Here is a 57,671-nt window from a genome sequence, read left to right as displayed (position 1 = left end):
CCAACTGACTTTTTAGTTTTATTATTTAACCGTAGTTAATACAATTAACGGCGTACGTCTTTTGGTGCGCCGCCTTCAGGCCAGTCGTTTGCTTTAGCGGCAAATGCTGGGCGTGCTAGGTGGCTAAAGTAAAATGCAATATCAACGGCTTCTTGGTCAGTTAAAATACCTTCTTGGCCAAGTGGCATGTTGCCTTTTATAAATGCAGCGGCGGTATAAGTACGTGCCATACCTGCACCGTCGTTAAATGAGTTATCGCCTGCTACTGCCGGGAACATGTAAGTGCCGTTAGGGTATAAGCCTTTGGCGTCCATTTGATGGCAGCTTGCACAGTGCTGCGCATACAGTGTTTTGCCATTTTCTGCGTTTGGCTCTAGGTCTTTGTTAATTGCTATAAAACCATTATTACTTTTTAAGTCATCTTTCGTTTTTATATCTTGCGATAAAAAGTTCATGTAGCTGACCATAGCTTGCATTTGTGTAGAGTCGGTTATTAATGGTTGGCCGTTCATTGAGCGTTGAAAACAGCCATTAATACGATCTTCAATAGTGTTTATTTTAGCATTACGGCTACGAAACTTAGGATAAACCACGTTCATACCTACATAAGGGGCTGCGTTAGCTACGCGGCCTTCGTTTAGGTGGCAAGAACTACAGTTTAGTTTGTTATTAACGTTTTCGGGTAATTGGCGGTAGGTATCGATAACTAATAAACGCCCGTAACGAATTAAATCAGATTCAGGGCTATTATCTAAATCGTTAATATTTGGCGTTGGTAAGGTGTTTGGGTGGCTTGCTGATAGGTTAGTAATTACTGGCGCATTGCTTAGCGCTTTTTGTATATCTGATTGTGGTTCGGCCGTTGCTTTTGTAGTAATGCTAGTTGCATTTTGGCTGGTTGCTTTTTCAACAGCAGTGGTTTTAGCGGTTGTTTGTTTAGCTGGTTCAGGTACTGGCTCAGAGCAAGCAAATAGCGCTAAGATAGCGCTTAAAATAGTAATGTGACGGAGTTTAAACATAATTTGACCCTAGGGTATAAAAGTATGTGGATTATACGCCTGAAAAACCATTTTCCTATTGCTTTAAATCGGTTTGCCGACGTTATTTGGCTAAAAGTTAGCGATTAAAAAAAACCATAATTTATTGTATTTAAAAATATAGTTAATAATTATTTAAAATGTATATTTTATTTTAATATTTAGGGCGTGTTGGTCATTAATAGTTACAATATTATGCTATTTAGCGGGCGATTTAATTGGACGGAAATTTATAGCTTAGTAATATAAAGCGAGGATTTAATAAGGGCCGCAATTGCAAAGGGGCTGTATAAAACAGTAAAACCATTATTGTGAGCATGGCTTTACTGTTTTGAGGGAAAGTGCTTAATACTTTTTCTTTGGCATTTTTAATTGTGTATCAAACTCATCCGGAAACAGTATAGTGCCGTCGTCGTCTTCGGTTGGAAAAACGGCAATAAGTAAGTCGTCGTCTTCTAAGCCGGGTGTCCAGCGGTTTATCCAATCTTGTGTGGGAATAGCTTTAGGCGTACAACCTTCCCATTCGCCAGTGGCCCATGCTTGTGCAAACTCGCGAGTTGGCCATACGGGTACGCAGTCGTCATCTTCGTTGGTGAGCATAACGCAGCCATCGTCATCGTTTAAAATCCATACTTGTTTAAATTGCTGTGTGGTTTCAAACATAAAAGCGAGTCGTTTTTTGGCACCAAGGCCTAAAATTACGTCGTGTTGTTCTGTGTTATTTGCTGTTGTCATAATTTGCTTACTCTAAGTTTATGGCTTGGTATTAAGTGTAAGTATATCGAGTTATATGACAGTGTGGTGAAAAGTTATTATTTAATTTACCCTATATAGATCTAATTTACGGCTCTGTAAGTATAAGTTTTATTATTAATTTGAGCGTTCATTCAAAAATACCCTTGAATGTTTACCAAATGGCCGCATTTACACACCATACTTGCTATTTAGGTTGAGCATTTAGTGCTTAGCCATTCCCACACAAAGGATCCACAATGTCGATTGATTTACTTGCCCCGTATAAATTAAACAGCACAATTGAGCTTAAAAACCGCGTATTAATGGCGCCGTTAACGCGCAGTATGGCTGATGATAACCTAGTGCCAACCCAAGCTATGGTTGACTACTACGCGCGCCGTGCAGATACAGGGTTAATTATTAGCGAAGCGACAATTATTCGCCCAGACGCGCAAGGCTATCCTAATACGCCGGGTTTATTTACTAGTGAGCAAATTCAGGGCTGGAAAAAAGTAACCGACGCAGTACATACCAATGGCGGCAAAATATTTGCCCAGCTTTGGCATGTTGGCCGTGTTGCTCACCCACACTTTTTTGATGGCGATGTACTTGCGCCATCAGCAATTGGTGTAGAAGGGACAGTTCCGCGCATGCGTGAGCTTACTTACATTACGCCAAAAGCGGCAACCACAGATGATATTAAAAGCTTAGTAGCCGATTACGCAAAAGCAGCCGAAAACGCAATAGAAGCAGGCTTCGATGGCATAGAAATTCACGGTGCTAACGGTTATTTAATTGATCAGTTTTTACATTATGCAGCAAATGAGCGCAATGATGAATACGGCCAAACGCCTGAGAATATGGCGCGTTTTGCGCTTGAAGTAACCGACGCAGTTATTGCTGTCGTTGGAAACGAACGTACCGCTATTCGTGTAACGCCGGGTGCTTATTTTAATATGACCGAGGATAGCCGCGACAAAGCCGTATTTGATTATTTGTTAGCTGAATTAGACACAAAAGATCTTGCTTACTTACATGGTGGAATTTTTGACGACAGCATGCGTTTTGACTCGCTTGAAGGCAAAAACACCTCTGAGTTTTTACGCGCAGGCTACAAAGGTACGTTAGTAGGTGTGGGTAGCTATAGTTTTGAGACAGCAAAAGAGGCGATTAACGACGCTAAGTTTGACTTAATTGCCATTGGTCGCCCACTTATTGCAAACCCAGACTACATAAGCAAAATTAGTAATAATCAACCGCTGGTAGAATACAATGCCGATATGCTTAGCGAGCTGGTGTAACTATTAGTTTTATAATTATTTAAAACGATTTTTAAGACAACCCATAAGCTTACTTTTGGGTTGTCTTTTTTTGTACATATTCCTGCCATAAATTTCCCATATTTGTTTAATTTTTATGTAAATAAAGTTCATCCCCGTTGTCATATTTAAAACTCATACTGCTCCCGTTTTCATAATAATTAATTTTTAATAATTAAAACTAAACGGGACAACAATGTACGCTTTAAAAAACAAATCGCTTTTGAGTATGGCTATAGCCATGGCTGTATCAACATCTGTTTATGCAAACGACAAAACTATAGAAGAAATAACCGTAGTCGCTAAGCCTACCAGCTACGCTAACAACGTTATTGAGCCTGCAATGCTTGAGCAACAAAGTTCGGTAGCAAGTATATTGTCGGTGATTGATAATTTACCGGGTATTAGCATAAACGAAGGTGATGCATTTGGTGGTGACGACTGGTCCACCACAATTACAATGCGTGGTTTTAGTATAGACGGTAACCAACAGCAATTAGGGATGACAGTAGATGGCATACCCAATGGTGGCTCTAATTACGGTGGCGGCGCTAAAGCTAACCGTTACCTAGACAGCGAAAACCTGGCTACAGTTGAAGTAGGCCAAGGTACGTCTGATATTAAATCGGCATCGCTGGAAGCGCTAGGCGGTACATTTAATTTTGTAAGTAAAGATCCCAGTCTCGAAAAAGGCACTACGTTTGCCTATACATCGGGCAGCCACGACGCCTCGCGTTATTATATTAAGCACGAAACAGGCACTGTTTTTGATAATACCCAAGCATACGTAAGCTACTCGCAAACCGACACCAGCCGTTGGATTGGCTCGGGAAGTAATGGCGGTAAAGACAACCAACATGCTGAGCTTAAGTTTGTATCTAATTTTAACGATTTAACCCTAACCGGACGTTTATCTTACGACGATGTAAGCGAAACTAACTACAACAGCGTGAGTATTGAACAATTTGAGCAAACACCTAATTGGGATCAATTAACGTGGAACTGGACAGGGGTTCCGCATTTTGATCAAATGTTTGCTGAAGGTTGGGGGACGCTACGTGAAAATACCTTAGGTTATTTAAAGTTTGAATATGCAATTTCGCCCACATCACTATTAACGATCAGCCCTTATTATCATAAAAACTCGGGGCGTGGTGACTGGATCCCACCATATTTAACAACCCCAGTTGATGAAAACGGCGAGCCAACAACACAAGGCGGTACTAATGCTGGCTCTTATGGTTTTGCTGATAGCAAGGGTAACCCACTTGCACCTAACTCAGGCTGTACAGCAAGTTTAAGTTGGCCGTGGGAGTCGGGGCCTGATTTAAATCCGGCATGTTACGACGATACAGCAACGCCCGTTATGTCTTATCGCCATACCCATTACAAAAAAGATCGTTTAGGCGTAACCGCTAACTATCAAGCGACGTTTGGTGATCACGATATTGAGGCTGGTTTTTGGTATGAGCAAAGCGAGCGAGAAGAGTCGCGTGATTGGCACAAAGTAATTGATGCACGTATTTTTCATCATTTTGAAAACACCCCTTACTGGACTCAGTACAAAAATACCTTTGATACAGATACGTTCAAATGGTACATCCAAGACTCTATTAACTTAGGTGATTTAACCTTAAATATTGGCGCTAAACAGTATTTAGTTGAGTTACAAAAGTACGACCACTTTGCTAACGAAAGCTCAGATAAAGTAGACAGCGACTCTGATGTTTTATTTAGTGGTGGTGCGCTGTACCAGTTAAATAACGATACCGAACTATTTGCAAGTTACAGCGAAAACTTTGCTGCAATTAAAGACGGGGTACTGGAGCGCGACAGTTCAACACTGACAGAAATAGAACCAGAAACAGCAAAAAACATTGATTTTGGTGTACGCTACCAAGCCGATAGATTAACGCTAAGCGCAACGGCCTACAGCGTTAAGTTTGATAACCGCATTACTTTTATTGCACCAGGCAGTGATTCAGGCGGGATTGACTATACTATTGGCACTAATGGTTCATACATAAATGTAGGGGGCATCGATTCTAAGGGGTTAGAGCTCTCTGCAAGCTATATGCTCACACCAAGCTGGAGTGTTTATTCGTCGTATACCAATAGCAGCTCTGAATATTCGTCTGATGATCCAAATGCATATGACTCACAAGGCGTATTACTACAAGATAAAGAGGGCAATACTGCAGCGCCAAGCTTTAAAAAAGGCGATAGCTTAATAGATACATCGGAAGATTTATTGGTTGTATCTACCGATTACTTTAGTGACGGCTTTCGTGTTGGTTTGTCGGCTAAATACACAGGTGAGCGTTTAGGTGCATGGCAAGACGAAGGCACGCGAGCACGCAATAAAGTAGACGGCTACACGGTACTCGACTTTAATGCCGGTTACTCAACCGATGTAGACGCAGGGCCATTTAAAGCCATTGATCTCTCGTTTGTTGTTTATAACATAACCGATAAAAGCTACTTAGCAGGTGGCACAGGTAATGGGACTACTTACTTTATTGGTGCGCCTCGTACTGCTGCGGTTACGTTTACTGCAGATTTTTAAGTCGTAATATAAATTATTTTAAGCCCATTATTAATGGGCTTTTTGTTATAAAAATAGGCCGGTAACAATATGAAAACGATTTTAAAAGTAAGTGCATTTAGTTTAATTGCCCTAGGAAGCGACTTTGCAGCGGCAGTACAAACAGCTGATCAAAATGTAGTGTTGGTAACGCTTGACGGTGTGCGCTGGCAAGAGGTGTTTAGTGGCGCTGATAAAAACCTTATTAATAATTCCGATTTTGTTAAAAAGCCAGAGCAGCTAAATACAGAGTTTTGGCATAACAGCTCTGCAAAACGCCAGCAACTGCTGATGCCGTTTATTACCCAAATTGTAGCTAAGCAAGGGGTAATAATTGGTAATAGAGAGCAAGGCTCTAATATGTCGGTAAGTAACCCGTGGTATTTTTCGTATCCCGGTTATAACGAAATACTTAGCGGTGAGGTAGATGAAGGTATTAATAGTAACGATAAAATCCCTAACCCAAATCACACTATATTAGAGCGTTTGGAGCACCAACCCGCGTTTAAAAATAACACCGCCTTATTTGGTAGCTGGGATGTATTTCCTTCAATACTTAATACTGAGCGCAGTAAGGTATATGTTAATGCCGGATTTATGCCAATTGAGGAGGATTTATTTGAAAATGCGCCACTTTTAAATGCCATGCAAAATGAAATTCCGAGCCCTTGGAGCAATGTACGATTAGACAGTTTTACTTATCGGTTTGCTAAGGCGTATATGTTAGCTAAAAAACCAAAATTATTAGTAATTAGTTTAGGAGAGACCGACGACTTTGCTCACGATGGTGATTACCACGCGTATTTAAAATCGGCAAAACAAAGTGATGCTTTTATAGCTGATTTATGGAATACCATTCAAACAACACCGGGTTATAAAAATAACACTACCCTCATTATTACCACAGATCATGGCCGTGGTAGTAACGCAAGCGACTGGCAGCATCACAGTTCAAAACGCGCCTTAGCAGCACTGCATTTAGGCGAAAATAAGTTTCCCGAGGGCATTATAGGCTCCGAACATATTTGGCTTGCCGCGATTGGCCCTGCAATAAAAGGCCAAGGCTTAGTTAAAACAACTACTGAGCTAAAACAAACGCAAATTGCCGCAACAGTGTTAAAGGCGCTTGGGCAAAATCCAAAGCAGATAAATTCGAATATGGCACCGGCGATTAATGAGATTGTAAAATGAAAATAATAACCGCGGTAGTATTAACCAACTTACTTGTAAGCTTTAGTGCTTTGAGTGCTCCCTCTAAAATATTATTTGGCTCGTGCGGGCATCAAGATAAAAGCATTCCTATATTCGATGCTATAAACAAAGAGCAGAGCGATTTATTTATATTTTTAGGTGACAATATTTATGGCGACACCAATAATATGAGCGTACTTGCTAATAAATACCAGCGCTTAGGGGCAAAGCCCGGTTTTAAAACACTAAAAGCGCAAACGCCTATTATAGCTATGTGGGATGACCACGATTATGGCCAAAACGATGTAGGTAAAGAGTATCCGCATAAAGAAGAGTCGCGGCAAATTATGCTCGATTTTTGGCAAGAACCTGCAAACTCACCACGACGCACTCGTCCCGATGGTATTTATACCTCGTATACGTATGGTGAAGGTGAGCAAACTGTGCAGGTGATTATGCCAGATTTGCGCTGGAACCGAGATGCGTTAAACGCAGTAAGTAAGTTGGAGTACGACACTAAGCGCAAACTAAATAATCAAGGCCCGTATAGCCCAAGTCATGTTAAAGGCGCGTCAATGCTTGGTGAGGCGCAGTGGCAATGGCTTGAACAAGAGCTTAAAAAGCCCGCGGCTATAAAGCTAATTGCCTCAAGCTTACAGCTACTTCCCGATTTTACAGGGTGGGAGTCGTGGGCTAATTTCCCCGACGATCGAAAGCGTTTATTTACACTGATCAAAAAGCATAAAGTAAACGGCGTAGTTATTATTAGCGGCGATACCCACTGGGGCGAAATTTCACAGTATAAGCACAACCTTGACTACCCACTAATAGAAATGACCAGTTCTGGCCTAACCGAAAAATGGAAAAATGTAAGCCCTAACACACACCGAATAGGGGACTTTACCCACCAGGTTAATTACGGCGATTTAAGCATAGACTGGCAACAAGCCGACCCGTCAATTTCATTACAGCTCAAAGATATTGATGGTAAAGCAATAATGCAAAGTCAGTTTAAACTCTCAAGCATTAGCCCTTATTAATTATCGCCCTTATAAAACGCACAGTAAATAGCATCACTACTGTGCGTATAAAATTTAACTAACCCGCTGATTTATTAAAGCCAATTTGCGCTAATCGCTACCCCTGTAATTGAAAATATCTTACACTCGTTTTATCTCAAGCAAGGACAGGTAAGTATGCTCAATATTATTCAATCAAACCGTATGGAAGCACTGCAAGCGCAGTTTCATCAGTTATTAAAAACCAACCCATTAGCAAGCCCATTCGACAAAGAAGTGGTACTGGTGCAGTCACCGGGTATGTCGCAGTGGCTAAAAATTGGTTTGAGCGAAAACTTAGGTGTAGCGGCGCAGGTGGATTTTCCGCTGCCTTCGAGCTTTATTTGGCAGTTGTATCAGCAACTTTTACCAAATGTACCTAAAGAGTCGGCGTTTAATAAACCCAACCTTGCATGGAAACTGTTTGCTATTTTACCAAGCTGTGTTAATGAGCCACTGTATTTACCGCTAAAAACCTATTTAGAGGGCGATATTGACGGCCAAAAAACCTTTGCCTTGTGTGAAAAAATAGCCGACGTGTACGACCAATATTTAATGTACCGCCCGCATTGGATTGCCACATGGGATAGCGGTACAGATGAACTTGATGATGTTGATGTAACCATAGCCCCGTGGCAACCTGATTTATGGCGACGCATTGTACAGTTAAGCCTAGAGCTTGGGCAAAGTCAGTTTCATCGCGCGAATATGCAAGGACAACTGCTGGCAGCGCTTGAGACAATGGACAACAGCTTATTACCACAACGCATTAGTTTATTTGGTATATCGGCCATTGCCAGCTCGCAGCTTGAAGTATTTACAGCGCTGAGTGAAAAAACCGAGGTATTTTTATTCTTTTTTAATCCCAGTGAGCATTATTGGGGCGATATTATTGATGAAAAAACCGCCGCTAAAATAAGTGCAAAATACGCCAAAATGCCGCTGGTGGAAGCGCAGCAAAAAAAGCAAACTAATCCCGATGAAGAATACTACTTTATAGGCAACCCACTGTTATCCTCGTGGGGTAAATTAGGTCGCGATTACTTTGAGCAGCTAGTACAGCTAGACGCCCGTTGGATTGATGGTTTTATTGATGTGTTTGACGACACCTTACTTGGGCAAATACAAAGTGAAATTTATCAGCTAGCGTTTAAAGGTGAGTCACTGACCGATAATAAAGAGTGGTTTATAAACGACGAAGGTAAATTGCCTATAAGTGCAACCGACACCAGTATTACGCTAAGCGATTGCCATACACCGCTTCGAGAAGTTGAGCGCCTGCACGACTACTTACTTAATTTATTTAATCAAAACCCTGCGCTTACCCCCAAAGACATAATAGTAATGATGCCCGATGTAGGCACTTACAGCCCGTACATTGAAGCCGTTTTTGGTGGCGCACAAGGCAGCCGCTTTATTCCTTACGCACTTGCCGATTTAGCCATAGAGCAAGAAAAACCCGTACTTAGCTCATTTGCGAGTTTAGCTAATTTACCGTTTTCGCGCTTTGGTGTGTCGGATATTCTCGATTTATTACAAGTGACACAAATAGCCGAAAAATTTGGCCTGGAGGCACACGAGTACGAGCAAATTCAATATTGGCTGGAACGTGTTGGCGTTAAATGGGGCATAAATGCCGATCATAAAAGCAGCTTTGATTTACCCGCTATCGATTTAAATACCTGGCAACACGGGCTTAACCGTTTATTACTAGGTATTGCGATGCGCGACGAGCAATGCCCGTTTAACGGCATTTATAGCGCCGATGAAGTAGAAGGCATGGCGCTTGATACGCTTAATAAGCTAGTGCATTTTATTGATGTGCTACAAAGCTTTAAAGAGCAATTAACGCCCGACGATACGCTTACCAACAAAGCGCATGTTTTAAGCGAGTTGCTTAGTGCAATTTACGAGAGCGAAAGCGACGACAGCTGGGATTTATTGGTGCTGCAAAACGTGCTCGAAGAGTTACAAAAGCATCATAATAATGGCGACTACAGCAAAGCGGTATCGCAGCGTATTGTTAGTTACTTAATTAAACAAGGCATTCAAGAAAAAGGCGTAGGGCAGCGGTTTTTAGTGGGGCAAGTTAACTTTTGTACCCTAATGCCAATGCGCGCCGTGCCATTTAAAGTGGTGTGTATGCTGGGTTTGAATGATGCCGACTACCCGCGTAATGTACAGCCGATTGGTTTTGACTTAGTGCCTTATTCTAAAAAACAAAAAGGTGACCGATCACGTAAATTAGATGATCGTTACTTATTTTTAGAGGCGCTACTCAGTGCCCGCGATAACTTATACATGAGTTACATTGGTCGCTCGTGTTTTGACAACCAGCCGCGCATGCCATCAACCCTTGTGAGCGAGCTGCTAGAATATATTGGGCGTAGCTTTGCATTAAGCGACGACAGCGAAAAATCACTGCCAGAGTGTTTAATTAGCCAACAGCATTTACAGCCCTTTAATAGCCATTATTATTTAGCCAATGAGCAAGCAAACACTGTGCTGAGCAACCACAGCTATAATCCAATTTGGCTGCCAAGTGAGTCAATAACCCCACAAGTCGTGAGCGCGCTTAATGCAACACCGCCTGAGCAGTTAGAGCTCGATGTGTTTATTCGCAGTGTTTGCAACGCCCAAGAAAGCTTTTATCAACAAAGTTTAGGATTGCGATTACCGCAATTTAACGAAGTAGTAAAAGACGAAGAGCCCTTTAGCCTAGACGCATTGCGCCGCTATTTTTACCTTGATGAAATACTCGAAGCCAACATTAACGAGCTGCCACTTAGTACAGAACAAATATTGCAACGCGGCGAACTACCACAAGCCAACGTAGGTAGCTTAATATTTGAGAGCATGCAGCACCGAGTAGACGCATTGGCAGGGCAAGTGAAAGAGCAAATTAAAGGGGGCAAAAGCGACCCTATAGAGGTAGCCCTCGAACTAGAAGACACTAAAATAGAAGGCTGGTTAAACCATATTTATTTGCAAAAACAAGTGTTTTATCGCAGCGCTAGTATAAAAGCGAAAGATTTAATTAAAGGCTTTATTTATCACCTAGTAGCGCAAAGTATGGAGCAACAAGTAGAAACGCTAATACTTGGGCTTGATAAACAAGTTACCTTTGCGCCAATAAGTAAAACCGATGCCGATGCATTGTTACTTGATTGGTTTGAGTTATACAAAGCACTGCGCAACGAACCCGTGGCGTTTTTTCCGGTAAGTGGTTACGAGTACGTAAAAAGCGGCGGCGATATAGCAAAAGCCATGAGTAAATTTAGCCCGCAATACATAGGGCGAGGCGAGGGTGAAAACCCCTATATTCGCTTAACGGTACAATCGCTCAACGATTGCCAAGACGAGTTTATACAGTGGAGCGATAAATTACTCGCCCCGTTATTTGCACACGCTAAGGAGAGTGACCATGCAAGCGCTTAATCCACTTACTATGCCACTAACAGGGCAAAGCTTAATTGAAGCCAGTGCCGGTACGGGTAAAACGTATACAATTACTGGCCTATATTTACGTTACTTATTGGGAATGCAAATAGCCGATGATGCAAACTCGCTATTAAATAAGCCGCTAAGCGTTGAGCAAATACTGGTGGTAACTTTTACCGATGCTGCCACGCAAGAAATTAAAGACCGCGTGCGTAATCGCATTATCACCGCGCGCGATGCACTTCTTGGGCAAGATCCAAAAGATGAGCTTATAGCAGGAGTTATAGCTGCCGTTGATGATAAACACCGCGCCTTTGATTTACTCGATGCAGCGGCTAAATCGATGGACGAAGCGGCTATTTTTACCATTCATGGCTTTTGTCAGCGCATGCTAAAACAACACGCGTTTGAGTCGGGTGTGGCGTTTAACTTAGAGTTTATTTTGGATGAGCGCGACATATTGCTCGAAACCATTAAAGATTTTTGGCGCGCCTTTGTATATCCACTCAATAAAGAAAAAACCGATGCTATTTTAGGTGTATTTTCCGCGCCAGAAGCTTTGTTTGGCAAAGTGACGAGTATTTTAAATAAAGCGAATGCGCAAATTACCCCGCAAGTAAACTTAGATGACGTATGGCAAGCGCGTGACGAGTATATAAGCCGAATACCTGCATTTAAAAAAGCGGTGTTAGAGCAAGAGTTTATAGCTGCTATTAAAGGCTCTGGCTTAAGTGGTTCTAAAACGCCAGGGCGCAAAGGCAGCCTTGCAGCACTTGAAGCTTTTTGTTTAGGCGGCGATTTGTTTTTTGAATTTGGTACTAGTAAATACTCGTTTGAGATATGGAGTAGCGAAAACTTAAGCGATATAAGCAATTATAAAAAAAATCAGCCACTGTTTACACATTCATTACTGAGTCAATTTGACGAGCTTGCTGCACTTAATAACACCATAAACCAAGGGTTAGCAATTGCTGTTGTGCAGCATGCGGCAAAGTGGGTAAAAGCAGCCGTAATAAAGCGCAAGCAAGAGCAAAGCGTGATCACCCCAGATGATTTACTTAGCAATTTACACAGCGCATTAAATAACGAGCAAGGCAATGTACTGGAGCAAAAAATTGCTCAGTTGTTTCCGGTGGCTATGATAGATGAGTTTCAAGATACCGATCCGATTCAGTATGGTATTTTTAGTAAAATTTACCAGCAAGAGCACACTACACTGGCGATGATTGGCGATCCTAAACAAGCTATTTATGGTTTTAGGGGCGCAGACATTTTTACCTATATTGGTGCCAAGGAAGCGGTGCAAAAACAGCAGCAATTTACGCTAGGCACTAACTTTCGATCTAGCAGCGATGTAGTAAGCAGCGTAAACAGCTTATTTGGTAAGCACGCTAACAGTTTTATTTATAACGATGCCATACCGTTTAATGCAGTAGCAGCTAAAGGTAAAAAAGCTGACGAGTCGTTTTTGATTGACGGACAAGCAGCCACTGCGTTTGAATTTTGTGTATTTAGCGACACCGCCGCAGATGAAAAAAATAAGCCGACAGGCAAAGCCATTGGGCAGCAGCACTTAGCCACCTTTTTTGCCAATAAAATAGTCACTTTACTAACGCAGGCCGAGCAAGGGCGAGCCTGTATTGGTGAACAGCCAGTAAGCGCTGCAGATATTTGTATATTAGTGCGTGACCGTGTTGAGGCGCAAATAATGAAAAAGGCCTTAAGCAACGCTAAAATTGCCAGCGTGTATTTATCGCGCGAGAGTGTGTTTAGCCAAGAGCTTAGCCATCACTTACTTAATTTTTTAACTGCGTTGCATGGCCAGTATGATGAGTCGCTATTACGTGGGGTGTTAGCAGGGCCGTTATTTTGTTTAAGCTATAACGAAATATATGCACTGGCAGATGACGAGGCACAATGGCAAGAGCACTTAAACTTTTTTGCGCAACTTAACCATATTTGGAACAAGCAAGGCGCTATGGCAATGCTTGAGCGCTTAATGAGCCACAATCAACTTAGTGCTAAATGGCAAGGCTTAGGCTACAACGTTGAGCGCTGGCTTACCGACTTTAGGCACCTTGGCGAAATACTACAGCAAAAACAAATTGAGCTTGAGGGCACACTGCGTTTACTGCGCTGGTTTGCACAAAAGGTAAGCCAGCAAGATGGCGAAACAGTGCAAGTACGCCTAGAGAGTGACGCTAATTTAGTTAAAATAGTGACTATGCACGCCTCAAAAGGGCTTGAGTATCCGCTGGTATTTATGCCCTTTGCTAGTGGCTATCGTGAAACAAAAGAAGCGCTGTATCATAATAATGGCACACTAATTTACGATTTAAGTAAAGGGGATGACGCACTGCAAAAAGCAGAGCAAGAGCGCCTTGCCGAAGATTTACGCTTACTGTATGTAGCACTCACTCGCGCGGTACACTTTTGTGCTATTGGCATGTATAACATTGGCCAGGGGCAAAGTAGCCGTTTGGCAATACAAAGCAGCGCCCTGGGGCATGTGTTATTTGCAGGGCTTGAAATTACGAGCAGTCAAATTTGGCGTAACCATTTAGCCGATTTTTGCAGCGAGCATACAGGTATGGATTATCAGCAATTCACCTCAGAGGATTTATTAGCTCAAGGTACTTTAAGCTTTAATAATAACGTTGATGCTCAGCAAACATTGAGTATAAATAATGTAACAGCCAATATTGAGCGTAATTGGCGAGCAACTAGCTTTAGTGCGCTGAGCTTTAAAAAGCATATCGACCACCTAGCGCCTGGGCGCAGTGATGAGGATCATGAAAAAGATGAATTTGCCGTACAAGAAGACGAAGCACCTTCTGCGTATAGCTTTCCTAAAGGGGCAAAACCGGGGAGTTGTTTACACGAAATTTTTGAGCAAATAGATTTTACTAGCCCAATAGAGCACCCAGTTAATAAAGAGCACAATTTAGCAGACGTTATTAAACGCAGCCTAGAGAAGTACCATATTAGTGAACACTGGCAAGATGTCACTCAGCAGTGGATATTAGACGTTCTTGCTTGCCCGCTTAATGGCGATAGCAATGTTAATGCTGATGCCTCAGGTAATAGTACCTCAGGTAATAATATCTCAGGTAACAGCTCTTTAGTTAATAGTAATGGCCTGAGCTTAAGCCAACTAGCGCCAAGCGATTGCCTAGTAGAAATGGAGTTTAACTTACCGCTTAAAAGTTTAAGTGCGCCGCAGCTTAATGAAATTCTTATAAAACATTTTGGTTTTGAGCACAGTAAGCTCGAATTTAGCCACGTAAAAGGGCTGTTAAAAGGTTTTATCGATTTAATATTTTGCCACCAAGGTAAATATTATATTTTAGATTATAAATCTAATTACTTAGGTAGTAACGCTGCTGATTACGAGCACGATATGCTTGAGCAAGCCATGAGTAGCCACCAGTACCATTTACAGTATTTAATTTACACCGTAGCGCTGCATCGTTTGCTAAAACAGCGTATAGCTGATTACTCAGTTGAAACTCATTTAGGCGGCGTGTATTACACCTTTTTACGCGGCATGCCAGCTGGGCAAGGTGTGTACTTTAAAAAGCTCACCACTGAGCAAGTGACTATTTTAGATGGTTTGTTTAGCCAAGGAGCCATGTTATGAGTGAACTAAATAATCAACCGGGCCTTTTTGATCAAGAGTTTGATCAAGAGTTAGATCAGGAGCTTGAGCTAAATGAGCAAAACCCTACTTTAAGCACAGCAGTGCCTTTACTTACCTATTTACTTAGCGAAAACCGCATTCGCATTGTGGATGTAAAGTTAGCTGAAATGCTCAGTAAAAGTAACAGCGATAGTGAAAAGGCGCACAATGAGATGTTTTATCTGGTGCTATTACTGTGTTTATCGCAGCAAAGCCAGCATAGTTGTTTAACCTTAAGCGAGGTTGATTGGAGTAACCCTTTTAATTTACGCCGCAGCGACGTTAGTAAAGCACAAGGGAGCGTGCCAGATAAGCTAAGCCCGTTTAGTGAAGAGTTTAATTATGAGCAGGTGCTTAGCTATTTACAAAACCATACAAGCGTTGGAGACAACAAACCACTGCAACTGTTTAATCAACGCCTTTATTTTGCGCGCCTTGCCGGATACGAGCAAACATTAGCGAGCCGTTTACTAACAATGAGCGAGCGTAAACTTAATATAAATAATGAGTTATTAGCTGCGCTACTTAATGAGTATTTTACACCCGATGTAAACATTACCACCGATTGGCAAAAAGTAGCCTGTGCTATTGCAGCCACCAAAGGTTTTAGCGTTATTACTGGCGGCCCAGGTACTGGTAAAACGACCACTGTGACTAAATTACTCGCCATTTTACAGTCGCTTTACAAAACCGCACCGCTGAGTATTAAGCTGGTGGCACCCACAGGTAAAGCCGCAGCGCGCTTAAGCGAATCAATTTTAGGCGCTAAAGATAAGCTCACTAATATACCCGCTGATATTAAAACGTTAATCCCCGAAAGTGCACAAACTATTCACCGATTATTAGGGGTAAAACCCTTTACCAATAAATTTAGGCACAATAAAGCGAATCCACTGCATTTAGATGTGTTGATTATAGATGAAGCCTCAATGGTAGACTTATCGCTGATGGCAAAACTAATTGAGGCATTACCTGCACATGCACGGTTAATACTCTTAGGTGATAAAGATCAACTGGCCTCGGTAGACACCGGCAGCGTAATGAGCGACTTATGCCAAGGGTTAGTACTGGGGCAAACACCTGGTTATTCACCTGCACGATGTGATGAGCTAAATAACTTATGCTTTAACGGCGAAGCTAAATTAATAGCGCAAAGTAATAGCGCGTTTAAACTTGCCGATTGCATTGCATTTTTACAACACAGCTACCGCTTTGATGCACAAAGTGGTATTGGTCAACTTGCGTTAGCGGTAAATACCAATAACACAGGTGTTTTAAATTACGTTGAGCAAGAAAGTGTTGAGGGGCGTTTTAAGGATGTGATTTTAGATTACGACTTTATAGCTAAACCTATCGAAAAATTGGTTAAAAGCGCTGCAAGTAAATACACACATTACCTTAGTTTAATTGCTCAAGGTGCAAGCGTTGCAGAGGTGCATAAAGCCTTTGCAAGTTATCAGTTACTGGCCGCGGTGCGTGAAGGTGATTACGGAGTTAATAGTTTAAATCAGCGTATTGAGCGCGTTTTACAACAACAAGGACTTATTACCCTAAGCCCGAATCAGCGCCATTATACCGGTATGCCAATAATGGTAAGCCAAAACGATTATCAGCTTAAGTTGTTTAATGGCGACATTGGTATTTTAATGCCCGATGAAAGCGGCCAGCTTAAAGCACTATTTATAGACGAGCAGGGGAATCAACGGGCGTTTTCGGCAGCACGCTTACCTGCGCACGACAAAGTATATGTAATGACTATACATAAATCACAAGGATCAGAGTTTAGCTACACCGCCATGGCATTGCCGCCGCTAAAACAAGCCCGCATGGGGATAAATAGGCAGTTAGTGTATACCGGCATAACGCGTGCTAAAAATACCTTTGAGCTGGTGGCAGATAAAAAAGTATTGTTACTGGCAATGAATAAAAGTGTGTCTAGGGCATCTGGTTTATATGAGCGTTTAAAGCTTGAATGATTAAGCTTTTAGGTGGGTGCAATAAAAAGGGTTTGCCATGGCAAACCCTTTTTATATATAACCTTTAAGTTAGCTCAGATTAATAGTAACCACTTCTGTGCTGGCATCTTCATCTTGTAAGCTATTAATTGGCACTTTTGGAATATCTGGTTTGTCTAGGGCAATATCGCCACCATCAATTACTTCGCCAGTTTGCAAATTAGTAAAATCAAATAACTGGTTATCTGCTAAATGCGACGGTACAACGTTCTGTATAGCGGTAAAAATACTTTCTATACGACCTGGGTGCTCTGCGTCCCACTTAGCTAGCATAGCTTTTGTGTGTTTGCGCTGTAGGTTTTCTTGCGAGCCACATAAGTTACACGGAATAATAGGGTAGCCCTGTGCAAACGCATATTGGCTAATATCGCTTTCTTTGCAGTATGCTAGTGGGCGAATAACCATATGCTCACCGTTATCGCTCATTAGCTTAGCAGGCATACTTTTAAGTTTGCCGCCGTAAAACATATTTAAAAATAGAGTTTCGATCATGTCATCGCGATGATGGCCAAGCGCAATTTTAGTTGCACCTAACTCTTTAGCAGTACGGTATAAAATACCCCGGCGCAGGCGCGAACAAAGTGAACAAGTCGTTTTACCTTCAGGAATAATATCGGTCACTATGCTGTAGGTGTCTTCTTCTATAATTTTGTATTCAACATTTAGTTTATCTAGATACTGGGGTAAAACGTGCTCAGGAAAGCCAGGTTGCTTTTGATCTAAGTTAACAACAAATAGCTCAAACTTAATCGGTGCTACACGTTTTAAGTGTTGCAGCATGTCGAGCATAGTGTAGCTATCTTTGCCACCAGACAAGCACACCATAATGCGGTCGCCTTCTTCAATCATGTTAAAGTCCATGACGGCTTGACCTGTTTGGCGGCGTAAACGCTTTTGAAGCTTGGTTAAGTTAAATTGAGCTTTAGCTTGATCTGAATGAGACAATTACGCCCCCTTATTAAACAATACGGCAAAGTTATTTGCTAAAAATAAAGGGGCGCATTATATACTTAAAATGCCCGGTAACAAAATTTAATCTTTTGCGAGTGGGCTTATATAACCATCGGGTTTGAGTGCCAATACATCGCAATCTAGGCTATCAATTACATGCTCTGCAGTATTGCCTACTAAGGCCGCGCTTAAACCAGTACGCCCTACAGTGCCAATAACCACCAACTCGCTGTTTAAACGTTTTGCTACATCGGGAATAACGTCTTCAGGCAAACCCTCTTCAATAAAGCACTGCTCAGGGGGTAAATTAAACTCATCAGCCAGTGCATTAGTAGATTGATGATGATGTTTTTTAACCGACTCGTTATAAATGCCAGGGTTAAATTCAGGTATTTCTATGGCAATATTAATTGGTGTCGCAGGGTAGGCGTTCACCAAGTTTAGTTGGGCGTTGGCCAGTTCTGCTAAAAATTGTGCGTCTTTAATAATACGTTTATTAAGGGCTAAGTGTTGCTCGTTTTCGCTCACTGCATTAACAGCCGCTAAAATGTTGCCATTTGCAGGCCATGCCATTTGTTTTACAAATAAAACCGGAGATGGACATTTTCGTACTAAATGCCAGTCGGTTGGGGTGAAAATAACGGCTTTAAGTGTACTGTGCTGATGAGTGCCTTTAATAACAAGGTCAAAGCTTTGCTCAATAACGGTATTAATAATGGCTTCGTAAGGGCGATTGTGCCAAACAACTTGCGTATCAATATTAATATTTTGATAAGGCGATACTAAATCTTTTAACCAAAGCTCGCGGTCGTTTAACACGGCTTTACGCATAGCTTCGCGCTCTTCGCCAGAGAGCATAGTAGTCATTTCATAAGAAAAGTCGTAAACCGTCATAAAGGCGGTAATTCTCGCACCAGATTTTTTAGCTAAGTCAATTGAACGAGCTAAACCGTGCTGGTCGTCTTTGGTGGGGTCAATAACCGCAAGAATGCGTTTAATCGTGTTCATGTGCAACTCCATTCACTTTACGGGTGTACTTTGAGTGTAACGTAAATAGAGCACAGTGAAAGGGATAGCACAAATATTATTGTTCTAAATCAAAAAATATTTTTAGAGTCTATTAAATCCTTTCTAGCAAATACTCAAAACTAATTAAAAGCAAAGTTTATGCGATTCTAATTACTTGTAGGCTTTAGTAATGTATTATTTTTCTCAATAAACCCATTGGTTTTTTTTACAAAATTCACCTCTGGAAGTAAGTTATAAGTATTATCTTTAATTGTAGAAAATATATAGCTTTTTCCACCACGAGAGAATAAATTAATGAGATCCCAGTATTTTTTTTCTGGATAAACAGTCATATCAATATCGAGAAAGTGGTTATTATTGATATAAATACCTCTTACATATTCATCATCAATAAGCTCACCTGTTACATCAGACTGTATTCTAATTCCGCCCTTGGCGCGTATAATAGTATTGTTTACAAAGTAAATATTACCCCAGTTAAAAGGAGTATTTACACTTCTTGGTTTATTTGGGTAAGCATTAAGTATAAATTTATTTGTGTCTACAAACGAATTTGCAATTATTTTAACATTTGAATAATAAGTCAGCTCGATTGCAGTACCTTTAGTGTTTTTAAATGTATTATATATTATTAAAGCCTTAGACACTGGTTTTACGGAAGCGAACTTTAAAGAGCCCTTCAAGCCTTCAAAAATATTATTCTCAACTGTAATATCATGAGTGCCACCAAAATTATTATTCCAAGGGTGTGTGGTGGTAACTTGCGTAATATTTTCAAAGTAATTATTACTAATCTTTACTCTGAAAGAGTTAATCGGCGCGTCATAAGAAGATAAGTGAGAAGAGGTTGCTCTAATTGCTGCATCCCCGAAGTTAAAGAACTGATTATAGCGCACTGAAATATCAGAAGAGCCGGCAAAAAGTATACCTTGCTCGCCCCAAGCGTAATTAACAGGATCTTTAGTTAACCCCTCAAAGGTGAAGCCTTCAAGAGTTATAAAACGTGAGTTATAAAAAGCTAAAATATATTCACCTTCAAACCCATCACACTTTCTCAGTATTACACCTTTTTTTGCAGAGATAACAACATTACTAATATTTTTTAAAATAATAGCTGAACAAATATCATAAATGCCCGGCTGCTCAATTATTAATTCGCTATTCTCTGCAGTATTTAGAATTAATTCTTTTAATGATTGAGAGTCATCCACTCCATCATCTGGGATCATTGAGCTTAATGTTTGGGCACTGAATATGCTTAAAGAAAAAACAAACAAAAAATATAAAATATTATGCATAATATTTCCCTTTTATATTGTGAATAAAATAGAAGTATTCAATTATGATAAAAATTGCAATATAACTTTAGTAAGATATACAGAATAAATAATGTCACTGAATTAATTAAAGTGCGCTATAAATCAAACTTTAATTAAACTCACTGCTAAATTATTAGTTTAGTTAGAGTGGAATAGCAATTATTACACTCTAACTACGATGAAAGTATTTGTTAGAACAGGCAGGTTAGATGCTTTAATTAGCGGGGTTTTACTATTGCAGCAGCTTTGGCTAGTGCATCGTTATCTAAAATAGTAATAAATTTGCCTTCAACTTTTATTAAATCGGCTTTTTGAAAGCGACTCAATAAACGGCTAATTGTTTCAACGGTTAAACCCAAGTAATTGCCTATTTCGCCGCGGGTCATGGTAAATCGAAATTCTTTACGAGAAAAACCACGTTCACCAAAGCGTTCAGATAAGTTAAAAATAAAGCTGGCTAAGCGTTGCTCGGCAGATTTTTTGTTAAGCAGTAACAGCATTTCTTGATCATAGGTAATTTCGCTACTCATTAAGCGCATTATTTGTTGGCGTAACTTCGGGAGTCTGCCTGCTAACTCGTCAAGGGTATCAAACGGAATTTCGCATACCATAGATGTTTCTAACGCTTGTGAAAAACTTTGGTGCATCATTTTACTTATTGCATCAAAACCAACTAAGTCACCGGCTAAATGAAAACCTGTAATTTGCTCATCGCCTTGCTCAGATAAAGTATAAGATTTAAACGAACCCGAACGCACAGCATAAATAGCGTTTAATGGCGCGCCCGACTCAAACAAAAAGTCGCCTTTGTGTAATGGTTTTTTGCGCTCGATTATTTCGTCAAGCTTATCCATTTCTTGACCATTAAGAGAGAAGGGTAAACATAACTGGCTGATACTGCAGTTATTACAGCTAATAGCACAATTACTTTTAGCACGACCTTGAGAAAAATCCATAAATTCAATCCGTTAAAATTCAAGCCACAATATGATCAATGTTAATGCACAAGCTTATCTGTTGCAATGATCAGTAAATAAATACCATACCAAATTATTACGCTGCCTAATATTATTCGCGTCCAAGGGTGATTAAATAGGGTGCTCAGTTTTTTTGCACTAACGCCTATTGTGATCATCGCGGGAAATGTACCTAGTGCAAAACACAGCATTACTAATGCACCATCAAGCGCATTTGCGCTGGTCATGGCCCAAGTAAGTGCTGAATAAACTAAACCACAGGGTAACCAGCCCCATAAAGCGCCGTATCCAAGTGCTTTAAATGGCGAGTTAATCGGCATTAAATATTTATTAAATTTAACTAGGTGTTGCCAAACTAAGGTTTTACCTACTTTTTCGAGCCATTGTAAGGTAGCTGCTAAGCGCATTATATATACCCCTACCAACAACATAAAAATGCCTGCTATAAAAGACAGTGATAATGCAAAAACAGAGTTTTGCGTGGCAAATTTACTGCTAATGCCTGCCACTAATGCGCCTGCAAGCATGTAACTTAGCGCTCGGCCTATATTATAAGCAAAAGAGTAAATGAGGGTTTGGCGTTTATTACTGGCTAATTGCAATGAGCTGGCTATGCCACCACACATTGCAATGCAATGGCCGCTGCCAATTAGGCCCATAAAAAAAGCACTGACAAAAATAGGGTCAATCATTACTTTTGTTATGCTGCTCTTTGTCATCTTCAAACAAGATACTATGGCCTTGTTTATTTAAATCAGAAAATTGCTCGCCTTTTACTGCCCAAAAAAATACTCCTATAGCTATTAGTACAAATAAAATAGCGATAGGAACTAAAATGTAAATTATGCTCATAACTTTAACAGCCTTAATGAGTTGCATATCACAATAATTGAGCTGGTCGACATACCAATAACAGCCATCCAAGGCGCTACCAGCCCCATTGCAGCTAACGGTAATATTGAGCCATTATACAATAAAGACAAAGTTAAGTTTTGTTTAATAATACGCCTAGTTTTTTTGGCAACTATTAATAGGTGCTCGATTGAGGCTAAATCGCTATTGAGCAAAACCACATCGGCGCTATTTTTTGAAATATCGGCCCCAGTTTCCATGGCGATTGATAAGTGCGCGCTGGCAAATACTGGGCTGTCGTTTACCCCATCACCTACCATGGCAACCACTTCACCTTGTGTTGACCATTGCTCAACCGCTGTTTGTTTGTCTTTAGGGCTACAGCCCGATTGCACGCTGTGTAATTTAAGTTTTTTAGCTATACGTTGCCCCGCATCAGACGCATCGCCAGTAAGCATATGACACGTTAACTTATGTGTGTGTAGAGCGTTAATTAACGTACTCGCATCATCTTTTATTTTATCGACAAAGTAAAAACGGGCAATAGGTTGCTGATTAATATACAAAGTTGCTTGCGCGTTAGTTTTTTTACTATTAAACCAGCCACTTTTACCAATAGCATAATGGGTGTCGTTATGCTGTGCACTGATCCCTTTGCCCGGATGTAATTGAATGTCGTTAAGTTTATGCCCTGGTACTTTATATTGGCTAAACGCACGGGCAATTGGGTGCTCTGAATAGCTCTCTAGTTGGGCTGCAATCTCAAGCACTTGGTTTTTAGTGTACTCTTCACTGAGTATATCGACCGCATCTAAGCTAAAGCGTCCTTGGGTTAGCGTGCCGGTTTTATCAAATGCGAATAAAGTGATTTTAGATAAAGTTTCGAGCACATGCGCTTGTTTTATTAAAATACCTTTACGAGTAAGGTTGGCTACCGAACAGGTTAATGCGGTTGGAATAGCTAAGCTTAGCGCGCAAGGACAAGTAGCCACGAGTACAGAAATAGTGATCCAAAATGCTTGCTCAGGGGCAATTTGATACCAGCCAAATGCCGTTATCGATGCAAATATAAGTAACACGGCTACAAACCATTGGGCAACTTTATCTGTAATTTCTACTAGTTTAGGGCGTTTGCTAAGTGCATTGTGTTGTAGGCGAATTATTTGATTTAGCAGCGTGCTTTGACCTATTTTATTGATTTTTATTTCAATAATACCGTCATGATTGACTGTGCCGGCGTAAACACTGTGATTAATAAACTTATTAACCGGCAGGTGCTCTCCGGTCATCATTGATTCATCAACGCTGGTTTTACCTTTAATTAAAATTCCATCGGCAGGAATGGTTTCGCCGGCTTTAATTAGAATAATATCATTTAATTTAAGCTTTTTAGCGGCAATAATATGTTCTTGCCCATTTGCATCGAGAGTACGGGCGGTTAGTGGCAATAACTTTTGTAAGTTAGCTGTAAATTCACTGGCTTTTAATCGTGCTCTAAATTCTAGATATTTACCTAATAATAATAAAAAGGTGAACATACATACCGATTCAAAGTACACCTCGCCAACATTCATAATTGTGGCGTAAGAACTTGCGCCGTAAGCACCAAAAATAGCCAGCGAGACGGGTAAGTCCATATTAAGCTGTTTTGCTTTTAAACCATTAATGGCATTACTTAAAAAGGGCAGTGCGCTATATAAAATAACCGGAGAAGCTAAAACGAGGCTGATCCACCTAAAGTATTCCTCAAAATTACTGTCCATACCGGAGAACATGCCAAAGTACATAGCAAAGGCAAACATCATCACTTGCATGGTCATTAAACCGGCTACACCTAAGCGGCGAATATAGGCTTTTGCGGTTTGCTGTTTTTGCTGTGCTTCTAAGTCGGACTGAAACGGATAGGCTTTATAGCCAATTTTAGCAAGGCTAGTAATAATTTCGCTCAATGGGGTGGCGGTTTTATCCCATTGCACCATAGCGCGGTTAGTTGAGGTATTAACATCAACACGCTTTACTGTTTTTAAACTAAGTAATTGCTTTTCTATAAGCCATGCACAAGCTGCGCAGGTTATACCTTCTACGCTGAGCAATACTTCTGAGAAGTTGTCATTGGTCGTTATAAATTCGTCTTGAATATCTTCATTGTCGTAGCTTTTAATAAAGGCGAGTTGCTCTGGTACTAACTGCTCTACTTTACCAGCTTGAACGGTACGATATTTATAATAGTCGGTCATACCTTGATCAATAATGTTTTGCGCAACGGCTTGGCAGCCAATGCAACACATTGGCTGAGATTTATTATCAATTACTACGTGTGCGCTAAACCCGTTAGGTACACTTTCAAGGCAATGAAAGCAATTTATAGACATACTAAATACTACTTATAATTAGGTGTAACTAAAACAGCAAGGGTGGTTGGTAAGGTAATGTTTTCTTTTAACTTCCAGCTACCATCAATAGGCTCAATAAATACCGAATAAGCACCGTCGGTAAACCCGTCAAGTAATGCGGTAAATTCTTGATTAGCATTAGGCGTTAGCGTGGCTTCAAAGTCATGCGCTTTAATTGTACGATGATAAAACGACAGTTTTAATGCATGTATGTTGCTTGTATCGCCTTTGGTAAATTTAAAACCAACGCGCTCACTGGTAACATTCAGCTCGCCATGTAAGTATAAAGCTTTTGCCTTATCAAACTTAGTAAGCTCTAAGTTAATTGCTTTGCCTTTTTTATAGTAGTCATCTACCACCATATCAGGGCCATTGCCTATGGCGGTAAAGAATAAGCTAATGCAGCCAATAATTGCAGCAGAGGGAAAAAAGATTAAAAACCAAGGCCAAAAATTTTTATACCACGGAGTAGGTTGCATAGTTACTCTAAAATAAAATGAAGATGCGGCTATACTATAATAAATATTTGTAAAAGACTAAAAAAAAGCCTCCGAGTGGAGGCTTTTTTGATCTGGATTAATCTATTGAATTTAAAAGATTAAATATTCGTTAACGGTGTAACTATTTAGCTTGAGATAAGCTGTAAACGTAAGCCGTTAGTAGGTGTATTTTATCTTCACCTAAAATATCTTTCCACGCTGGCATTACACCGGCACGACCATGGTTAAGTGTTTCTTCAACAGCACGTTGAGAACCACCATATAACCAAACGTTGTCGGTTAGGTTAGGTGCACCAAAGGGTAAGTTGTGTGCAACAGAGCCTTTACCGTCAGCACCATGACATGCAGCACACATAGCCCACTTAGCTTCGCCGGCAGCAGCGTCTTTTTGGTTTACAGTACGACCTGAAAGGCTAAGTACATGAGCGGTCATTTCTTTAACGCCTTGCTCACCTAATGCAGCACCCCAAGGTGGCATTGCTGCTATACGCCCGTAAAGTAATGTTTCTTTAATTTTATCGGGTGTGCCGCCATATAACCAATCATTATCAGTTAGGTTAGGAAAGCCAGTACCACCACGTGCGTCAGAACCATGACACTGAGAACAGTTTTGTGCAAAAAGACGTTGGCCAATTTCAATTGCTAGCTGACCCTGTGTCTCGGCATGTTTTTCACCATTTTCAAGTGCAACTTGCTGTGCTGCGTCACCTTCAAATTTAGATTCAACCAATTTTACTACAGGTATTTGTGCCAGTTCATTAAAAATAGGACCAAAACGTGCATCTGCAACGCGGTACTCAGCGTCCAGTTTTACAAAGCGACCTTCTTCTTTAGCAAGTTCTACTGCTTCTTTAGACTCAGCCAAAGAAGTAATACCTTGGTTAGAACTAGTCCACTTACCTAACCCTTCCCAGTTACCTAAACCTGGGTAAGCTGCTAAGTAATAAACAGACCAAATAAATGTTGCAAAGAACATGTAAGTCCACCACTTAGGTAGTGGATTATTTAGCTCTTCAATTCCATCATATACATGTCCGCAGCTTTCACCTTCAGGTACACCAGCGTAGTTTTTTAAATTCCACACGAGTAAACCAAACAAAATGAACAAACATGATAGGGTTAATACAATAACCCAAATACTCCAAAAGCTAGTCATTTCTCAGACCCCTTTTCCTCGTTAGAGAGCGTATTGTTGTGTTTTTTTTCATCTTCGAAAATAACATTAGCAGCGTCTTTAAAACGTGTTTTACTACGTTTGCTGTATGCCCAAGCAACAATCACAATAAATAGTACTAAAATTACCAGAGTTAAAATGCCTCTGTATGTCCCATAATCCATAATTAGTTACTTCAAGTGGGTGCCAAGCTGTTGCAAATAAGCGATAAGGGCTTGCATTTCTGTTGCACCTTTACCGTCATTCATTGCATCAACTTTGGCAACATCAGCGATTAATTCTTCATCACTACCGTAACCTAAACCATCGTAACGGTCGGTACGGCTATCGATTCCAAATGTGTCACGGAAAATTTTAAGTTTATTCAAAGTCAAGCTTGTATCAAGCGTATTCTCTGCTAACCAAGGAAAGCCTGGCATGTTCGACTCAGGAACCACAGCACGTGGGTCAACTAAGTGAGCATAATGCCAGTCATCCGAATAACGTTTGCCTACACGAGCTAAGTCAGGACCAGTACGTTTAGAACCCCAAAGGAAAGGGTGATCCCAAACAGATTCACCAGCAACCGAATAGTGGCCATAACGCTCAACTTCGTCACGAAAAGGGCGGATCATTTGTGAGTGACAGTTAGAACAACCCTCACGTACATATAGATCTCGGCCTTCCATTTCAAGTGCCGTTAACGGACGTAGTCCGTCAACTGGTTTAGTTGTATCGTCTTGAAACATTAGCGGAGTAATTTCAACTAATGCACCAAAGCTAATTGCGAAAACGGTCAAGATAGCCATAAGGCCAATGTTTTTTTCGACTATTTCGTGTTTGTTTTGTGAATTTTTATTGCTCATTATCTCACTCCGTTATGCTAATTGTGCTTGTTCGTCTAATTGCAGCGAATCATTCTTCGCTGCCACTGTACGATAAACGTTATAAGCCATAACTAGCATACCTACTACGATGAACACACCACCAATAAAGCGTATAACATAGAAAGGATGAGACGCCTCTAAAGACTGTACAAAGCTATACATTAATGTGCCATCAGAGTTAACTGCACGCCACATTAGACCTTGCATTACACCTGAGATCCACATTGCTACTATGTATAAAACAACACCAACAGTGTGTAACCAAAAATGTGTGTTAATTAATTTAACGCTGTACATACGACCTTGCGAGAATAGCGCAGGGATTAAGTGGTAAATAGCGCCGATAGATATCATTGCAACCCAACCTAATGCACCTGAGTGAACGTGTCCTACAGTCCAGTCGGTGTAATGAGAAAGCGCGTTTACAGATTTAATTGCCATCATTGGGCCTTCAAACGTTGACATACCGTAAAAAGATAATGAAACAACTAAGAAACGTAAAACAGGGTCAGTACGAAGCTTATGCCATGCACCAGACAACGTCATAATACCGTTAATCATGCCACCCCAAGATGGAACGAATAGGATAATAGACATAACCATGCCTAAACTTTGCGTCCAATCAGGAAGCGCAGTGTAGTGAAGGTGATGAGGACCTGCCCAAATATAAAGCGAAATAAGCGCCCAAAAGTGAACCACTGATAAGCGGTAAGAGTAAACCGGACGGCCTGCTTGTTTTGGTACAAAGTAATACATCATACCTAAAAAGCCAGCTGTTAATAAAAAGCCAACGGCATTGTGTCCGTACCACCACTGTACCATTGCATCAACTGCACCAGCATAAATGGAATACGATTTAGTTAACGACACAGGTACAGCCATACTGTTTACAATATGAAGTACAGCAACCGTAATGATAAAGCCAGCATAGAACCAGTTAGCTACATATATATGAGACACTTTACGCTTTGCGATTGTGCCCATAAATACTACGGCATAAGTTACCCATACAACGGCTATTAAAATATCAATTGGCCACTCAAGTTCTGCATATTCTTTAGAACTTGTAATACCCAAAGGTAGTGTAATAACAGCAAGCACAATAACAAGCTGCCAACCCCAAAAGGTAAAAGCTGCTAATTTATCTGAAAGAAGGCGCGTTTGACAGGTACGTTGAACGACGTAATAAGACGTCGCAAAAAGTGCACTTGTACCAAATGCGAAAATAACTGCGTTCGTGTGTAACGGACGAAGTCGAGAGTATGTTAACCATGGTGTATCAAAGTTAAGTGCTGGCCAAGCTAGTTGGGCAGCAATCAGAACCCCAATACTCATGCCAACGATGCCCCAAATCACTGTCATAATAGCGAATTGGCGTACAACTTTATAGTTGTACTCAGTGTGTGATGCTACTGTCTGGCTCATTTTCTGGCTTCCGCTGCAATAAATGCGTTTAGAAATGAATTACCCACCTAAAAAAAGTGGGGCCTACTATTACTTCACAAGCTTGCCATCTAAAACATTAAAAATGCGATTATTTTAGAAAACAGACTCGAGAAACCCTTATTTTTTTGCGGTTGAAATGATAAAATTTTTGGCTTAAAAAAGATAGGTCAATTACATAATATTATGACATCAATCAAACTTTACTAGCTTGCTGTTTACTTTTTGAGGTGAATTGTACGTTATTTGTAATAAAAGTGTGATTTGACCTTGTGACTATTAAATTAGTGCCAGCCATTATTTTTTGGATTGTGAGTACCTGCCACATGTATATATATAGAGTATGTTTGTTTTTTTTACTAATTTTTTTAGTTGCGTGTGATTATTCAAAAACCAGCGATACACAACAATTAAAAAACCTTGCTTGCGAAGCCGGTTTAGCCTGTACTTTTCCAAATGGCGTTAAAGTGTGGCTTAGCGATGGTGATTTATCCCCCGAAACACCATTCTCCATATTTGCCGAGTTACCTAAAGGGCATGTTATTACGAATGCAAAACTTGAAGGCGTAACTATGTATATGGGGTATATTCCTCAGCAATTTAAGCGCCATGGCAACACTTGGCAAAGTGAAACTATGGTAGGTATTTGCGCTGAAAAAAATATGCTGTGGAAATTAATCCTTAACGTAACCGATGAGGTAACACAGCAAAGCAACTCGGTATATTATTATTTTTACGTTACTTACTAAACATGCCATTGCTTATATTGCTTATTAAGTAGCTCGCTTAATTTGCAGCAGGGAGATAAGCATTCTGGTTGAGATCAGTTTAGTTGTGCTTACTCTCTTTAAGTTAAGCGTTACTTTTTATTTCTTGGCGCAGAAAAGCTAAATCCGCAGAGGGTTAGCTTTAGCGCAAGAAGATTAAGCCTACAATAAGAGTACTTCGTACACTCACATCATTTTAGCTAGCACTTAGCACTCCTGCCTTTTGTAATTTTTACTTTCTCTTTTTAATTTCGAAAAATGCATCAATGGTATTTGGTTAATTAAGTGTACTACTAGGTTTGAGGCAATCATTGCTTCATTAAATTGGTGAATAATTTACTTGTTTAATCTTGGCTGAATAAAAAATCTCTCCTTTAAAAGCTATATATGCGTTAAATCAGACTAATTAATAACTCAAAGCGCATAAATATAGTTATCAATTAACATCTAGTTTTACGGTTTTAATAACCTACTGTGATTAACTTGTTAAATTACCGGTTAAAGGTACATTGTTGAGTTAATTACATTTAATTACAAAGTCCATTAGTTTGATTTCACCTGTGCTTTTAATGTAGCGCAATGCATTTAGTGTATTGATTTTGAAGTGTATTTATTAATTAACAAGGAAACATAGTGTAACGTTTGTACCTTTTTTGGGTGTTGTGTTTTTCGGTTGGTTTTTAATTAGCCTTTCGTTAAGTTTTTGTTCAGTTAATCACGCCTAAGTTGCTGTTTTCTGACTCACAATTCTTATAAAAGTGAGCATTACCATTTAGGTAAATTTTCAACAAGTAGGGTTCATCCATGAAAAAATCAACTCTTGGCTTAGCGGTTATCGCTGCTATTCCAATGTTCTCAAGTGTGCAAGTTTTAGCGGCTGACGAAGCGGCAAAGTCAATTGAAAAAATTCAAGTAACAGGCTCTCGTATTAACCGTACAGATATGGAAACGGCTAGCCCTATTACAGTTATAGGCGATGACTTTATTGCAAAAAGTGGTTACACATCAGTTGCAGACGTGCTTTCTAATCAACCATCAGCGGCAGGGATGAGCTTAGGTGGTTCGAGTAATAATGGTTCAGGTGGTACTGCTACTGTAAACCTACGTGGTATGGGCTCTCAGCGTACTCTAGTATTATTAAATGGTCGTCGTATGGTTTCATCTGGAACCGGTGCAGATTCTTCTGTTGATTTAAATACGATTCCAGTTGCAATGATTAAGTCTATTGAAATTTTAAAAGATGGTGCTTCTGCAGTATACGGTTCAGATGCTATCGCTGGTGTTGTTAATATAATAACCAAGAAAGACTTTGAAGGTTCAGAAGTTAATGTAGAAGGTAGCCGCACTACAAAAGGTGATGGCAATAACTACGGTGTAAGTTTATTACACGGAATGCAAATTGCTGAAGGTAATTTAGTTGTAGGTGCGCAGTATTCAAGCCGCGGCGAAATAATCCAATCAGACAGAAGCTTTGTAGAGCCAGGTCAATCATCATTTATTCCAGAGGGAACACTTGGTGGTAAAATGCCAGATGGAAATGGTGGTTTTATAGACCGTAATAAAGGCTATGATTATACGACTTCTAGCTATGCACAAACACCAAACGACTTGTACAGTATTTTTACTAGCTTTGATAAAGAGTTAGACTCAGATACAACATTTAATGTTGATTTGATGTATACGCGTCGTGATTCGACTCAACAGCTTGCACCACAACCAGCAAATATTGATTTAAAAACAGCTAATTTAGATGCTGCTTATACAAGTGCTTTTGTAGATGGTAAGGGTGCTCTTGCAGATACCTTAGAGTATCGTCGCAGAATGGTTGATGCAGGTCCTCGTATTTATGAGCAAAAAACCGATACCTACAGAGCGTCTGTTGCATTAGCGGGTACGTTAGATAACGACGCTAGCTGGGATGTAAGTGCTACTTATGGCCGTAATGATTCTAAAGATAAAGTTCAAAACTCTATCCATGCAAGCAATGTTGAGCAAAGCATTTATGCTAATCAAGCGCTTTGGTTTGCTGGCGATGCATTAAATCGCGATATGTTAGTGTCAGATGGTGCAATTTACACTGAGTCAAATGAAGGTGGTAACGAGCAGTTTATTCTAGCTGCAGGTTACAGTGCACTAACAGATAACGATATTGGTTATGCAATTGGTGTTGAAAACAGATTTGAAAGTGGTTATTACACTCCAGATATGATCACTCAACGCGGTGAAAGTACAGCGGCACAACAAGATCCAACTGAAGGTGATTACTCAGTACAGTCTGTGTATTTTGAAGCGTCTATGCCAGTGCTTGAGTCAGTAACAATTGAAGGTGCTGCACGTTACGATAACTACTCAACGTTTGGTGGTGCAACAACGTGGAAGCTTGGTGCAACTTGGAACGTAACAGATGAGTTTATGGTTCGCTCTGTATTAGCGACTGGCTTTAGAGCACCTAATGTTGCTGAGCTTTTTGGTGGTAACTCAGGCTCTTTCGATTACCTAGAAGATCCATGGGGTAATGAGCAAGACCCTCAAATCGAAGTAAATTACACCAGTGACAAAAACCTTAAAGCAGAAGAAAGTAAGTCATTTACTTTTGGTATGGTATGGGAAATTACTGATGGCTTATCAAGCACCATGGATTACTGGAAGTTTGATATAACTGATGCAATTACGCGTCTAGACGTTCAGAACGAAATGAGAAATTGTTTTGCTGGTACGCTTGAGTCATGTTCATCAATCAATATTACATCAACAGGTGATTTATCAAATATGAGTTCAGCATTAACAAATGTTGGCTCGCAAAAAACATCTGGTGTTGATTGGAATATCTCATACAAAGCAGATAACTATGCTATCAACCTTGATACAACATACTTAATCGAATTTGAACAAGATGATATTGATTACACAGGCACTATCGATGGCAATATCGGTGGCTATGCTAAAATCAAATCAAATCTATCTGTAAATTACGATGTAAGCGAAGCTTTAAGCTTTCTTTATAATGCAAGATTCGTTAAAGGAATGGATGGCGAGTATTACGGTGACTTCTTTAGCACTGACAATACTGTTTATCATGATATTTCTATGAGCTACAGCGTAAGTGATGATTTACGCATTACTGGTGGTATGAATAATATCTTTGATAAAGAGCCTGAGTCTGTATTAGGTGGTAATGATATGGGAACAGTTCCTGAGATATACGATGTAATTGGTTCGCGTATTTTTGCGAGTGTTAATTTTAAATTTTAATTAGCAGAATAAATATTTTAAGGCCTAGTTTTTACTAGGCCTTTTTTATTGAACAAAATACTTCAGGCAAGTACACTAAGGAGCTATATTACAAGGAGATTTAATTGTTAAAGCAAGATGAGAATTTATCTTTTATTATTGAACCGCAGCTGGGCCAACGCTCAGAGCAACGCCTTGATTTATACTTTTCTATTCCCAACGAAATGGGCGTGAATGCACAAACCCTTAGTGAAGAATCCTATTTTAATAATCAATTTAAATCTTATTTAGCTTATAACGCCAATAATATTCACCTACCGCTAGTGCGAAGCCGTTTTGTAAGTAAAAACAAAGGTGAGCAGCGAGATTACCGACAAAACCTCAATTTGTATTGTTATCAGGTGCGCTTGGCTATTGATGCAGATATTAAAGAAACCCTCAAAATAGAAGACCCTGATGAATTTTATCAACGGGCGGGTGAGCTGTGCGAGCAAAGTCAAAGCTTATTAAGAAAACTAAGACGTTATACCCCTGAAGATGAAAAGCTAATTTCATTTTACACCAATGCCGATAACTACCTTAGTTGGCAAATAGAACAGTCGTTTTTAAAACTGCTTGATGAAGGACCACGCAGTAGTGACTATGCAAAAGAGCGCAACGACTTAGTTAACTTTTGTAAGTCAGAAAGCAGCTATCGCGAAGAGCAACAATATAATTCAGAATCAACCCTTAAAGATGCAAACCGCATTACTAATAAAATGCGGTTATTGCAGCGTTTAATTGAACATGGTGTAATTTTAAACCGCCAAACTCGCTACCTTAATAGTTATTTAAAACGTTTAGTTAAGGGCTCGGTAACCGCTGTAATTATGGCGTTAGTGATGATAGTTATACTCAACGCACGCGCAACTTTTACAGAAGTTACAGCAACATTAATCTTAATATTGGGGCTTATTTATGGCCTTCGCGAAATATTTAAAGAAGATATAACCCGAATTATTTGGCGCTCTATTGTACGTGGGCGGCCTAAGTGGCGGTTTGTTTTTAAAAATAGCGTGACCAAAGACAAAGTTGCGAGCCAGCTTATTTGGTTAGAATATACGCGCTTTAAAAATATTCCAAAAGAAGTCCGTGCTATTTTCTCCAAACGCCGGCAACAAAATAAGCTCGCTGCACAGTGGTTACACTTTGCAAGCGAAACACGTGTAAATGCCCGAGAGTTTTTACCAGGTTACGATAGTTTGCATCAAACACTGCAGTTTAGCCTTGCGCCGTTTTCTCGCTATCTTAAAAAAGGTGAGGGTAAGTTATATCATCTTGAGAGTAATAAGATTTCTAAGCAGGCTGTAGAGCGGCGTTATCAATTAAATATGGTATTAGTGCTAACCGAGCGAGATAAAAAGCTGTATCAGCGTTATAAAATAACCATGAACCGCAGTAAAATAGTTAATATTGAACTTATTTACTCAGATGACGGTACTAAGCAGGAATAACAAAGGCTGTAACCGGTTACATCCCATGTTATTCCTCTAAAGGGTTAGCGTTAGTTGTTTGCTAACCCTTTTTTGGTAAATAAAGTTACCTTGTTTGATACGAGTATAATTTCGATATTTTTCGCATCGTCACCCCAAACGCAGTTGGTATGCAGTGTTTTTTCTACGCAGTTATCAGCGCTTCCTAAAAAAACTTCAACTTCTGATTTATCCATACCAATTTTTATTTTTTCGTAGTTCTCAACATTTACTTTAGAACACGCCGCTAGGCTTAGCGTTGCTGCAATAATCAGGAGTTTTTTCATTGTTATTTCCTATGTGTTAAATAACATCATACTAATGTTTGAATTTTCTAATTTGGACGATCATTCCCATTCTAGGGTGATCAAAATAGTGTATTTCTTCACTTATTACTCGTCTGAATTGTGAAAAACGAGCTGCTTCTATTTCACCACTATCGCGCTTTTGGCTAATATCGAAATTAGCCGTTATGTATAAATAATGGCGTAAATGTATTTTAAATAAACCGTCGAGTTCCCACTTCATAGTGGGTTCTTTAGGTGCATTAAAAAAAGAATTTTGCGAGTTAACTAAGCTAACAAAGTCTGGGTTTGCATAACTTGGTGCGCTTTGCTCTGCACTTTTAATGTGCTCGCCGGCGATTAAATGCATGCTAGGTGCACGCGACTTGCTTGCCCCCTCAAAACGCCAGCCAGTATGTAATAGTGGCGTTAACCCTTTGCGCTCTAGGGCTTGGCGTTGGCTGTTAAATTGCAGCTGTGTTGGTGCTAAAATGTATGTTTGCTGCATTGTATCTTGTGCAGCTACAAGCGGTGTTACCGGTAGCTGATCGTAACTTTTTAAATAATCAATACTATTATCACACACGCCAGATTGCTGTTTTGAGTTAACTAAAGAATCAGTAAAAGAGCGTTTTTCAAAGCGTGTATCGCCATCAATACACGCTTGCATAGCTTGCTCAGTGTAAAGTGGGGTGAGTAAATCAAGTGTGTTTTTATCTTCAATAGCTGGTTTTTTAAGGCTAAAGTCTTCTTGTAAGTACGGAGCAGGGCGTTGTTTAAATACCAGTACTTCTACTTCAAACCAGCGCTCAGCAATTGCGGTGCTGCTAAATAAGCAGCATAAAATAATAAGCGATTTTTTTAGCAACATTAATGGCTAACCTTTTTTTCGAAATCTGCAAGCATTGCAGTGACCATTTTCAAGCGTTCGCGGGCATTTGCCTCACTAATAACAAAGCGCAGTTTATTTGCGCCATCCATTTTGTACACGCGCGGTGCACTTTGTATCAAGCCTATGATGAAGCTAGGATTAACCTTAGTGTTTTGGCTAAATTCAAAGTAACCACCTTTCGGGTTTGCCTCAATTTTTGTTATACCTAAATCACTTGCTCGCATTTTTAATTGCTGCAGGCTAAAGAGGTTTTTAGCCGCGTCGGGTAATAAGCCAAAGCGGTCGATTAATTCTACCTGCAATTCGTCCATATCGGCAACATTAGCACAACTAGCAACGCGCTTGTACATACCTAAACGTGCGTTCACATCGTAAATATAATCATCGGGTAATAAAGCCGGTAGCTTTAAGTCTACCTCAGTTTGTTTTTGCAAGAGGTTTTCAAGGGTGGGCTCTTTGCCTTCTCGCAATGCTTTTACTGCTTGTTCAAGCATTTCCATGTATAAGCTAAAGCCAATGGTTTGCATTTGTCCTGATTGATCATCACCTAAAAGCTCACCCGCACCACGAATTTCTAAATCGTGGGTTGCTAGTGCAAAACCTGCGCCTAAGTCTTCTAATGACTCTATTGCTTGTAAGCGTTTGCTTGCATCTTTAGAAAGAGCTTTAGGATCGCCTGTTAATAAGTAGGCATAAGCTTGGTGATGGCTGCGACCAACACGTCCACGTAATTGATGTAACTGCGCTAAACCTAGTTTGTCGGCTCTATCCATAATTATGGTGTTAGCAGTTGGTATGTCAATACCGGTTTCTATTATAGTGGTACACACTAATACGTTGTATTTTTGGTGGTAAAAGTCAGCCATTATTTGCTCAAGCTCTTGCTCGCGCATTTGCCCATGTGCACTGGTTACGCTTGCCTCGGGCACCCATTCACTTATTTCTTGTGCTACGCGCTCAATTGTCTCTACGTTATTATGTAAAAAGTAAACTTGGCCACCGCGTTTAATTTCTCGCAGTACCGCTTCACGTATTAATTCTACATCGCGTTGGCGCACAAAGGTTTTTACTGCTAAACGCTTTGCAGGTGGAGTGGCAATAATAGATAAGTCGCGCATACCGCTCATGGCCATATTTAAGGTACGCGGGATAGGCGTTGCAGTTAAAGTGAGTATGTCGACATCGGCGCGTAGCGCTTTAATCTTCTCCTTTTGGCGCACCCCAAAGCGATGTTCTTCATCAACAATTAATAAGCCTAAATCGTTAAATATAATATCAGCCTGGATCAGCTTATGAGTACCAATGACAATATCGAGCTTGCCGTTGGCCATTTTTTCAAGCGTGTCTTTTTGCTCTTTAGGTGAGTTAAAACGCGACAATACACCTACCTCAATAGGAAAGTCGGCAAAACGGTCTTTAAAGTTTTCAAAGTGTTGTTGGGCAAGTAATGTTGTAGGCACCAAAATAGCTACTTGTTTGTTATCGTTAACAGCTACAAATGCGGCGCGCATGGCGACTTCGGTTTTACCAAAGCCTACATCGCCACACACTAAACGGTCCATGGCTTGTTTTGATTGCATATCGCCTAATACGGCTTCAATGGCATTGCGTTGATCGTCGGTTTCTTCAAACGGGAAGCTGTCGCTAAATTGGCGATAAGCTGGGGCATCGAGGGTAAATTTATTCCCTGGTTTTGCTTGGCGCTGAGCGTAAATATCAAGTAACTCAGCGGCTACATCGCGCACTTTTTCAGCAGCACGTTTTTTAGCTTTGTCCCATGCATCTGAGCCAAGTTTATGCAGTGGTGCACTAGCTTCTTCGCCGCCCGAATAACGGCTGAGCATATGCAGCGCCGAAACCGGTACATACAGTTTTGCTTCACTGGCGTAAGTAATGGTAACAAATTCGGTGATAATGCCTGCGGCATCTATGGTTTGTAAACCTTGATAGCGACCAACGCCGTGATCAAGATGTACAATAGGTTGGCCTTCTTTAAGCTCGGCTAAGTTACGAATTAGCGCATCTTGGCTGGCTTGGTATTTATGCTTACGGCGACGGCGCTGCGATACTTTTATGCCAAGCAGTTCTTGTTCGGTGATTATAGATAAACTAGGTTTAGTACCTAATACAACACTTTGCTCTAGTGGGCTAACAATTAAGCCAACATCGCTTTGGCTTTTTGTAAACTGCTCAAAACTAGTAAATTCTTTAAACTTTAAGCCGCTGGGTTTTAATACTCCCAGTAATGACTCGCGCCGGCCATCCGATTCTACGCTAAGTAAAATACGGCCTTTTTGCTTTTTTTGCGCCGCCACATAGTTTATAAACGCACCGTAAGGTTCGCTTTGTTTATGATCAATGCGAATAACAGGTAATTCACTAACGGTTAAATTTTTATTGCCGGCTTTAGTACCCAACTTTGCTTGAGATAAGCGAATACGCGCATAGTTACTTAAATTAGCAAACAATTCATTAATGGGTTGATACAGTGCGCTGGGCTCTAATAATGGACGCAGTGGGTCTACGCGGCGGTTTTCATAACGCACGTTTACATCATGCCAAAAATTATCGGCGGCATGTTCTAAATCACCAAGCTGCATTACCGTTGTGGTTTCAGGTAGGTAATCAAAAATAGTGGCCAGTTGCTCAAAAAACAGCGGCATATAATATTCTATACCGGCAGGCCAATTACCTTTACTCACTTGCATGTAAACAGAGTCTTGCTGCGCGCTGGCACCAAACTTTTCACGATACGCTATTCTAAAGCGTTCAATATCGGCTTCGTTAGTGGGGAATTCGTGTGCCGGGAGTAGTTCAATTTTATCTACTTTTTCATCCGAGCGCTGGGTTTCAACATCAAATAAACGAATGCTGTCGAGCTCGTCGTCAAAAAAGTCGAGCCTAAAAGGATGCGGGCTGCCCATAGGGTATAAGTCGACAATAGAGCCGCGAATGGCGTACTCGCCGTGCTCCATTACTTGCTGTACGTTTAAATAACCTGCTTGTTCTAAATTATTTCTAAAATTATGAGTATCGAGTTTATCGCCCACTTTAAAGTTAATTGTGGACCCATAAATAAACGAAGCCGGGGCGGTGCGCAGCATTAAGGTAGAAACAGGTACAATTAATACACTTTGTTGCTCATTTTTGAGCGTATTTAAAGTGGCTAACCGGGCAGAAATAATATCTTGATGAGGAGAAAAATGGTCGTAAGGCAGGGTTTCCCAGTCAGGAAATATCATTACCGGGTTGTCGGGCAATAAATACTCTAGCTCGGTTTCAAGGCGCAGGGCGCTTGGCGTGTCTGGGGTTACAATTAATACTAAATTGTCTTGTTGTTTTACACCCTCAGCAATAGCAATGCTTAAACCGCTGCCGCTAAGTTGCCCCCATTGAATTTTATCTTTTTGAGATTTCACCCAAGGCAAGGCTGCCCATTGCTCAAACGCCATTTATTACTCCATTTATAAATTGGCCCTAATTTATTATGTAATAAGGGCCAAGTAATTTTATTTAATCGCGGTAAATTTTTGTTAAGTCTTGGTAGTGATCAATTCTGCGGTCGCGTAAATACGGCCAAATACGTCTTACGTTTTCGCTGCGCTGTTGATCAAGCTCAATTACTAAAATTTGCTCGTCAGTATTATTAGCCTCAGCAAGTAATTCACCTTGTGGCCCTGCAATAAAAGAGTTCCCCCAAAATTGAATCCCTTCGCTTTGCTCACTTGGGTCTTGCTCGACTCCAACGCGGTTACAACTAATTACCGGTACACCATTGGCAATCGCATGGGCGCGCTGGCTAATAACCCACGCATCTTTTTGGCGGGTTTGTTCATCGCTATCATCACGCGGATCCCAGCCTATTGCAGTTGGATAAATAAGTAGCTCAGCACCGGCCATTGCCATTAAGCGTGCAGCTTCAGGAAACCACTGATCCCAACATACTAATACGCCCAATTTACCTACTGAGGTTTGAATTGGCTCAAAGCCTAAATCGCCTGGAGTAAAGTAAAATTTTTCGTAAAAACCAGGGTCATCGGGAATATGCATTTTACGGTATTTACCGGCAATACTGCCGTCATTTTCAAGTACTACAGCGGTATTGTGATAAAGGCCGGTAGCACGTTTTTCAAATAACGACGCCACAATTACAATGCTTAACTCTTTTGCCAGCTCACCTAAAGTATGCGTGCTTGGGCCTGGAATGGTTTCGGCTAAATCAAACACGTCTACATCTTCGGTTTGGCAAAAGTACAGGCTACGGTGTAGCTCTTGCAGCACAACTAATTTAGCGCCTTTGCTGGCTGCTTCACGAATTGCGGCAATCGACTTTGCCATATTTTGCTCAGCATTATCGCTATTGCTTTGTTGTACGAGTGCAACGGTTAATTTTGCAGGGCTGGTCATTGAGCTGCTCCAGTTAAAAATCCACGTGGGAGTTGCATTGTTATACAGTGCAAACTGCCAAATTGTTCAATAATAGGTAGGCAATTAATGCCCACTATTGTGTGCTCTGGGTACGCTTGTTGAATTTGCGCTAAGGCGAGCTTATCGCTTACATCATCGTACGTTGGTACTAATACCGTATTATTAATAATTAAGTAGTTAGCATAGGTGGCAGGCAAACGTGTTTGCTCATCGTCATACACTGCTTTGGGCCAAGGTAAGGCAATTAAATTATATGGGGTGTTATCGGTAGTTTTAAAGCCTTGAAGCTGTTTTTCCATCGCATGCAGCGCGTTGTAATGCTCATCGGTTTTATCGTCGCACTGTACATAAACAAGAGTATTGTTTGGTGCAAAGCGAACTAGCGTGTCTATGTGGCTGTCGGTGTCGTCGCCCGCTAAATAACCATGGTCAACCCATAAAAAGTCAGTTGCTCCTAAGTGCTGTTTTAATAGTGTTGCAATGTCACTTGGGGTTAAATTTGGGTTGCGGTTTTTATTGAGCAAACATTCACTGGTAGTAAGTAGTACGCCGTGTTCGTTTATTTCAATGCCACCGCCTTCAAGCACCATATCTACTGCTTGGTAGTCATTATTTGTATCGCTAAGCTCATTGACTAAAACACGGTTTATTTGATTATCTAAATTACTTGCAAATTTATTGCCCCAACCGTTAAAGGTAAAATCATACACTTTAAGCTGATTAGGGTTATTTATAGCGGCGCAAGTAAGGGGGCCGTGATCGCGTGCCCATGTATCATTTGTTGGTGTAACTACAAAGTGAACACAGTTTAAGGGGACGTTGGCGGCGTGCAATAGCGCAATAACATGCTCTTTTACAGGCTCACTGTGCGCTACAATAACTAACTGTTGTACTGCGGTAATATGTTTTGCAAGCGCTACATACACAGGCTCAACGCGTGCTAAGTTTTCAGCCCAATCGGTGTTTTTATGCGGCCAAGTTAGCATAACAGCGTCTTGCTCGGCCCATTCTGGTAAAAGTCTAAAATTCATGAGTAATTGATACAAATTAAGGTAGCGCTAGTTTAGCAGTTTGAGTGTACATGTCAGCTATTTATCATCTGCTTGCATGTTTTGTGATTGCTCTAATTGCTGGCGTTTTTTTAGTTGTCGGGTTTGCGCATGCAAACTGGCTCTAACGACTAGTTCTTGGTCGCTGTCTCTTATGGCTATAAAGAGTAAAGTGTATTGGTAATGCTCGGTATCGATTTTTTTAATTGCAACGACTTCGGTATAGCAATAAACAGCAGACGCTTCATGGTGTAAAAAAAGTTTAGTCCGAAACTTTTGCCCTAAAGAATAAACATCCTCTGTTGTAAATTTTACGCCACCGCCGCCATAACTATCGCAATAAATAGCGTTATCTTCGCTTTGCTCTGAGGCGAGAACATGGCTCATTATTAAGTCTATTTTACGTGATTGCGCTTGTAAAAAAACTGCTAGCTCTTGGGCAACATCACCTAAATTACGCAGTGGTCCAAGCGCGCTTTGCTCTAAGCTACTTACTTCATTAGCGAGTTTAAATAAAGGGGGAATGTCTGCGTCTAACTGGGTAAGGTTTTTTGGAACGGCGTTATCATCAACTATGTATAGGTTTACACGGTTACTTTCATCAATTTGAAAATATTGTTCAAACTCACTTAATCTTTGACTGTTCATAGCACTCTCCGCAACACATTTAAGTAATAATAGCGTCCTTAGTGCTAAATTACTAGAATATATGTTTTTTGAATAACTGCTTGAATACTTTATTTATATTCATTTTATAAATATAAAAAAACGGCCAACGTTATCCTAACATTGGCCGCTGGGGTATTGATTAATTTTTACCACTTTAATCATGGCACATAGATGCCGTATGGGGAGGAGACCATTACATCAGGTTATTTAAGCAGCTCGGTTAACTCATGTAAGTTTTTTACAACATGATCTGGTTTTTTAGCCAGTGGGTAAAGTGCTTTACCTGGGCGTGCAATAAAAGTGGTTTGTAAACCGGCTGCTTTTGCGCCGGCTACGTCCCAACCATGTGCTGCAACCATCATGGCTTCATTTGGTTTTACATTAAGTTTTTTAAGTACCCATTGGTACGCACGTAAGTCAGGCTTGTACACTTTAATATCTTCAATGCTGTAGCGCTCGTCAAAATAATGGGTTAAACCAGCGCTTTCAAATTGTGCTTGTACGCCTTTATTTGAAGAGTTTGTTAGGCTAACCAGCTTATAACCTTGTGCTCTTAATGCAGCTAAACCTGCTTTTACGTCTGCGTGTGGAGGCAGTGTTAATAATGGTGTAACAATCGCGGTTTTTGCTTGCTCGCTGGTAATATTAATATTGTTGTTTTGTGCCACCATTAATAATGACGCCACGCCAATTTGGCCAAAGTCTTGATAATCGCCAATTACAGTTGATACCAACGAGTGGTGTAGCATAGTAGAAAACCACAATGGTAATAAATCCTCTCGCCCACCAAGTGCTTCGCCTATAGAAGCGCGCATTGAATCTAGATCAAGGAGTGTTTCGTTAACGTCAAAAATTAACACTTTAGGTTTATTTGAGGTTTGTTCGGCCATAGTATCTCCAGATAATAGGCTTGCGCCTAAAATTAATGAAAGGGTTAGGGTTTTTAGGGATGTTAATACAGACATTATTTACTCTCAGATTTTAAAGCGTTTAATACATCAAAAGGTTCAGCGCGTAGGGTGTAGTCTTCAGTTACAAATGCGTAAGTGATCACACCTTGTTGATTAATAACATAAGTGGCCGGTAGTGGTAGTTGAAAGCTTTTATCGCCGTAGTAGTGCTCAAAATCAATACCAAATTCGGTATATAACGCTTGAATACGCTCATCGAGTGTAAACAATAAACCGAACTGCTTGGCTATTTTATTACTTACATCTGAAAGTACATCAAATTCAAGGTCGTTTTTTTGCGCCGTTGACAGTGTTTCATCAGGAAGTTGTGGTGAAATGGCAATTAACTGTGCATTTTGCGCTTTAAATTGTGGTAAGTAATCATTTAGGGCTTTTAACTCTAAATTGCAATAAGGGCACCAGCCACCACGGTAAAAGCTAATAATTACTGGGCCTTGTTTTAATAATGTCGCAAGTTCAACCGTGTTCTCTTGATGATTAGCCAAGCTAAAATTGGTAACTTTTTGCCCTACCTGTAATGCATTATCTTTAATGTGCTGGGCAATAAGCTCTGCGTTTGTCGTATTCATTAGTGCTATAACATCTGCAGGGAGCTTTGCTTCTTTTTGCACGTTATAGGCGTCAATTTGCGCTTTTAAACTCATATATAACCTCAATAATTAAGTTACGTTAGATTATATAGTTTTAGTTATTTAAATATAGATTGCAAAAGTGAAGCTTCATTCGAAAATATTAAACATTGAAAACCCAAAGTAGCTTTTTATGTATAACATAAGTGATTTAGAAACTTTTATAGCCGTAGTAGAGAATAAAGGTGTACTTGCCGCTGCGCGCGAGCAAGGTTTATCGCCAGCAACAGTGAGCCATCGCCTTAGTAAATTAGAGCGAGAGTTGTCTACTGTTTTAGTCTTTAGGGATAGTCGACGAGTACGTTTATCGCCTGCAGGAGAGGTGTTTTACACGCGTGTGGGCGCTATTATTGAGGCACTGCACGATGCAGAGCATAGTATAGGTGCTCGCAGCTCAACTGTGAGTGGGTTGCTAAGGGTAACTATGCTACCGTGGATTTTTTCTAAGTATGTTATGCCTAAGCTCAGCGAGTTTGAAAGTGAATATCCTCAATTAAAACTCGACTTTTTAATTACGGACCACTTTATTAATGTGGTTGATGATGCTCAAGATGTGGCTATAAGAGTAGGGCAGTTAAACGACTCTGGCATGTTGTCGCGTAAAATAGTCAATAATAGCCGTGTGTTATGTGCAGCGCCTAGCTATATAAATAAACAGGGTATGCCAAGTAATTTAACCGAGCTTGCGGCGCATTATTGGGTATTTTGTTAACTTGGTTCCAGTTGTTGTTATATACATATTCAACGCCAAAACGTACCCCTTGATGCAGGTAACTTAGCGCTGCATTGAAACGCTCTGCAGTATGATTTTTCTCGGCCTCGTCTTTATCAAGTGCGCGTGTACCTTGATAAGCACCTAAAGCAAAATCAAATTGTTTATTTATATGCCACACAGCCGATGCTTCTAAATCAATTCGATCGCCCACAGTTGGCTTTTGAAAACCACCCCCAGTAATAGCCGATACAGCATACGAAAAGTGCGCCGATTTATGGCCATAATGAATACCTAAATCGGTTGGACCGGCTAATTTGTTTTTTGGCGTTAAGCTCGGATCAACATAACGATACCCTACACGGCGTGCGATGTAATCAATCCATGGCAGTTCAGCAACACCAATTTTAAGCGTACTTCCTTGATTAAAATTGCGTTTTATATAAGCATGACGAAACCAAATGTCGGTAGGGTCTTGCTGGCGTTGCCACTGCACATCTGTGGTCACTGTTAATGACCAGTCATCATTAAATTGATGGTCTAAATTAAGATAAAAGCGCTTTACATCAAGTTGCCAATCTTCAATATCCTGGTGCTGATCGTCAATTTGAATATTACTAAAATTCGCAAATACTTGGCTCGATAACGTGGTTTGCGATGCGCTCACCGGTGCACTAATAACAAGCAATCCACTTGCTGCTAATAATACAGAAACACTTAAACTTGTTTTATTAAACACCACAAAACTTCCTTAGGTTGCTTACATTCAAGCGAGATAAATTTTGCATATTATAGCTTTTTAGTTGTTGCACCACGAACTTGCTAATACGTTATTTAGCTAAAGCATGACTTAGGTCAAAATGCAGGTTTATTAATGTTTTAATAACATATAAAGAGACTTTTAACGCAACGAAAAAATAACCGCGGATTAACAATTTACCTTGTAATTAACGTTAAAATTAGTCATCTTAACAAACTTAGGTTTATACAATAATAAGGGATGAAATTAAGGATGGCGCGAGGACTCAAATTAGCCACTACATTTACAGAGTTATCGACTCATTTACGCCGCTTTGTTTCACGAATAGTGTTACCTGACGACGTAGAAGATATAGTGCAAGAAACCTTTATTAAAAGCTACGAAGCTGATTTAAAACAAGATATTCAATTTACGCGTAGTTACATGCTCAAAACTGCTAAACACCTTGCCCTTAATCATATTGCTAAATGGGATAATAAATTTAGCGACTCCCTTTGTGATGATCATGAATTACCAAAGTTACTTAAATCAATACAACTAGAGGACGAGTACACCTCGAAAGAGCGTTTTTTATTGTTTTGTCGGGCAACAGAGCAACTAAGCTTGACGGTTCGTAAGTGTTTTATATTAAAAAAAGTGTACGGTATGAGCCAAAAAGAAATTGCCCAGCAACTACAGTTAAGTCAAAGCACAGTAGAAAAACATATTGCAAAAGGGTTACTACAAACCATGCTATACATGCGAGAGCATTCTCAGGATGAAAATGAGCAGTATAAAAAGCACGACACCGCTGCTCAAAAGCCAACTATAGTGAGTGTGGCAAAATGAGTAATATTCATCAATTTACACCAAAAGATTTAATTTTAGAAACAGCAGCTAATTGGATAAGCGCGATAGATCGCGGTTTAAACAAGGTTGAAAAAGAGCAATTTAAATTATGGATGCTGCAAAGTAATGCACACCAAGACGCCGTTTACGAACTCGCTAAGTTGTGGGACGAACTGAGCGTATTAAACGAGTTAAGCACTTTATTTCCGCATAAAAACAATACCGAGGAAAAAAGTAAATGGGTGTTTTCGTATGGTATCGCGGCCAGCTTATTTGCTGCGTTAATGATTTGCAGTTACTTATTGGTTAATTTAGAGACTGGTTATAACCAAGCCCTAGCGAAAGTTAATTATACTAAAATTTATAAAACCAAGGTGGGAGAGCAAGCCACTTACGTACTGCCCGATGGCACCATAGTGCAACTTAATACCAACAGCCTATTAGAGGTTGCCTATAGTAAAGGGCGCAGACAGTTATTACTGAGTAGAGGGGAAGGGCGTTTTAATGTTGCTAAAGATGCTACGCGGCCATTTAGTGTGATGGCAGGTGATAAAAGCTTTACAGCATTAGGCACTGTATTTAATGTGCAGCGCAATACCTCATCTCATTTAGAATTAGTGGTAACTGAAGGAAAAGTGATGATCACTGATCCGAGTGTAGCTGTTGATGCTAACGATTTTAAAGCCTATCAACTAGCCGATAACAGCACCCAAAAAATTAGAAAAATAAACGCAAATATTGTGCTCTCAGGCGAAAAAGCAATTATAGAAAAAAGTGTTACAGCGCCTATTAAACGCCTCTCTGCTGACGATGTGCAACGAGATTTAGCGTGGCAAAATGGCATGCTAATTTTTAACGGAGAACAATTAAGCGATGCCTTAAATGAAGTTAGCCGTTATACCGCTACTCGGTTTGAGCTTTCATCGGCAGAGCTTGCAAATATTAAAGTTGCAGGGGTATTTAAGGCGGGTGATGTTGCTGGGCTACTTGAAAGTTTAAAAACAAATTTTTCGATTGATCACGAACGCTTAGGTGAGCACGTAGTTAGCCTTAAACGTCAAACTAAGTCATAAATAGCAGCGCCTAAAATCATGCTAATGTTGGATTAAGTTGCAATTATGAACATGCAAAGTAAAAAATATATTAATAAAAAGAATAAAACCTATAGAGGATTTTTGTTTGCCAACTGTTTATATAAGTTGCGCAGTAACCAAACGCATTTATTGTGTAGTTTGAGTGTGCTTGCATCGGCTTTTTTTAGCTTGAATGTTTTAGCCACAGTAACTACCGGGCAAATGGTGCAATTTGATATAAAAGCGCAGCGAGCAGACAAAGCTTTAATAGAATTTGCTAAGCAAACTGAGCAAACCGTGGTGTTTTCTTATGAGTTAGCTAAACAATATAATGCAAATTCGCTTTATGGTTTTTACACCCAATTAGATGCACTGGAGGCACTGTTAGGTGACACTAAGCTCGATGCGGTTGTTGATCAAAATGGTTTACTGAGTATAAAACTCAAACAAATCAATAGGAAAAATAACAACATGATGAAGCTTTCAGGCGTTAGTGCAGCAATATTGCCTGCATTACTTGCTGCAAACACTCAGGGCGTTAATGCTGCTGAAGATGTTGCCCAAGAAAAAATAGAAAAAATTGCCATTGTCGGGAGTCGTGTAGCAGGTCGTTCAGTTGAAGATTTACCTGTTCCGGTTGATATTTTAAGTGCAGAAGCGCTAGAGAATACAGGGCAAACAGAAGTGGGCAGAATGCTGCAGTCAATCGCGCCTTCGTTTAACTTTTCAAGCTCGTCAATTAGTGATGGCACCGATGCCCTTCGCCCAGCAACACTGCGTGGTTTAGGCCCAGATCAAACATTAGTACTTATTAACGGTAAGCGCCGCCACCAAGCCAGTATTATTCATATTAATACTTCGGTAGGTCGTGGTACAGCGGGTACCGATATGAATGCTATTCCGGCGTCGGCAATTAAGCGCATTGAAGTACTGCGTGACGGTGCTGCAGCGCAATATGGCTCAGATGCCATAGCGGGTGTTATTAATATAGTACTCAAAGATGGTAGCGAAGGTGGTAAAGCCGCAATTAACTATGGCCAATATTCAGAAGGCGATGGTGAAACGATAAACCTTGATTTTAATAAGGGTTTTGCTTTAGGTGATAAAGGTTACGTAAATACTACACTTAACTACCGTGATCGTGCGCCAACTAACCGTGCCGGTTTACATGGCTCTTGCCAATTTAATGGTTGTACAACACTTGATGACGGCACTTTAGTAGCGGGCGATCCGCGAGAGCTAACAGCCGACAGAGATACCTTTAGAATAGGCGATGCCGACTCACAACAATTTGGCTTAATTGTAAGCACAGGTTATGAGTTAGGTGATGGCGAACTATACGGTTTTATTACTTATTCAACGCGCGATAACGAGTCGGCAGCGTTTTTCAGGCACAATGCCAACGGTGGCGGTAATACGGTTTTACAAGATAACGATGCGACAATTCAGGCTGGCTTTTTGCCAAAAATTAACACCACTATCGACGATATTTCGTATAACTTTGGTTACAAAACGCAATTTGATAACGATGCTAGCTTAGACTTATCGTACACCTATGGTGAAAACAGTATTGATTACACTACCAGTGACACAATTAACGCCTCGTACGCTAACTTTTTACGCTACGACCAAGGCTTAAGCGCTGCTGATATTCGCGCCACTATTCCGCGTGAAGCCTATGCTTACGGTATGGAATTATCGCTACAAACGCTTAATTTAGATTTTACTCAAAATTTTGATGATTACTCACTCGCTATGGGCGCAGAAATTCGCACCGATGAGTATCGCATTTTAGAAGGCAGCGAATACGCATACCGAGATTACGACACTAATAACGGCGTAAGTATATACGACGGTTTAAGCGGTGGCGTTGGTAGCGAAGATGCTTCGGGCGGCACGCAAGGTTTTGGTGGTTCATCGCCAATGTCATCGGTTGATGAGTCGCGTGATGTGATTTATCAATTAGAACCATTACAAACATACTAAATACTATAAGAGCTAAGCTTTTAAAGCTTCAAAAACTAGTATGCGTACTATTTTTCATACTATTCAAAACTATAACTTTTCAAACTAGCCGAGATTAAATAGTAAAAAATTGAGCGTAATTTTTTCTTCTTAAGACGCACAGCTAGCATCACTTAAATTGCATTAGGGTAGAAACCTCCACTGTTATTTTTAGTTACTTATATATGATTGTTACTCGTGTAAAAATCCTGTTGATAACTCTCAGGATATAGAATGCGCGGCATGTAATTGGATTGTCTGTAGTTATTGTGGGGCGTGTGGGTGTGGGTATACTGGTTATAAGCACGCCTAGCAGTAAGAAGAGCAAAAGTAATTTTTGCTCTTCTTACCTTTTTTTAAATTAATAATTATATCAGCCTCTTAAGAGTATAGTCGCTCACTTACCCCTCAGAGGCATCAAGTAAGCTTTTTCAATTGCTTACTGATAGCTATAGATAATTTAACTACCTTGCATACAAATACTTCTGAAAACCTATAAATGTGTCGCGTATCGCGGCTGGTGAGCCAAATTCAATGGCGGCGTCGTTAATGGTGTTGTATTTAAGCTCTACTAAGCTGCGCATTTTTTTTGGTGCCAGTTCTTGAACGCCGTCTTCAATGTATTTACTTAATATAAAGTTGATAAACTCTTGTTGTTTATAATCGCTAAACGCTGAGTTTATTTTAGGTTTAGCTTGTTGAGCTCGCTCGGTGCGTGTTTGCGCTTCTGCGGCATAGGCTACGTACGATAAAACATCGTATACATCGCTGTCTTGAGCATCAATTACTGCCTTCATGCTATCGAGTTTTTCGCTATCGTAACCCGCTTCGGTTAAATCTTCTAATAGCTTTTCGCGAGTGGTTGGGTCGCTCCAGATTTCTCGTAGTTGGTCTTCGTTTTCAAAAAAGCGCGGTAGGTCATCGAACATACGTTCAACAAACTCTTTAGCTGTAATGGGCTTGCCTTCAGCACTCCAGTACATTGCTGAGGATATATGCTTTATTTGTCGTGTACGGCCGTCTGAGAGCTTTATTTCGAGCTTTTCGCATACACATGGTCTTTCGCCACATTTTTCACAGCCTTCAGGCTCTGGCTTTTCACAAACACATGGTTTTTGTTCACACACTTTACACGGTTTCTTTTCACCGGCACCATCGCCGCCAGTGTCTTCACATTGGCACGGGGTTGTGCCGCACTCTGGGCATACTTCGCTGGGTATTGGTTCACCATCCCAAGCAGGATCAGCAAAGTTATGGTGCGCTTTTACAAAGTCGTAAATGGTAAAATAGTCTTTGCCATCGTAAGTGCGGGTGCCTCGGCCTATGATCTGCTTAAACTCAATCATATTATTACAAGGACGCATGAGCACAATGTTACGGACGTTACGCGCATCTACGCCTGTAGAAAGCTTGCGTGATGTGGTTAAAATTGTTGGAATGGTTTTTTCGTTATCACAAAAGGTTTTTAAATCGTTTTCACCCGCTACACCATCGTTAGCGGTAACACGAACACAATAGTTAGTGTTGGTGGTCCAGCCTTTTTTTACTGCGTACTGATTAATAAAATCGCGCACCATACCGGCATGAACTTGTGTTGCACAAAACACGATGGTTTTTTCATTGGGTTTAAAGCGATCCATCCAGTAATGAACGCGGCGTTCTTCACGTTGTGGAATGGTGATAATACGGTTGAAATCGCCTTCTTTATAAAGCTTGCCGGGTTCTGGGTCGCCTTTTACAACAACGCCATCACCTTCTGTATAAATATACTCATCCATCGTGCCAACAATCGGTAACACTTTAAATGGCGTTAAAAAGCCATCGTTAATGCCTTCTTTTAGAGTATAGCTGTAAACAGGCTCGCCAAAGTAACCATAGGTGTCGGCATTATCGGTGCGTTTGGGTGTTGCGGTTAAACCCAGTTGTACAGCAGGGGCAAAGTAATTAAGAATATCACGCCAAGCACTTTCATCATTTGCGCCACCACGGTGACACTCATCAATAATAATTAAATCAAAAAAATCAGTCGGATATTGCTCGTAATACGGGTTTTCTGCCTTTTTAATTGGCGCATTTTCATCATCTTCTGTTGTGGCTTCTTTTAATTCGGTTTTAGGACCACACATAAGCGTATGAAAAATAGTAAAAAATACGCTAGCATTTTTAGGAACGCCACCTCGTTTACGAATATCGTCAGGGGTGATACGTACAATGGCGTCTTCACCAAATGAGCCAAAATCGTTAAACGCTTGGTTGGCTAAAATATTACGATCGGCCAAAAACAAAATACGTGGGCGCTTTTTAGCAAGGTTTATATCTTTCTGCGCGGTTAAACTCCAACGGGTTTGAAACAACTTCCATGCGGTTTGAAAGCCAATACACGTTTTACCTGTACCGGTAGCCAATGTAAGCAGTATGCGATTTTTACCTTGGGCAATGGCTTCAAGCGCATTGTGAATGGCGTTTTCTTGATAATAACGGGGTGCCCAATCGCCTTTGGCTTCAAAGGGAATGCTGGAAAACGCATCACGCCAAGCGGTAGTGAAAGCGGCTTCAGGGGTATCACCTTTTTGCTCAAAAGTTAAATCCCAAAGCGCTTGCGGTGATAAGTATTCATCTACCAGCGTCTCAACACCGGTGAGCATATCAATTTGGTAAATATCATGGCCGTTGGTGGCATACGCAATCCGGCATTGCAGGCGTTGTGCGTAGTCTTTGGCTTGGCGCACACCTTCGCTATAAGTCAGGCTTTCTTTTTTGGCTTCTGCAGCGGCAAGCTTGCGGCCTTTGTATACCAGCACATAATCGCAAGGCACTTTATTAGCGCGTTTACCGCCGGCCATAATTTGGCCAGGGCAAATAAGCTCCCGGCGAATAAAGCTGTTATCAACTTCACCCCAACCCGCAGCAACTAACTTAGGATCAATTAAATCCGCTCTGGTGTCGGCTTCGTTACGCGTCCTTGCTTGTGACATTAGGCCACCGCTCCTTCTTTTTCTTTGGTCAACTCGCCGGAAAAGGCTTTTTGTAAGATGGATTTTTTGAGTTCGTCTATCGAGTTCAATTTATTATGATATACATGTTCCAAGCTTATTACGTGATTAAATAACTCATCAAAATTGCGCACAAACTTCTCGGTTAATTCAACCGGTGGAATCGGCAAGGCTAATTGCTTTAGAGACTTCCCTGTAAAATGTTGGATACCAGCCCCAGTAAAACTGTTTTTTAGAGTGCCATTACAATCGCTCAGATATAAATAGTATAAAACCCAGCGATTATAGAGTGGATTATGACAACGTATTCTATGCAAGGCTTTTTGGAAAAAGATATCTTCATCTTGCTCCCAAATAGCTCCACGCCCTGGATAACCACCCTCACAAATTACCAAGTCTCCTTTTTTAATAGCATATCTTTCATACTCACTATCCTCAAAACGCATTTCAAGAAGATCATCTGTATTTATATTAAACCACTGAACATTTTGATTTCTTAAATATGGCTTTGGATTGCCTTTATTTTTCTTTTTATCAAGCATTTTTCCCAAACATGTTTCAGCGATTTCAGCAATCTTCTTAACTCCCCAATCATCACCATGCTGGCTAAATACTTGCTGCAAGTAGCTTTCAAACAGCTCGCGAGCGTTTTTGAGGTTTTGCTCGGTCTTGGCGCGGGCTTGCTCTATATCGGCGAAGGCTTGGTCGAGAATGGCGACGATGCGTTTTTGTTCGGGGATAGGTGGAACGCTAACTTCAAAGGGCGATATATCCGCTTTACTAAATCCAGCTTGAGCGGATCGTTCTGCAACCGACATTAGTCGTTTTTGAAAACTTTCTGAGTGAAGATATAAATATAAAAAGTCTTTATCGATTATATCTGTATTTGGAATTGTTTTAATCAGAGCCACATTATATGCGCCTGATTTACCTCGATGAACTTGACCAACAGATGCACCATATCGCGCTAGCATTACATCATCATTTTTACATATACGGTTTTTCTTAGCCTCTGGTATATAAATAGCCTTATCATCGCTTTTAAAATCTCGTATTTGGAGAAGCCTAATATATCCATCTTTTTCTTCTTGAATAAATACAGACTTTGGAGGCTGCGAACCTCCTTGAAAATCACAAATATCGCCTAGTTTATAAGTTAGCCACCCCATCACAACAACTCCTGAATCTTACCCAGAATCGCTTCACTCTCTTTATCCAGCGCGATGATTTCTTCGATAATGGCTTGAGGTTCACGCAGTGGGGCTTCTTCCGCTTGATTCGGGTTTTTAACCGATAAGTCCCATGTTGCATCATCTAGTTCAGTCGTCGCCAATGACCAAGACTTAGCACTGTCCTCAAAGCCCTTTTGTAGTTCAATAAACTCTTTTAAGTCGTTATCGTTGAGAGGGTTGGTTTTACCCAAGCTGCGGCCAGGATCAAGCTGATAGAACCATGTTTTCTGTGTCGGTTCGCCTTTGGTGAAAAACAACACCACGGTTTTTACCCCAGCGCCTAAGAAGGTTTTTGCTGGGCAATCTAGCACGGTGTGTAAGTTGCAGTTTTCTAATAGCTCTTTGCGCAAGGCAATGGCGGCGTTATCGGTATTGGATAAGAAGGTGTTTTTAATCACAATAGCAGCACGGCCACCAGGCTTGAGCATTTTGATAAAGTGCTGCAAAAACAAGAAGGCCGTTTCACCGGTTTTAATCGGGAAGTTTTGCTGAACTTCTTTACGCTCTTTGCCGCCAAACGGCGGGTTAGCTAATACAATATCGTGCTGGTTGCTTGGGGTAATGTCTTGTAGGTTTTCGCCTAATGTATTGGTGTGGATCACGTTAGGGGCTTCGATGCCATGCAAGATCATGTTCATAATGGCGATAACGTAGGCTAAAGACTTTTTCTCTTTGGCGTAGAAGGTGTTTTCTTGCAGGATTTTTAAGTCGCTGGTTGATAGCTGCTTACGGCTTGCTCCCCCTTGGCGTAAATAATCATAAGCTTCACATAAGAAACCTGCCGACCCTGCGGCACCGTCGTATATGGTTTCGCCTATTTGTGGCTGTAATACGTCGATCATCGCGCGAATTAATGGGCGAGGGGTGTAGTATTCGCCCCCGTTACGGCCAGCGTTGCCCATGTTTTTAATTTTTACTTCGTACAGGTGTGAAAGCTCGTGCTTTTCTTCTTGTGAGCGAAAACGCAGCTCATCCACTTTCTCTAGGGCGTCACGCAGTGAATAACCACTTTGAATTTTGTTTTTGATCTCGCTAAAGATCTCACCGATTTTATATTCAATGGTATCTGGTCGCTCGGCGCGTTGCTTAAAGCCTTTAAGGTAGGGAAATAACTCACCGTCAACAAAGTCCATTAAATCATCGCCCGTTAAGGCGTTATCGTGATCAAACTCACCAGCAGCCGTTTTAGGCGCAGCCCAAGAACTCCAGCGGTATTTCTCATCGATAATGTATTGGTAGTCTTCTGCCATCAATTCGGCTTCTTGAGACTTGGTGAATTCTAGGTCATCAAGGTATTTAAGGAACAGCATCCACGATGATTGCTCGGTGTAATCTAGCTCACTAGAGCAACCGGCATCTTTGTGAAAAATGTCGTCAATGTTTTTAAAAGTTTGTTCGAACATGTAAATTAAGTCCTTGTTAGCCAGTGAGCTTGAGGTGATTTTTACTAAAAGCAACTCACTCGCTTATTTATATTCCTGAGGTAATAGTGATTAATATACCCTAATTAATTAAAAACTTAATAATATATTAGTACCAAGTAGTTTTGGTTAGTCTAGGTCAATTTTATACTTTTGCCTTGCCGGTAGTATCTCTTCAAACTCGCAATTTAATGCGTTTACTAATTTATATAAGGTTTCGAGCTTAATATTAACATTACCTCTTTCCATTTTTCCGTAATTACCGCGCTCTATACCGACATAGGCGGCAAACCCTTCTTGCGAATAGCCTGCTTCTTTGCGTTTTTCTCGTAGCTTTTCACCAAAATGTTTAACTAAATCACTCACCTGATTTTCCTCAAGGCAAAATGATTAGATTTTCATGTTGAGGGCTTAACTACCACGCCCTATAATACCCATTATTATAAGAAGTTTATTAGGATTTACTTTGAAATTTGACCCTCTCGTAGCTCAAATTATTGTTGCACCAAATTTTGATAACTTTACAACAAGCGATGTACGCTCGGCGTACTTAGCATTAAAAAGTGATTCTTCTTTAGTACCTACAGCAGTTAGGCGAAGTATATATGCCGAATTGGTCAAGCTTGTTAAAAAAGGCTGGCTGAAAAAGGTGGTATCAAATAAAAAAGGATTTACGCGATTCAATAAAACTGAGAGCTTTAACGTTGAGACAATTACTCACTTAGCTAGTGCCATACCTATTGCAACTACAGAGAAGGCGGATGATAAATACGCGCTGTTACTTAGTAAGTTAAATCATTACAAAGCCGAGCTATTATTGAATATGGGTGAATCTGAGGCATATAAAGAGCTTTATTTGGAGTCACCCGAATTAGTAGATGAACTTCAGCCACAATATAACAAAGCCAGAGACAACAACACCAGAATACTTGGCAAAATTAGAGCAATTGAAGGCTTACTGAAGCAAAACGAAGCATTAGAGAAAATATGAAACTAAGACTATGGCAAGACGAGTGTATTAATTTAGCGTTTAAACAATACCAGACCGGCAATAGCCACTTTTTAGCCTTGGCAACTCCTGGGGCGGGTAAAACCTTGATGGCCTCAGAATTAGCCGATCAATTATTAAAAAATAATATGGTCGATGTGATTATTTGTTTTTCACCGTCGTCTATTGTTTCTCAAGACTTTAAGGAAAGCTTACAGCTAAAAACGAATGAACGATTTGATGGGCTTATTGGCGCTAAAGGTAGAGCTTTAACCTATCAAAGCTTGCAGTATTTAGATGTGAACTTTTGGCGGCTATTTGAACGATATCGTGTTTTTGTAATATTTGACGAAATTCATCATTGTGCTGGCTCTAATATTGCCAATGCAAATGCATGGGGTGAGCAGATAATACTTAACATTCAAAATAAAGCACAGTATACATTAGCCTTAACAGGCACCCCTTGGCGTTCTGACGCTGCTCCTATTGTTCTTTCATCGTATCAGCAACCTAACAATAAAATAGCGTGTGACTACGTTTACGGGCTTTCTGAGGCTATTGGAGATAATGTTTGTCGGGTTCCACAAATAGTAGCTGTTGATAATAGCCGCATTACAGTTGTAGATGACGCTGAAACCAAAACATTTAACTGCTTTAAAGCGTTATTAAACGACTCTGGCGTTTCTTATCAAGAAGTTATTGAAAATGAAGCCGTAATAAAATACATGATTTCTTCAGCTCAAAAAAAGCTGACTTCTATAAGATTGAAAAACCTCGATGCAGCGGGGTTGATTGTTGCATCTTCTGTTGAGCATGCCCATCAAATCTCTATGTTAATGCGAACTCACTTTGACGAGGATAGCACTGTTGTAACCTACCGAGAAAATGAACCTACAAGTATTATTCAGCAGTTTAGGTATGCACAAACTAAGTGGATTATTTCTGTTGGTATGATTAGCGAAGGTACAAACATCCCTCGTTTGCAGGTTTGCTGCCACCTTACAAACATAAAAACAGAAATGCATTTTAGGCAAATATTGGGCCGTATTCTGAGGGTAACAAACTCTAAAAACCAAGAAGCTATTATGTACATGCCCGCCGAAACTAAGCTTTTAGAGTATGCGTATAGAGTTAAACAAGATGTTCCATTTGAAGCTGATGTAGTTAAATTTGAAAAGATTGAAACTCCTGCTGGAGAAAACACCGCAGATACAGACTCAAGCGATATTACTTTTAATAAACAAAGTAAAAAACCTTCCAAAGCTCAGTTTGATTTTGATAACTTTGCTGACTTTTTTGATCAGCCAGTTATGAGCAATAGGCCTGAAGCGACAGAGGAGCATTTTTTAACCGGTGCTTATGAACGAATAATTAATATATCAGGCCGCTTTCAGCAAGAGGCTATTGCTTTAGGGTTAAGTGAATTGCGGTAAATACGCTAGAATTTACCTCAAGTAGATCTCTACAGACAACATCGATTTCAGTTACACGAGGAAATATAACTAAATTTAAGGTGTTGCTATGTATAGCTTCTCTGAAATTCATAAAAAAATAGACTTTATAGAGATTTTAACCAATAGAAAGATCAGTGAAAAATCAAGTTACCTAGAGCAAATTAACTTTATACATCAAAGTGTAAATATAAAAAATGCTGAGCGTTTAAGGATAGAGTTAGGTTGGGGTATACGAGCATTTTCTTCAGCTATTAGAACCAGCAATAGCTCATATGTACGCTATAAAAAAGAATTAAAGCCTTTAAATACCACTTTAAGTGAAAATGCATTTGAACTTGCAAAAGCCTGGAGCCTGTAACGGATTCTGTGTAACTGCCCGTTTTTACATTTTAAATATGCTTGCTGAGTCGTTCCTCAAATTCGACTCTAAAAAACCTTTAACATTTATAGGCATTATAGCTGGCCGTGAATTAATTAAAAATACTGTAAACAGACTCAAGTATGGCTATAACGCCTAAAAATAAAGTGCCTTAGGGCGTAAGCTGGTTGCAATATCTGAAGCCAAGATCTGTACCTTTGGTTAATTTACCAAGAGATTATCACTTTAGAGATTAATAAGTTGATTTGAGGTTATTAATGGCTCAATTTTCTCTGATAGTCGCATTTGTGCCATGAGCGGTCATTCAAAAAATAAATGGCAAAAGGCAAGACGCGACCCCATGTTCCGTTTTTCTTGTCCTCTTGCGAAACATTATAGAAAAAGAGCTTCAAGTGAATTATTCACAAAGAGGTTTAGAGGCGCTGCGCTTTAGAGTTATCAACGTAGGTTGGTTTGAGCGCAGCGAAACCCAACGAAAAAGCCCCAACCAATTAGCGTCAATATTTTGCATGAACGGCTGTCTTGCATCGAGTGGTTGAACTCACAGCCAATAGCGGACATTAAAGCGTAACTCGTTTCTGCCCCAAAACGTGTTAACGTAATTACTCTATAGGTCGGCTTTGAGCGATAAGCGGTCGGTCGGGTAAACTCGTTTTTGGACAAAAACGAGTTAGAGCCGGAGGGCGGATCTGTAAAATGTATAGTGATAACAACATCCTGCTAAGCCGCAGAAACGGAGTTGATTGTTTGATAGCTACGAGCCTGTAACGGATTCTGTGTAACTGCCCGTTTTTAGATTTTAAATATGCTTGCTGAGTCGTTCCTCAAATTCA

At 40.4% G+C, this 57,671-nt stretch carries 43 protein-coding genes and 2 pseudogenes; 18 read left to right on the top strand and 27 right to left on the bottom strand.

The window, feature by feature from the left end; all coding sequences use genetic code 11:
* Positions 1–44: 44 nt before the first annotated feature.
* Both AAEY55_RS10125 and AAEY55_RS10120 read right to left on the bottom strand, forming a co-directional pair.
* Positions 45–1,019, bottom strand: coding sequence for a c-type cytochrome (locus AAEY55_RS10125; protein WP_350551102.1), 975 nt, complete (start codon positions 1,017–1,019; stop codon positions 45–47).
* Between the two features lie 363 nt (positions 1,020–1,382).
* Positions 1,383–1,772 (bottom strand): DUF2750 domain-containing protein, encoded by a 390-nt coding sequence (locus tag AAEY55_RS10120; protein ID WP_011328538.1) that lies wholly within the window; start codon positions 1,770–1,772, stop codon positions 1,383–1,385.
* A 257-nt stretch (positions 1,773–2,029) separates the two neighbouring features.
* Between AAEY55_RS10120 and AAEY55_RS10115 the strand changes: the two genes are divergently transcribed.
* From AAEY55_RS10115 to recD, 7 genes are all read left to right on the top strand, one after another.
* On the top strand, positions 2,030–3,073 hold the full coding sequence (locus AAEY55_RS10115) for an alkene reductase (RefSeq protein WP_011328537.1): 1,044 nt from the start codon (positions 2,030–2,032) through the stop codon (positions 3,071–3,073).
* A gap of 214 nt (positions 3,074–3,287) precedes the next feature.
* Entirely contained in the window at positions 3,288–5,657 is a 2,370-nt protein-coding gene (locus AAEY55_RS10110; protein ID WP_350551099.1) for a TonB-dependent receptor domain-containing protein, read from the top strand.
* Between the two features lie 69 nt (positions 5,658–5,726).
* Positions 5,727–6,866: an alkaline phosphatase family protein gene (locus AAEY55_RS10105; protein ID WP_350551096.1), complete on the top strand. Its 1,140-nt coding sequence runs from the start codon at positions 5,727–5,729 to the stop codon at positions 6,864–6,866.
* Positions 6,863–7,906, top strand: coding sequence for an alkaline phosphatase D family protein (locus tag AAEY55_RS10100; protein WP_350551093.1), 1,044 nt, complete (start codon positions 6,863–6,865; stop codon positions 7,904–7,906). Before AAEY55_RS10105 ends, AAEY55_RS10100 begins: the two co-directional genes overlap by 4 nt.
* Before the next feature lie 156 nt (positions 7,907–8,062).
* Positions 8,063–11,362: an exodeoxyribonuclease V subunit gamma gene (recC, locus tag AAEY55_RS10095; RefSeq protein WP_350551090.1), complete on the top strand. Its 3,300-nt coding sequence runs from the start codon at positions 8,063–8,065 to the stop codon at positions 11,360–11,362.
* Positions 11,349–15,005, top strand: a complete 3,657-nt coding sequence (gene recB, locus AAEY55_RS10090; protein ID WP_309216246.1) for an exodeoxyribonuclease V subunit beta — start codon at positions 11,349–11,351, stop codon at positions 15,003–15,005. The genes recC and recB overlap by 14 nt, the downstream gene beginning before the upstream one ends.
* Positions 15,002–17,020 carry an exodeoxyribonuclease V subunit alpha gene (gene recD / locus AAEY55_RS10085; RefSeq protein WP_350551087.1) on the top strand — a complete coding sequence of 673 codons (2,019 nt, stop codon included), beginning with the start codon at positions 15,002–15,004 and terminating at the stop codon, positions 17,018–17,020. Before recB ends, recD begins: the two co-directional genes overlap by 4 nt.
* Positions 17,021–17,089: 69 nt before the next feature.
* On the opposite strand, the gene ttcA is transcribed toward recD, so the two are convergent.
* The 12 genes from ttcA to ccoN all read right to left on the bottom strand — a co-directional run bounded on the left by ttcA (position 17,090) and on the right by ccoN (position 28,545).
* A complete protein-coding gene (gene ttcA / locus AAEY55_RS10080; RefSeq protein WP_350551084.1) occupies positions 17,090–18,004 on the bottom strand; it encodes a tRNA 2-thiocytidine(32) synthetase TtcA in 915 nt (304 codons plus the stop codon).
* Positions 18,005–18,091: 87 nt separating this feature from the next.
* The gene (uspE, locus tag AAEY55_RS10075; RefSeq protein ID WP_350551081.1) at positions 18,092–19,018 is read right to left on the bottom strand and encodes a universal stress protein UspE; all 927 of its coding nucleotides are present in this window, start codon (positions 19,016–19,018) and stop codon (positions 18,092–18,094) included.
* Positions 19,019–19,185: 167 nt separating this feature from the next.
* A complete protein-coding gene (locus AAEY55_RS10070) occupies positions 19,186–20,337 on the bottom strand; it encodes a right-handed parallel beta-helix repeat-containing protein (protein WP_350551078.1) in 1,152 nt (383 codons plus the stop codon).
* Between the two features lie 239 nt (positions 20,338–20,576).
* Positions 20,577–21,314: an FNR family transcription factor gene (locus AAEY55_RS10065; RefSeq protein WP_058373651.1), complete on the bottom strand. Its 738-nt coding sequence runs from the start codon at positions 21,312–21,314 to the stop codon at positions 20,577–20,579.
* Positions 21,315–21,355: 41 nt separating this feature from the next.
* Positions 21,356–22,027, bottom strand: a complete 672-nt coding sequence (locus tag AAEY55_RS10060) for a sulfite exporter TauE/SafE family protein (protein WP_041454477.1) — start codon at positions 22,025–22,027, stop codon at positions 21,356–21,358.
* Positions 22,020–22,187 carry a cbb3-type cytochrome oxidase assembly protein CcoS gene (gene ccoS, locus AAEY55_RS10055; RefSeq protein ID WP_008109812.1) on the bottom strand — a complete coding sequence of 56 codons (168 nt, stop codon included), beginning with the start codon at positions 22,185–22,187 and terminating at the stop codon, positions 22,020–22,022. Before ccoS ends, AAEY55_RS10060 begins: the two co-directional genes overlap by 8 nt.
* Entirely contained in the window at positions 22,184–24,559 is a 2,376-nt protein-coding gene (locus AAEY55_RS10050) for a heavy metal translocating P-type ATPase (protein ID WP_193038388.1), read from the bottom strand. The genes ccoS and AAEY55_RS10050 overlap by 4 nt, the downstream gene beginning before the upstream one ends.
* 8 nt (positions 24,560–24,567) lie before the next feature.
* Positions 24,568–25,059 (bottom strand): FixH family protein, encoded by a 492-nt coding sequence (locus AAEY55_RS10045; protein WP_011328521.1) that lies wholly within the window; start codon positions 25,057–25,059, stop codon positions 24,568–24,570.
* Positions 25,060–25,201: 142 nt separating this feature from the next.
* On the bottom strand, positions 25,202–26,236 hold the full coding sequence (locus AAEY55_RS10040) for a c-type cytochrome (RefSeq protein WP_011328520.1): 1,035 nt from the start codon (positions 26,234–26,236) through the stop codon (positions 25,202–25,204).
* Positions 26,233–26,418, bottom strand: a complete 186-nt coding sequence (locus AAEY55_RS10035) for a cbb3-type cytochrome c oxidase subunit 3 (protein WP_011328519.1) — start codon at positions 26,416–26,418, stop codon at positions 26,233–26,235. Before AAEY55_RS10035 ends, AAEY55_RS10040 begins: the two co-directional genes overlap by 4 nt.
* A 6-nt stretch (positions 26,419–26,424) precedes the next feature.
* The gene (gene ccoO / locus AAEY55_RS10030) at positions 26,425–27,099 is read right to left on the bottom strand and encodes a cytochrome-c oxidase, cbb3-type subunit II (RefSeq protein WP_011328518.1); all 675 of its coding nucleotides are present in this window, start codon (positions 27,097–27,099) and stop codon (positions 26,425–26,427) included.
* Positions 27,100–27,111: 12 nt separating this feature from the next.
* The gene (gene ccoN, locus AAEY55_RS10025) at positions 27,112–28,545 is read right to left on the bottom strand and encodes a cytochrome-c oxidase, cbb3-type subunit I (protein ID WP_011328517.1); all 1,434 of its coding nucleotides are present in this window, start codon (positions 28,543–28,545) and stop codon (positions 27,112–27,114) included.
* Positions 28,546–28,889: 344 nt separating this feature from the next.
* Here ccoN and AAEY55_RS10020 point away from each other — a divergent pair, with 344 nt between their 5' ends.
* The 3 genes from AAEY55_RS10020 (at position 28,890) to AAEY55_RS10010 (ending at position 34,054) form a co-directional block, all read left to right on the top strand.
* Positions 28,890–29,312 carry a hypothetical protein gene (locus AAEY55_RS10020; RefSeq protein WP_182683372.1) on the top strand — a complete coding sequence of 141 codons (423 nt, stop codon included), beginning with the start codon at positions 28,890–28,892 and terminating at the stop codon, positions 29,310–29,312.
* Positions 29,313–30,134: 822 nt separating this feature from the next.
* Entirely contained in the window at positions 30,135–32,582 is a 2,448-nt protein-coding gene (locus AAEY55_RS10015) for a TonB-dependent receptor (RefSeq protein WP_011328515.1), read from the top strand.
* A 104-nt stretch (positions 32,583–32,686) separates the two neighbouring features.
* Positions 32,687–34,054: a hypothetical protein gene (locus AAEY55_RS10010; RefSeq protein WP_208833897.1), complete on the top strand. Its 1,368-nt coding sequence runs from the start codon at positions 32,687–32,689 to the stop codon at positions 34,052–34,054.
* A 50-nt stretch (positions 34,055–34,104) separates the two neighbouring features.
* Here the strand turns inward: AAEY55_RS10010 and AAEY55_RS10005 are convergent, their stop codons facing one another.
* From AAEY55_RS10005 to AAEY55_RS09970, 8 genes are all read right to left on the bottom strand, one after another.
* Positions 34,105–34,359 carry a DUF3862 domain-containing protein gene (locus AAEY55_RS10005; protein ID WP_086994927.1) on the bottom strand — a complete coding sequence of 85 codons (255 nt, stop codon included), beginning with the start codon at positions 34,357–34,359 and terminating at the stop codon, positions 34,105–34,107.
* 31 nt (positions 34,360–34,390) lie between these two features.
* Positions 34,391–35,227, bottom strand: coding sequence for a peptidoglycan binding protein CsiV (locus tag AAEY55_RS10000; protein ID WP_179807303.1), 837 nt, complete (start codon positions 35,225–35,227; stop codon positions 34,391–34,393).
* On the bottom strand, positions 35,227–38,700 hold the full coding sequence (gene mfd / locus AAEY55_RS09995) for a transcription-repair coupling factor (protein WP_350551070.1): 3,474 nt from the start codon (positions 38,698–38,700) through the stop codon (positions 35,227–35,229). The genes AAEY55_RS10000 and mfd overlap by 1 nt, the downstream gene beginning before the upstream one ends.
* A 61-nt stretch (positions 38,701–38,761) precedes the next feature.
* Positions 38,762–39,655 (bottom strand): carbon-nitrogen hydrolase, encoded by an 894-nt coding sequence (locus tag AAEY55_RS09990; protein ID WP_086994936.1) that lies wholly within the window; start codon positions 39,653–39,655, stop codon positions 38,762–38,764.
* Positions 39,652–40,707, bottom strand: a complete 1,056-nt coding sequence (locus AAEY55_RS09985) for an agmatine/peptidylarginine deiminase (RefSeq protein ID WP_089368451.1) — start codon at positions 40,705–40,707, stop codon at positions 39,652–39,654. The genes AAEY55_RS09990 and AAEY55_RS09985 overlap by 4 nt, the downstream gene beginning before the upstream one ends.
* Before the next feature lie 57 nt (positions 40,708–40,764).
* The gene (locus AAEY55_RS09980) at positions 40,765–41,373 is read right to left on the bottom strand and encodes a PilZ domain-containing protein (protein ID WP_011328508.1); all 609 of its coding nucleotides are present in this window, start codon (positions 41,371–41,373) and stop codon (positions 40,765–40,767) included.
* Between the two features lie 224 nt (positions 41,374–41,597).
* Positions 41,598–42,359: a haloacid dehalogenase type II gene (locus AAEY55_RS09975; protein ID WP_041454475.1), complete on the bottom strand. Its 762-nt coding sequence runs from the start codon at positions 42,357–42,359 to the stop codon at positions 41,598–41,600.
* Positions 42,359–43,009, bottom strand: a complete 651-nt coding sequence (locus tag AAEY55_RS09970) for a peroxiredoxin-like family protein (RefSeq protein ID WP_339685122.1) — start codon at positions 43,007–43,009, stop codon at positions 42,359–42,361. Before AAEY55_RS09970 ends, AAEY55_RS09975 begins: the two co-directional genes overlap by 1 nt.
* 118 nt (positions 43,010–43,127) lie before the next feature.
* Between AAEY55_RS09970 and AAEY55_RS09965 the strand changes: the two are divergent.
* A pseudogene (locus AAEY55_RS09965) lies at positions 43,128–43,697 on the top strand (LysR family transcriptional regulator); the annotation flags it as partial.
* Here AAEY55_RS09965 and AAEY55_RS09960 read toward each other — a convergent pair.
* Complete coding sequence (locus AAEY55_RS09960) at positions 43,633–44,445, bottom strand: hypothetical protein (RefSeq protein ID WP_339685124.1); 813 nt, start codon at positions 44,443–44,445, stop codon at positions 43,633–43,635. The pseudogene AAEY55_RS09965 and the gene AAEY55_RS09960 sit on opposite strands and share 65 nt — an antisense overlap.
* 273 nt (positions 44,446–44,718) lie before the next feature.
* On the opposite strand from AAEY55_RS09960, the gene AAEY55_RS09955 reads away from it, so the two are divergent.
* The 3 genes and pseudogenes from AAEY55_RS09955 to AAEY55_RS09945 all read left to right on the top strand — a co-directional run.
* A complete protein-coding gene (locus AAEY55_RS09955) occupies positions 44,719–45,294 on the top strand; it encodes an RNA polymerase sigma factor (RefSeq protein WP_011328501.1) in 576 nt (191 codons plus the stop codon).
* Positions 45,291–46,367, top strand: coding sequence for a FecR family protein (locus tag AAEY55_RS09950; protein WP_011328500.1), 1,077 nt, complete (start codon positions 45,291–45,293; stop codon positions 46,365–46,367). The genes AAEY55_RS09955 and AAEY55_RS09950 overlap by 4 nt, the downstream gene beginning before the upstream one ends.
* 45 nt (positions 46,368–46,412) lie before the next feature.
* A pseudogene (locus AAEY55_RS09945) lies at positions 46,413–48,323 on the top strand (TonB-dependent receptor plug domain-containing protein); the annotation flags it as partial.
* Positions 48,324–48,835: 512 nt separating this feature from the next.
* On the opposite strand, the gene hsdR reads toward AAEY55_RS09945, so the two are convergent.
* From hsdR to AAEY55_RS09925, 4 genes are all read right to left on the bottom strand, one after another.
* The gene (hsdR, locus tag AAEY55_RS09940; protein ID WP_145242946.1) at positions 48,836–51,346 is read right to left on the bottom strand and encodes an EcoAI/FtnUII family type I restriction enzme subunit R; all 2,511 of its coding nucleotides are present in this window, start codon (positions 51,344–51,346) and stop codon (positions 48,836–48,838) included.
* Positions 51,346–52,533 (bottom strand): restriction endonuclease subunit S, encoded by a 1,188-nt coding sequence (locus AAEY55_RS09935; protein ID WP_024599467.1) that lies wholly within the window; start codon positions 52,531–52,533, stop codon positions 51,346–51,348. The genes hsdR and AAEY55_RS09935 overlap by 1 nt, the downstream gene beginning before the upstream one ends.
* A complete protein-coding gene (locus AAEY55_RS09930) occupies positions 52,533–53,999 on the bottom strand; it encodes an N-6 DNA methylase (protein ID WP_145242948.1) in 1,467 nt (488 codons plus the stop codon). Before AAEY55_RS09930 ends, AAEY55_RS09935 begins: the two co-directional genes overlap by 1 nt.
* A gap of 147 nt (positions 54,000–54,146) precedes the next feature.
* Positions 54,147–54,383 carry a helix-turn-helix domain-containing protein gene (locus AAEY55_RS09925; RefSeq protein WP_004588153.1) on the bottom strand — a complete coding sequence of 79 codons (237 nt, stop codon included), beginning with the start codon at positions 54,381–54,383 and terminating at the stop codon, positions 54,147–54,149.
* A gap of 100 nt (positions 54,384–54,483) precedes the next feature.
* Here AAEY55_RS09925 and AAEY55_RS09920 point away from each other — a divergent pair, with 100 nt between their 5' ends.
* The 4 genes from AAEY55_RS09920 (at position 54,484) to AAEY55_RS09905 (ending at position 57,377) form a co-directional block, all read left to right on the top strand.
* Positions 54,484–55,008 carry a hypothetical protein gene (locus AAEY55_RS09920; protein ID WP_004588152.1) on the top strand — a complete coding sequence of 175 codons (525 nt, stop codon included), beginning with the start codon at positions 54,484–54,486 and terminating at the stop codon, positions 55,006–55,008.
* Entirely contained in the window at positions 55,005–56,438 is a 1,434-nt protein-coding gene (locus AAEY55_RS09915; RefSeq protein WP_024599466.1) for a DEAD/DEAH box helicase, read from the top strand. Before AAEY55_RS09920 ends, AAEY55_RS09915 begins: the two co-directional genes overlap by 4 nt.
* An 88-nt stretch (positions 56,439–56,526) precedes the next feature.
* A complete protein-coding gene (locus AAEY55_RS09910; RefSeq protein WP_016899339.1) occupies positions 56,527–56,817 on the top strand; it encodes a hypothetical protein in 291 nt (96 codons plus the stop codon).
* Between the two features lie 413 nt (positions 56,818–57,230).
* A complete protein-coding gene (locus tag AAEY55_RS09905) occupies positions 57,231–57,377 on the top strand; it encodes a hypothetical protein (protein ID WP_350551062.1) in 147 nt (48 codons plus the stop codon).
* Positions 57,378–57,671: the final 294 nt, after the last annotated feature.

The sequence above is a fragment of the Pseudoalteromonas sp. 120-MNA-CIBAN-0494 genome (assembly GCF_040308885.1).
Lineage (GTDB): Bacteria > Pseudomonadota > Gammaproteobacteria > Enterobacterales > Alteromonadaceae > Pseudoalteromonas > Pseudoalteromonas nigrifaciens.
Note: the sequence above shows the minus strand (reverse complement) of the source record. Positions and strands in the feature narration are given on the sequence as shown.

Coding starts and splice junctions, on each gene's coding strand:
- AAEY55_RS10125 (WP_350551102.1), bottom strand. CDS start 1,019: ATGTTTAAACTCCGTCACATTACTATTTTAAGCGCTATCTTAGCGCTA.
- AAEY55_RS10120 (WP_011328538.1), bottom strand. CDS start 1,772: ATGACAACAGCAAATAACACAGAACAACACGACGTAATTTTAGGCCTT.
- AAEY55_RS10115 (WP_011328537.1), top strand. CDS start 2,030: ATGTCGATTGATTTACTTGCCCCGTATAAATTAAACAGCACAATTGAG.
- AAEY55_RS10110 (WP_350551099.1), top strand. CDS start 3,288: ATGTACGCTTTAAAAAACAAATCGCTTTTGAGTATGGCTATAGCCATG.
- AAEY55_RS10105 (WP_350551096.1), top strand. CDS start 5,727: ATGAAAACGATTTTAAAAGTAAGTGCATTTAGTTTAATTGCCCTAGGA.
- AAEY55_RS10100 (WP_350551093.1), top strand. CDS start 6,863: ATGAAAATAATAACCGCGGTAGTATTAACCAACTTACTTGTAAGCTTT.
- recC (WP_350551090.1), top strand. CDS start 8,063: ATGCTCAATATTATTCAATCAAACCGTATGGAAGCACTGCAAGCGCAG.
- recB (WP_309216246.1), top strand. CDS start 11,349: ATGCAAGCGCTTAATCCACTTACTATGCCACTAACAGGGCAAAGCTTA.
- recD (WP_350551087.1), top strand. CDS start 15,002: ATGAGTGAACTAAATAATCAACCGGGCCTTTTTGATCAAGAGTTTGAT.
- uspE (WP_350551081.1), bottom strand. CDS start 19,018: ATGAACACGATTAAACGCATTCTTGCGGTTATTGACCCCACCAAAGAC.
- AAEY55_RS10070 (WP_350551078.1), bottom strand. CDS start 20,337: ATGCATAATATTTTATATTTTTTGTTTGTTTTTTCTTTAAGCATATTC.
- AAEY55_RS10065 (WP_058373651.1), bottom strand. CDS start 21,314: ATGGATTTTTCTCAAGGTCGTGCTAAAAGTAATTGTGCTATTAGCTGT.
- AAEY55_RS10060 (WP_041454477.1), bottom strand. CDS start 22,027: ATGATTGACCCTATTTTTGTCAGTGCTTTTTTTATGGGCCTAATTGGC.
- ccoS (WP_008109812.1), bottom strand. CDS start 22,187: ATGAGCATAATTTACATTTTAGTTCCTATCGCTATTTTATTTGTACTA.
- AAEY55_RS10050 (WP_193038388.1), bottom strand. CDS start 24,559: ATGTCTATAAATTGCTTTCATTGCCTTGAAAGTGTACCTAACGGGTTT.
- AAEY55_RS10045 (WP_011328521.1), bottom strand. CDS start 25,059: ATGCAACCTACTCCGTGGTATAAAAATTTTTGGCCTTGGTTTTTAATC.
- AAEY55_RS10040 (WP_011328520.1), bottom strand. CDS start 26,236: ATGACTAGCTTTTGGAGTATTTGGGTTATTGTATTAACCCTATCATGT.
- AAEY55_RS10035 (WP_011328519.1), bottom strand. CDS start 26,418: ATGGATTATGGGACATACAGAGGCATTTTAACTCTGGTAATTTTAGTA.
- ccoO (WP_011328518.1), bottom strand. CDS start 27,099: ATGAGCAATAAAAATTCACAAAACAAACACGAAATAGTCGAAAAAAAC.
- ccoN (WP_011328517.1), bottom strand. CDS start 28,545: ATGAGCCAGACAGTAGCATCACACACTGAGTACAACTATAAAGTTGTA.
- AAEY55_RS10020 (WP_182683372.1), top strand. CDS start 28,890: ATGTATATATATAGAGTATGTTTGTTTTTTTTACTAATTTTTTTAGTT.
- AAEY55_RS10015 (WP_011328515.1), top strand. CDS start 30,135: ATGAAAAAATCAACTCTTGGCTTAGCGGTTATCGCTGCTATTCCAATG.
- AAEY55_RS10005 (WP_086994927.1), bottom strand. CDS start 34,359: ATGAAAAAACTCCTGATTATTGCAGCAACGCTAAGCCTAGCGGCGTGT.
- AAEY55_RS10000 (WP_179807303.1), bottom strand. CDS start 35,227: ATGTTGCTAAAAAAATCGCTTATTATTTTATGCTGCTTATTTAGCAGC.
- mfd (WP_350551070.1), bottom strand. CDS start 38,700: ATGGCGTTTGAGCAATGGGCAGCCTTGCCTTGGGTGAAATCTCAAAAA.
- AAEY55_RS09990 (WP_086994936.1), bottom strand. CDS start 39,655: ATGACCAGCCCTGCAAAATTAACCGTTGCACTCGTACAACAAAGCAAT.
- AAEY55_RS09985 (WP_089368451.1), bottom strand. CDS start 40,707: ATGAATTTTAGACTTTTACCAGAATGGGCCGAGCAAGACGCTGTTATG.
- AAEY55_RS09980 (WP_011328508.1), bottom strand. CDS start 41,373: ATGAACAGTCAAAGATTAAGTGAGTTTGAACAATATTTTCAAATTGAT.
- AAEY55_RS09975 (WP_041454475.1), bottom strand. CDS start 42,359: ATGTCTGTATTAACATCCCTAAAAACCCTAACCCTTTCATTAATTTTA.
- AAEY55_RS09970 (WP_339685122.1), bottom strand. CDS start 43,009: ATGAGTTTAAAAGCGCAAATTGACGCCTATAACGTGCAAAAAGAAGCA.
- AAEY55_RS09955 (WP_011328501.1), top strand. CDS start 44,719: ATGGCGCGAGGACTCAAATTAGCCACTACATTTACAGAGTTATCGACT.
- AAEY55_RS09950 (WP_011328500.1), top strand. CDS start 45,291: ATGAGTAATATTCATCAATTTACACCAAAAGATTTAATTTTAGAAACA.
- hsdR (WP_145242946.1), bottom strand. CDS start 51,346: ATGTCACAAGCAAGGACGCGTAACGAAGCCGACACCAGAGCGGATTTA.
- AAEY55_RS09935 (WP_024599467.1), bottom strand. CDS start 52,533: ATGGGGTGGCTAACTTATAAACTAGGCGATATTTGTGATTTTCAAGGA.
- AAEY55_RS09930 (WP_145242948.1), bottom strand. CDS start 53,999: ATGTTCGAACAAACTTTTAAAAACATTGACGACATTTTTCACAAAGAT.
- AAEY55_RS09915 (WP_024599466.1), top strand. CDS start 55,005: ATGAAACTAAGACTATGGCAAGACGAGTGTATTAATTTAGCGTTTAAA.
- AAEY55_RS09910 (WP_016899339.1), top strand. CDS start 56,527: ATGTATAGCTTCTCTGAAATTCATAAAAAAATAGACTTTATAGAGATT.